This is a genomic window from Lysinibacillus sp. NPDC096382 (assembly GCF_044762845.1).
Classification (GTDB): Bacteria; Bacillota; Bacilli; order Bacillales_A; family Planococcaceae; genus Lysinibacillus.
Window position 1 is genome coordinate 1 of sequence record NZ_JBIWFC010000027.1, and the last position, 57,671, is coordinate 57,671.

The window sequence follows — 57,671 nt, forward strand, 5'->3', positions numbered from 1 at the left end:
TGCGAACCTGAAATACAAATATGGAAACAGGAAGTTTTGGTGTCGCGGATATTATGTAGATACAGTAGGAAGAAACAGAAAAATCATTCAGGAATTTATATAAAATCAATTACAAGAGGATATTCTTGAGGATCAAATGACCATGAAAGAATTCATTGATCCATTTACAGGAGAAGAAATAAAAGCAAAAAAGCGAAGATAATAAAACCACTTTAGTGGTAACGTGAAAACGGAGTGCGGTTGGCGGACCTTTCAGTGTGTCTTTAGACATGGGTCAGTACCCCAGCGTTTCACGCGTAGAGCAACCCACCAGTTAGACTGGTGGGTTCTGATTGCAAGGCAAACATCAATCTGCGCTTTTAATTTCTCTTGTAATGTCGGCAGTTTATTCCCGCCAAGCTATTCCCCGTAATGCTTGAATTTTCCCTTGCTGTGGAGCTTCGGATTGGTAATAATAGATAGCCCGTTTTCAAGGCAAATGCGGTCAGAGAGCCGCCGCACTGCACAGGCTGAACCGATAAAATTCCGGAATTTCCGTGTAAAGTCCAGCGAGGTTGAGTTGTAGTAAATATGGCAATGGGGGTGGGGGCGGTCTGCATGGGAAACCACAAAAAAGGCGTGTCGGCCTTTCGTCCAGCGCATGGCAAGGTCATAGCTTATTTTGAGGGCGGTTTCCGGGTCTGTTTCGCCGGGCGGGAACGCCTACCGGATTTGGTAATACAGCACATCATTATCCCGTTTTTGTTCTCGGCCCATGATGGCCTTGTACTTTGCTTTTGAGAGTGAAAATTCCGCGTCAGCCGTGGCCGGGTCACATTCATAGGCAAGAATCAAATCGCCATTGCGGGTCTTATTGGGATTTTTCCCGTAGTCAAAACCGTCCTTCAAGGTTTCCGTAATGGTCATGCCGCTTCCTGTATGACAGGTCATAAGGCGAGTGGTTGCGGGAATGTCCATGGGTTTAGGTGCTTCCGGCCCGTCCTTATCGGATTCATGCGGGGCGGCTCCGTCCTCATGGGAAAGTGTCGCTGTTTCCTCGGCGGTCTTTTCTGGGGCCGGAGCTTCGCCGCCAATCTCCGACATGGGCACGGGAGTGGTTTTTGCTTCTGCTGTGGCTTCCTGTGCCGGGGCAGTTTTTTCTTCGTCCGGCTTGTTTGGCTGATTTTTTGCCATGCGCTTTACCTCCTGTTCGTTTTATGGCATGAAAAAAGGGCCTGATTTTTCAATCAGACCCTACGGGATATTTGCAATCCCTCCTTTCGACTTCGGGCCAACTTGTCCCGAAGTTCCGCTATCCACGCAAAAACGCCGCCCATAGTCCCACTAAGGCGGCGCTTAGTTGTAGGTTAGCTCTCTATTTTCGGTTTTTATTTTATGTTGTACATTGTAAAAGGAAGGAATTATCCATGAAATAAATGATAAGGGAGAGATTTAACATGGTTGCATTAAAGAAAAAGCAAAATATATGGCTAGCATTTTTGTTACTCGTACTTGCCAGTAATTACACGCTTTATAACACTGGACTTGGTGTATCGATTTTACCAACTGAAACAAATGGAGTTGTTATTGGCTCATTAATTGATTTTGTTCTTGTTATACCTGTTTTATTTCTACTATATAAAGGAAAGTTTTCTATAAAACAAGCGGTTATTTTAGCAGCAGCTGGTTGTATTGCAGCTCGTTTTATTATCCCAATAGAACATCTGCAGCCATTTGTAGCAGTGACTTGGACTGGGTTTGCGATTGAAGGTACACTTATATTATTAGAAATTTTACTAGTTGCAACGCTTGTTCGTTATATGCCAAGAATTCTAGTGGATGTACGATCAACTACTATACCCGATTTGTTTTCATTTCCAAAAGCAGTTGAACAACATGCACCGAAGCATCCTATTATCCAGATGTTTTGCGCAGATTTTGTAGTATTTTACTACGCTTTTGCAAGTTGGAAAAGAAAAGAGCGACCTGGTTTAACCTTGCATAAAAACTCGAGCTATATTGCATTTATCATTATGCTAATCCATGGGACAGTCATTGAAACAATAGGGATTCATTGGTGGCTACATGAAAAATCAATAGTTCTTTCGATTTTATTACTTATTTTAAATGTATACACTGTTCTATTTTTTATAGCGGATATGCAGGCCATTCGTTTAAACCCTGTCCATGTAACATCTGAAAAATTGTATTTGTCTTTAGGATTGATGAAACGAGCAGAAATTCGCTTTGAGCAGATTGAAGAACTTATTGAGGATAAGGAACAATTGGAAAGAAAATTATCCAAAGATACAATTGATTTTATAGCACGTGATTTTGAAGCGGCATATCCACAGTTTATTTTAAAAATGAAGGAGCCTGTGGAAGTGACTTTCATGTTTGGCCTGAAAAAACGTTATAACAATGTAGCCATTAAAGCTGACCAAGCACAGGAATTTAGAAAAATACTTATCCAAGGAATTGAAGATAATAAATAATAAACAACGGGTGCTAGCAAACAAAGCTGGCACCTGTTTAATTTAGACATTAAGTCGGTTGGATTATACAGTTATATAAGTTGATTGCCCAAGGAAAGCGCCCATTTGAAGTGGGAAATGTTTTGAGTTTTGTGATTTTCAGAAGAATATCGTTTAGCGTTTACTGATAGGGGACATTACGGTGGCTAAAGAGATATGGAAATAGAAGCAATAACCCACCTATTTAATCTAGGTGGGCTATTGCATTTAATATGTCTTCACACACCGCATCCCAAAATTGTTGCTGTACAGAATCGCAATACACATATAGCTCTTTATTTAGGACATGCTCATATAGCTCAGAAATCGCTTCTTTATGAAAATGGAGTCGATGATTTAATGCTTCTCGTTCTTCCTCAATACAAAACGATTTATACATATCTCCGAGACGTTTAAGCTTTGCTAATTTTTGCTTCGTTCCTTCGTATTGTGTTTGATGAAATCGTCCTGCTGCGGTAGTCATAGAGATCTTTGCCCGATGCTCGGTATTTAACGTTCGCAATTCTTCCTGACGAATAGCCACACGATACCAAAACTCATAGCGAATAGGTAAGTCTTTTAGCTCGTATGTGAGCAAGGATTTTAAAATAAAACTAACATGCTCATAAGAGTCTATAGTCTTTTCTGATTCTTTAAACATACCAAACATACAGCCACCCCCGTTTAGTTTAATACTACGAATGAAGAGTAAAACCCTTTAAATTTCCTGTAATATTCAGGGAAGTAATGAAACAATAAAAATCTCTGGATATTAATAGAAAACCAGCTAAAATACAAGCTTAAAAGAGGTGTTTATAAAAAAATAAATCTTGCTACATTTACTTATGTAACAAGACTTTAAAAGTTGAATTATAAAATTAAATTAAGTTTATATTTTGAGGTTTACTTTTTTTATTATTCCCACTACTAACAAAATCCATAGAAAACTATTTCCAACAGAATGGGTTACAAAAGAGGCCCATGTTGAATTAGTAAACTGGGCGATCCATGGAGCAATAAGCATGCTAGGAAGCATATTGATAAAATGCCACTTCAGACAAGCATGAATAACCCATGCCCAAAGTAATCCATTTACTACCCAAGCCCAGCTTCCGAAAATCTCTTGTTGAATAGGAAGGAAAAAACCTCTCCACATTATTTCTTCACTAAGAATAGCAAAAAGGTGTAACGGAATAAATATGGTTATCATTTTTTTGTTAAAACGTCTACTTTATGTAAATAGTTGATTGGAGTGGAGACTGGGCGACTCCTTGGGGATCAGCGATAGAGGAACGAAGGCTAAAACCATCACATCTTGTGATAACGCCTTCGTGACCAACCTCGTGTTGGCCCGAGACCCTGCAGCGAAGCGAAGCGGCTCATCGGACGTCCCCAGGAAAGAGCCCAGTCGGAACGGAAATCAACCACACGTTTTGGTGATGATTCAAAATATTTTGCCATATCCAAGTATTTCCCTCTAAATGATACAGTAGTAATGATACTGTGCAACAGATAGGACATGTGAAGTCTCCTTCTTAAAGAGGATATATTTACAAATAACATATAAACATAAATTGTTATATTTTTCTATATGTATTTTTTTGTCATAGTTACATCTAATATACATTTACCAGCACTAGATTTTGCCACACGGTAAGAATCTAGTGTTTTTTATGATGATAAAAACGGATAAGTTATCACAAAATTCTCTACCTTTTGCATAGAAAAGGGCTGTTTTTGAAGAAATATGGAAATAGCATTTACAAAATAAAAATAAATGTGTTAACTTAAAAAATGTAAACGGTTAACTTAAAGGAGGGGAAGGGTTAACGATGCAACATTTTTGGGTTGTTGGAACGGACACAGATGTCGGTAAAACGGTTATCACTACATTACTGATGCGTCAATTTCAAAAGCATGATTTACAAGTCACACCTTATAAGCCCGTGCAAACTGGCGAAATTAATGAGAATGGGCATTGCTATTATTACGATACAGCAATGTATGAAAAGTATTCATTACAAAAACTAAAGCAAGAAAACTTAAATGGCTATTCGTTTAAGGAAGCCGCATCACCACATTTTGCTGCACAACTGGAGGGACAGCAAATAAATGTGGAGCATTTATTACAGCAAATGCAGTTGTTACAGCAAACATACGATGTCGTGATTTGTGAAGGAGCAGGTGGACTGTTTGTCCCATTAGATTCATATGGAGAAAATACGCTTCTTGATGTCATCGTTCAAAGTAAGCTTCCAGTGGTTCTTGTCACGCGAACAACATTAGGAACGATTAACCATACATTGCTTACACTTGAGGCATTACATGCTCGTAATGTTGAAGTTCTTGGCATTGTATTTAATGGAGACACAGGTAGTCAGATGGAACAAGATAATGTGAAGACGATTCTACAACATCATGATTTGCCATATGCGACGATCCCAAAGCTCGGGGAAATTTCACTGATTGTTGACTACTCTATTTCACACACTTCTTTGTTTGAAAGGTTGGTCAAATATGAAGCAAGCATTAACTGAATTGCAGACGAGAGATTTACAGCATGTTTGGCATCCTTGCTCTCAAATGAAGGACTATGAGCAATTCCCGCCTATTGTTATTAAAAAAGGACAAGGGGTATGGCTTTACGATGAAAATAATAATCGCTATTTAGACGCCGTATCTTCCTGGTGGGTCAATTTATTTGGACATGCGAATCCGCGTATAAGTCAAGCATTAAGCGATCAAGCGTTTACATTAGAGCATACAATCTTTGCGAATTTTTCACATGAACCTGCCATTAAGGTGGCAGAAAAATTAGTCGCTTTAACGCCAGATGGTTTAAATAAAGTATTTTTTGCAGATAACGGCTCTTCTGCAATAGAAGTCGCATTAAAAATGAGTTTTCAATATCATATGCAGACGGGAAAAACGACGAAAAAGCGTTTTTTGGCGTTAACAGATGCTTATCACGGTGAAACACTTGGTGCCTTATCTGTTGGTGGAGTAGGGCTGTATAACGAAGTGTATCAGCCGCTTTTATTGGATACAGTACGTGCACAAGGACCGGATTGCTTCCGATGTCCTTTTCAAGAGAATCCAGGAAGCTGTCAAGCCCAATGTATACAGTTTGTGGAAGAAGAGCTTAGTCAGCACCATGAAGAAATTACAGCTATTATTATTGAGCCACTCATTCAAGCAGCTGCAGGCATGAAAATGTATCCTCCACTATATTTGAAGCGATTACGAGAGCTTTGTACAAAATACGATGTGCATTTTATTGCAGATGAAATTGCAGTTGGGTTTGGACGAACAGGTACATTATTTGCCTGTGAGCAAGCGGGTATTGCTCCAGATTTTATGTGCTTATCAAAAGGTTTAACGGGTGGTTATTTGCCACTATCTGCAGTTTTAACGACTGATAATGTATTCAACGCTTTTTATGATGATTACGGTACAATGAAAGCGTTTTTACACTCTCATAGCTATTCCGGTAATACACTTGCTTGTCGTGTAGCCTTAGAAGTTTTGACAATGTTTGAAGAGGAACATGTGATCGATATGATACAAAACAAGGGTGAACGTATGCGAGAGTTAGCTATGAATGCATTTGGGGAGTTGCCGTTTGTTGGGGAATATCGACAAGTAGGACTAGTTGGTGCAATAGAATTAGTCGCCAATCGTGAAACAAAGGAGCCGCTACCTAGTGAGGAACGAATCGGTTATCAAATCTATAAACGTGCCTTAGCAAAGGGCTTACTCATTCGTCCTCTCGGAAATATATTATATTTCATGCCTCCATACATTATATCTGATGATGAAATGAGTTTTATGATTGATACAACAAAAGAGACGATCATGCAATTTTTTAAGGAGCGGGAGGGAGTAAGTTGTTCAAACGACAATCAACACTGTCACTTGTGATGATTGCGATGTTTGCCGCTTTAACCGCAATCGGTGCATTTATTAAAATACCGCTACCAGTAGTGCCTTTTACATTACAAATAGTTTTTGTATTTTTAGCAGGCAGTTTGCTCGGCAGTCGCAATGGATTGCAAAGTCAGCTTGTCTACATAGGGGTTGGTTTAGTTGGTCTGCCAGTTTTTACGCAAGGTGGAGGCATCACTTATGTATTGCAACCAACATTTGGCTTCCTTATCGGTTTTGCACTAGCCGCTTTAGTAATTGGTTTCATGATTGAAAGAGTGGATACGCCAACAAAAAAACATTTTATCGGTGCAAATATTGTCGGGCTTTTTATTATTTATGCGGTAGCAGTTCCATATTTATATGTGTCATTGAATTTTTGGTTACATATGAAAACGAGCTGGTCACATATTTTCGTAGTTGGCTTTTTAAACAGTATTGTTGCAGATTTTTGCTTAGCGATCGCTTCTGCATTTTTGGCCGAGCGACTTTACAAAGTATTTAATTCAGCAAGATCAATTACTTCTTTCAGCAGTAATCTCCCACCTCTATAGATGTGAGAGGAATGCAGATTTAAGTTATTTTCAGCAGATATCAAACATCAGCTGATATAGCCTCAGGAGGATTTCACGCAATTATACCGAGGCATAATTGATAAATTATACAAGTAGAGAGGGAGAATGTTAAATGAATTGGTTACAGTTAGCAGAGGAAGTTATTGCAGGAAAAATCATTAGCAATGAGGAGGCTCTTGCCATTTTAAATAGTAATGATGATGAACTTTTAAAGGTAATGGACGGTGCCTTTACTATTCGTAAGCATTATTATGGGAAAAAAGTAAAATTAAATATGATTATGAATGCTAAGAGCGGTTATTGTCCAGAGGATTGTGGCTATTGTTCACAGTCATCTAAATCAACTGCACCGATTGAAAAATATCCATTCATTACGAAAGAGGAAATTTTAGCAGGGGCAAAACGAGCATTTGACAATAAAATTGGCACTTATTGCATCGTGGCAAGTGGTCGTGGGCCAACTCGAAAGGATGTCAATGTTGTAAGTGAAGCTGTTACAGAAATTAAAGAGAAGTATGGCTTAAAAGTATGTGCCTGTCTTGGCTTATTAAAAGAAGAACAGGCACAGCAATTAAAAGAGGCAGGGGTGGATCGTTACAATCATAACTTAAATACATCTGAACGACATCATTCCTATATTACTACGTCTCATACGTATGAAGATCGTGTTAATACGGTTGAAATTGCGAAAAAGCATGGAATATCACCTTGCTCAGGTGCCATTATCGGTATGAAGGAAACAAAGGAGGATGTCGTGAATATTGCGCGTGCACTTCATCAGTTAGACGCGGATTCCATCCCGGTTAACTTCTTAAATGCGATTGATGGCACGAAACTAGAAGGGACGAAGGAATTAAATCCACGCTATTGTTTAAAGGTATTAGCGTTATTCCGTTATATGAATCCAACAAAGGAAATTCGTATTTCTGGTGGTCGTGAAGTCAATCTTGGGTCACTTCAGCCACTAGGCTTATATGCAGCAAACAGTATCTTTGTTGGAGATTATTTAACAACTGAAGGACAAGAAGCAAACAGTGATTATCGTATGCTTGAGGATTTAGGCTTTGAAATTGAATTAACGGAAAAGCAAGCAGCAATTTGCTAAATAAAAACTTATGGAATAAAATCTACTACTACTACTTAATTATCATCGAATTGGAAAGTCGTATGTGCGTCGTGGAAAAGGCGTACATACGGCTTTTTCTGTTGGACGGATAACAACGAGAAATGCTCAGGTAGGGTAATGTGCTCAGGTTCGTCGTGGGAACGCTCATGTAGGCGAGAAAAATGCCCGGGTTCATCATGGAAATGCTTAGGTAGTAAGAAAAGTGCTCAGATCCGTCGAAAACCCACGATTGGCATATAAGAGATAAAGTTAGGCTAAAACGAAAAGAACTGTTTTTATGCCTTAAAAAATCTGGTTTTCACAAATTGTTCAATGAAAGCGTTTTGAAATTGAACAGTTTGTGAAGGGCTTCACATAATACTTTATTTTTGAAAAAAACGGCGTAAAATAAGAATCAAGTAAGAGAATGTTATAAAACAGTTTGAAAAAGTATCACGGTTTTTAGTGGTTGTTATATTACAAAAACGAATTAGAAGGGAGAATTTAGCATGTGGGTTATTACAGTTTTTGATAAAAAGGACGTTCGAATTTTTGAGTATACAAACAAAGATGAGGCGACAAAAGCTTTAGCGAAATTTAAGAAAAATGCAGTTTTAACGTATACAAAATAATTTTAGATGAAAATAAAGCAACCCTTTTCGACGCTATAGCGCACGAAGCGGGTTGCTTTTTACGTTATATAGATTAACCTTTTAATGAACGAGAATCGAAATCGCACTATTCACTAATAAAAGAGCCATCAAAACCAATTAGAGCCAGCCGATTATGATGATGTTCATAATAATGTAGTTTCAACAATATAATCATCGTCATGTTTTACGTTCTGTGATAATAATTTTCTGTCAAAGTCTAAAGAGGGCTTTGAACTTACATGTGCATTATATTATGTAAATTTCCTCGCCTGCGTGAAAAAATGGTTAATGCTTTGATGAAATATTTCGAGTCAAGTTGTCATTTATCTGTTGGGAAAGAAGTTAATATGATGAGAAATAAGAAGAGATGGTGTGAAAATTTCACACCATCTCTTATCAATAACTTTTAAACGACTTTATAAAATGCTACCTAAGCGTTTAATACCTTCTCGGATGACTTCAGGTGTTGCATTCGTATAATTTAGGCGCATTGTATTAACATCAGTTTTTGATGTATAGAATGGATCGCCAGGTACGAAGGCTACTTTTTGCTCCATCGCTTTATGGAAGACATCTACTGACGAAGTTCCATTGTTCATTGTAGCCCAAATGAACATTCCACCGTCTGGTCGTGTGTAGTCCACATGTGCTGGGAAAAACTCTTCCATTGCATTTAGCATAGCATCTGCTTGATTTTTATATAACGCTATAATTTTTTGAACGTGTTCCATATAGTCATTGTTTGCTAGATAATCATAAATGACATATTGAGCGAAAATATTTGTGTGCAGGTCAGTTGCTTGCTTCGCTGTTTCGATATGCTGCAGTAATTCTTTATTTTTTGTAATGATAAAGCCAAGACGCATTCCTGGTGTGACCGTTTTAGAGAAAGAACCTAGCAAAATACTATTTTCTAATTTACCAGCACCAATGTACGGTAGTGGCTCACCTTGGAAGCGTAATTCTCCATACGGATCATCCTCAATTAACGCTACATCCTTATATTTTGCCATGATTTCGCAAATTTGCTGACGTTTTTCTTTAGAATACGTAAGGCCTGTTGGGTTTTGGAAATTTGGAACTGTATACACGAATTTTACATTTGGTTGTTGTAGTGCATTCTCTAACTCTTCTAAGTTTATTCCATCATTTTCGAGTGTTACACCATAGAAAGTTGGCTCACTTAATGTGAAGGCTTGAATGGCACCTAAATAACCGGGCTCCTCGATGACGATACCATCACCTTTGTTAATAAGTACTTTCCCAATTAATTCAAGAGCTTGCTGTGATCCAGTTGTAATAAATACATCGTCAGCATGGATATCTAGTCCGTGCACACGTTGATATTTTGCAGCAATGTACTCACGTAAAGGCGCATACCCTTGTGTAGAAGAATATTGGAATAGACGACTACCATTTTCCGTAATGGCATGGTTCGCAGATGCCTTTAATGCTTCAATTGGGAAAGAGATTGGGTTTGGAAGCCCCCCTGCAAAAGAAATGACATCCTCAGATTCAGTTACTTTCAAAATATTTCGGATGAATGAGGACGGGGTATTTAAAATCTTTTCTGAAAATTGCATAATTCTTCATTCCTTTTTTCTGATTTTTTAAAAATTATATCATTGCCATCATATGCATACAATATTATCATTGTATGCAAGACAATTAAATATTGTATGCAAAAATTGAGAGAGAAGGAGCTTAGCTTAGAATATGCCAGTTAATTCGTTTGAAGAATATCCAATGAGTTGGAAACCGGACATTAGTAAAAGTTCGGCTCCATTATATATAGCAATAGCTGAACGGCTGGAACAAGATATAAAGGATGGAAAATTACCGCCAGGCACCAAACTACCTCCTCAACGTGAGTTAGCTGATTTTTTAGATGTTAATTTAAGCACGATCACGAGGGCTTTGAAACTTTGTGGCCAGAAGGGGCTTATTTATGCTTCTATCGGAAATGGTACATTCGTTTCATCTGATGCAGCGACAAACAAAATGTTATTACCAACAAATAAATCTTCTCAGATGATTGAAATGGGCCCTGTATTGCCAGAAAATCATGCGAATGAGGATATTACACGTTATATGAAAAAGATGATGAATGATCCTCATTTTAGTAAATTATTTCAGTACGGACGACCGGAAGGAAATGTGTGGCAAACGGAAGCGGCAATGAAGCTTTTGGAAAAGGTCAATTTTCAAACAGATCAACCTGTATTGCTTGGAGCGGGGGGACAAAACGCCATTGTTGGCACGTTAGCTGCGTTGTTTCAGCCAGGAGATCGAATTGGTACAGATCCCATTACATATGCAGGTATAAAAACAGCTGCAAATATGCTTGGTATTCAATTAGTGGCAATCCAACAAAGAAACGGTGAAATGACAAGAGAGGGGTTATTATACGCTTGTAAAAATGAGCATATAAAAGGTCTTTATGTTATTCCTGATTTTCATAATCCAACTACCCATACAATGTCAATGGAGACAAGAAAAATGATTGCGGAGGTTGCGAGGCGGAAAGGCTTAATCGTCATTGAGGATGCGATTTATAGTTTTCTTAAGGAGAAGCCGCTTGCACCAATAGCGTCCTATGCTCCTGAAAAGGTTATTTATATTGCTAGTGTATCAAAAACCATCTCACCTGGCTTACGACTATCCTATATCGTTACACCGCCAGCGCTACGAAAAAAAATAATGGAAACACTGTATAATATAAATATTTCAGTGTCTCTCATGATGGTGGAGCTTACAGCAAGGATGATTCACGATGGCGTTGCACAGACAATTTTAGAGAAGCACCGGTTGTATGCCAAGCAACAAAATGCCCTTGTCGATCAATATTTAGGGGAATATAACATTTTAGGAGAAGAAGAATGTATTTTCAGATGGCTTATACTCCCCGAAAAATTCACCAGCGTTCAGTTTGAATTACTAGCAGCAAAAGCTGGTGTGCAAGTGTATGCTGCCGAACGTTTTGCCGTAGGAAATGCGAAGCTAGTTAATGCAGTTCGTTTGGCCATCACTGCACCTGAAAATCAGCTTGAACAAGCACTCATCATTTTGAGGGAATTACTTGAAAGTGATGGTGACTATACATTTGTTGATTAATGTAAGGAAAGCTTATAATAAAAGTATGTAAAGAAAATTGTCATACAATAGCGCATAAAGGACGTAAATGAATAGTTTTTATGTGTCAATGAGTAGGCGCATGACCCTAGTCTAAAAGGTAAGCCAAAGTAAATGAGGAGATAGAACATGAATAAAGGAAGAATCATTTTACATATCGACCTTAATTGCTTTTATGCCTCTGTTGAACAAATATATGATCCCTCATTAAAAGGGAAACCCGTAGCCATCGCAGGTAATCCTAAAGAGCGTAGAGGTATTATTATTACGTGTAGTTACGAAGCAAGAGCAAGTGGTGTTTATACAACTATGAATGTCGGAGAGGCGCGGCGAAAGTGCCCAGAGTTAATAATACTTCCTCCTAATTTCGAACGGTATAGAGCTGCGTCTAAATCATTTTTTAATTTGTTGAAAGAGTATAGCGATATTCTCCAACCAGTTTCGATCGATGAAGGATATTTGCAACTTCCGATAGTAGAAGGCCAAATTGTACTGCAACACGTACAAAATATGCAAAATAGAATCTGGAACGAATTGCAACTCCCTTGTTCAATCGGTATTGCACCGAATAAATTTTTGGCGAAAATGGCAAGTGATATGAAAAAGCCAATGGGTATTACAGTACTCCGAAAGCGTGATGTTCCAACAATATTGTGGCCGATGAATGTCATTGAGATGCATGGGGTTGGCAAAAGTACAGCGGAGAAATTGGAGAATTTAGGTATTCGAACAATTGGAGAACTAGCTACAGCTGATGAATATGTATTAAAGCAAAACTTCGGCATTAATGGTTTACGGATGAAGCAAAAGGCAAATGGTGAAGATGATAGGCCTGTTGATCCAGAAGCTATATATGATACGAAAAGTGTAGGGAATTCAACAACACTTTCTCATGATACGACAGATAGAGATGAACTATATAAAGTAATTGCAACACTTTCTGAAAAGGTAGCGGACAGATTAAAGGCCAAGAAACTTGCTGGCGTTACAGTAAGTATCATGATCCGTTCAGCTGATTGGGAAACTTGTACACGAAGTAAGACCATCAATAACGCGATTCATTCAAAAGAGGATATCGCTGAGCATGCCTGGTATTTATTTAATAAGCATTGGGATGAGGAACCTGTACGATTACTAGGTGTTACCATATCGAATGTCAGTGATATTAAAGAAACGACACAACAGCTAACGTTATTTAACTTTGAAGAGCATGTAAAAGATGAACCAATTATTAAACTGGTTGATCAAATCGAGCAAAAGTTTGGAAAAGGAACAATTTTGCGAGGTTCAGATATTGCCAAACCAGTAGGGAAATATCAAGCAAATACGAGTTTTAGTAAAGACTTTTGGGATGAACATAAGTAGAATAAATAATCAAACTTTAAAAATAAAATAGAAAACCGTCATTTCGATCAACCTTTTTTCGCAATGACGGTTTTCTATTTGTATTCAGATTGAAAGCAGCTTATTTAAGTGGAAATATTATATGTTCGTAGAAAATTCATTTTCCTTTTGTTCATAGTTTTCACGGCGATCTTTGATGTTTTGTAATACACTATCTAGCACATTCCGTTCAGACAGCGTTTGATAAAGGACATTTTGTACCTGTGCAGCTTCCTTGTTTTCTTCTTGGTTACTTAGAAATTCACTGTATGTTCCCATATATTCATGATAATCAATATTAGAAAGTGTCTTAGCAGCAATTTGGTTGTGTTTAGTTAACGCAGAAGTAAACTGTTTACGTGCCTCATCTGGTTGGGCAGGTATTAGTTTAATTTTACCTCTTGTATCTGTGTTACCTGTGAAGTCAAGGAATTGATAATCGAAAGCCAATGGTTTAGCAAGAGCGATATGAGCGTGAAGAGCAACAGCATGGTCAGGAAGTTTTTCAGTTATCTCACGAAGGATATCGTTTCCTTTGTCAAGATAACGACTGCCATCGAAGGCAAGAACACGTCCTACTTCTTCAGAGAAATAGTCTTGAGCAAGGAATTCCTGATCGTATCCTGTAGGTGGTAAAACTCGAAGTCTTAAGTTATTTGATACGATGTTATGGCCGTTTATTTGCATAGCTACTTGAATGTTATAAAATCCTGGGTCATCAATTAACCAGCCATTTTTCCCTACAGACGCGAAAATAGTTTCGTACAGTGATTCACCAGGCATTATTACCTTGTTCTCTTTGTTCCACAAATATTGAACATGAGGTAGTAATCGCCGTCCTTGTTTTCCATCTTTTTTAACCATTACAGACATTCCGTATAAGTCAGACAATAAATGTTTATTGATTGACTGAGGTTGGTTCGAAGTATTCGTTAGTTTGATTTCAATAACTGTAGGTTCTAACCATTGGAATATAGGTGATTTACGGTTAACCCTCAATTCAAGATTAAAAGAAGGGTGAATAGAAATGTTGGATTGCTCAAAACCATGATCTACAGCCCAGTCAGCATTACCCATTTGTACGAAGCGCTCAGGTGCGTGTCGCATAAACAACAGTTCTTGATCACTAAAACGATACTCAAAGTTTTTAAAGAACGCTTTGCCACCAGTTTTACTATCAAAATTGTAAGGATAATTCATAAAGCTTAGAGCCTTTGGTTCTGGGGTAAGAGGGCGCTCCAAAGGTTCCCAAGGATAACCTAGGTGTTTTTGCCAAGAGTGCAGCAGATTAAAAGCATGTCCCATCTCATGGCAAGCACACCAAAAACGATAGCGCTGTACAAAAGCCTCAGGAGCGGGGTCACCTTTAGGTGGATCGGCAATAAATGAATTATTAAAAATGGCAGTCCCTTGACGATGATTCGGACCTATGCTATCAAACATAATACCGCCTAGACCATGGCCTTCTTCAGCTTCCGAATTTGCAAAGAATGTCCACATGGACCATTGGGGCTTATTATCAAAGTGTGACCAATATACTTGCATGGCATCATGCATCTCTTGAGTGTTCCACTTTTTATCAGTCCCTGCATAGTCTTTGGAAACAATATTATTACCGTCTGATATTTTTACATCAAACCCAGTGCGTTTAAAAACCTCTGAAATTGATAAAGTTTCATCCGGCAAAGATGTAGGCTTGTCTGGATGAGCGTGAGTTTGATAGGTAGTAACTGGTGTTGTATCTACTTCAGCATCAAATTCAAATTCCACAGGGTGGAAGTAAGGAGATTGAAACTGGAACGTGCTAGTTCTGTCTGTCTCCCCTCCAATCAGAAACGCGACTTCTGCAGTATGCTGTTCAGGTAATGAACCGCGTGTTACTTGTATTTTTACATTTGTATAAGGAAATGATTGTATGTCGTCTAAGTATTTATTTCGAATATTGCCTGTCCAAGTATCTGGACCATTCGCTGTTAACTTAGCAATCCAATGAATAGTAGAAGACATGTTTGAAATAATAGTGCCGCTTGCTACCATTTGTGGGTAGTATCCGTCTACATCGATGCGAAGTTCCTCACGGATTTGCTGTTCACTCCATACATATAAGCCACTAATTGGTGCGAGGGGAAATTCTCCTAAACTGGAAGGGGTAATGGCTTTTACTTTTGGTTCGTTCGTTTTGTTTTGATCCATCTGTATTACCTCCATGTTTATTATTTTTTTGTCTTTCTTCCTCAATCCCAAGAGCCACAATGCTACGTAAAAAAATGGAAAATGTGTTTCGAGTATTATATATGCAGCAGAAACTATAAATATGACACTATAAATAGTAAAATAAATACAGTGAATAAAAATGTGGGAATAATCTGATTATTTCCCGAGAAATACAAGAAGGAAGGTGTGAGAATATATAATAAGGAGTACGGTGATCTACATAATCCACTCATATTGTTAGTTTGGCTAATGCACTAGACCTAGGCGAATCTGTTGTAATTAAGGTAGAAAATAATCCATTTATGACGGAACTTCACAAGAGAGGACTTATTGTCAGCAGTGCATAATCATTGGTTTTTCGAGAACCTAGATTAATGTAAATGCATTGGGAGAATGTTGGTGATCCAACTCCAACGCTGAAGTTGCTTGTTCAAAAAAAGCAATTAGAGATATATAAATTACAAAAACCACTCGTAAAATGAACTGCACCTCCAATTGTTAGATTGTGTGTCTAACAATTGGGGAGCAGTTCATAATCGATGGTTTTTTTGTGCCTGTTAATAAATTTGTGGAGGACTAGATGCCTGAGAAAACTTCCTTAGATGTAAATAAAACTGTTGATAAGAAGAACAACATAATATGGAGATAAGAAGCATATTAACTATTCAATTGGAGAAAATATTCCTAAATAAAATTTTTAGGAGGATAAAATGAATAAATATTTCCTTATATTATTGTCATTAGGTTGCGTATTAATTAATATAACCATTTATGAAACAGTGGATGCAAAATCAAGTGATTCACCACAACCTTTTGAAGAATTTTTTCCTGAAGTAGGATATAAAACTGTAGAATCTGCATTAAAAGATTTTGAAAAACATTTTAATAAAGAACTTAAGCTACCACTTAGAGTACCACCAATAAGTTTTACCCATCATTTTGGAAGATTTAGTAATATGGATGACGATATGAATGACGAATTTGAAGTGACAATGATCAGTGATCAATTCCCTCATAATCATTTTAAAATTAATGTTCGACCAATTCAGCATAAAATTCCATTTGAAAAGTATATATCAAATGTATTTAAATTGAAAAATGGAAGTGCTGCAGTATATATAAAAAATCCAAAATTCGGTTTTGATATGTTAGTCTTTGAAAGAGATGATTGGCAGTATGTGTTTAGTATTGATCAAGATGTTTCTGATAAAGTAACATCTGACGTGCTTATTGAGATAGCAAATTCTATTGATTATCCTAGTAAAAAATATTAATTAAAAGACTATTCCGTGACGGGGGGTCTATTTGTTATATATTGATTTGCAAGTGAATTATGGTATAAGCTGGGATGATGGCCTGGAACCGATGCTGTCCGTTTTTCATATTCCAGTCACTCTAGAAACATTGAGAACTAAAAGCATTTTCCACCAAATTTAACCTATTTGAAAAACAGGTTTTCGACGTTACCCGTAAGTGACAGTAACAAAGCGCCCAGCCGGAACGGAAATCAACCCCACATTTTGCTGAAGAGCCAGGGTATATAAAAACAGTAAGATGTTAGGTATAATTATTATTTAAGAAAAGAAAAATTATATGATTAGATTATATAGTTTAGAAGGGAGAGAAAACGTAAATTGACAAATAATAATAAAACGGTTATCCGTTCAATGGATATTTTAAATTTATTTATCGAACATAATGAACTGTCATTTCAAGAAGTAATTGAGTTATCAGGAATCCCTAAAACTTCTGCTTTCCGCATGTTGAAATCTTTCGAGGAAATGGATTTTTTAGAAAAGGGAACTGATGCAAAATATCGGTTAGGCATTCTCTTCCTTAAATTTGGACATCTAGTATCAATGCGTCTAGATGTGCGGAAAATTGCAGAACCAATTATGAATGAGCTACATAATGATGTGAAAGAAGCGATTAATTTAATCGTTCGTGATGGTGACGATGCTGTATATATCGAGAAAATAGATACGAAGCAAAAAGTTCGACTCTACACAGCAATTGGTAGAAAAAGTCCTCTTTATGCAGGGGCATGCCCTCGTGCTGTATTATCCTTTTTACCGGATGCAGACATAAAGGAATATTTCGAATCGGTAGAACTTAAATCATTTGCAAAGGGGACGATTACAGAAAAGGAAAAGCTTTTTGAAACGATTGTGCAGGCTAGAGAACTTGGTTATACAATCAGCCATTCAGAATTAGAAAATCATACATCTGCTGTTGCAGCACCGATTTACGATCATAAAGGAGAAGTCGTTGCAGCAATGAGTATTGCGGGACTAGAAACGAATTATCGAGGGGAAAACGTTGAAATCTTCGTCGATAAACTTAAGAAGGCTACCGCAGAGATTTCTAAACAATTGGGGTATGAACAGCTATAAAAAATGGGTAGTCTCAAAAGTCATTTGAGATTACCCATTTTGCGTTGGAGTTGATAATTTATGGATGACATTTTTTAAAATATATGCACTGTAATTTAGTTGATTGTAGTGGAGACTGGGCGACTCCTTGGGGATCAGCGTCACAGATGAGACCCTGGAGCGAGCAACGCGAGTGAAGCGGCTCATCGGACGCCCCCAGGAAGCTCTGCTCTGCGCGAAAGCGAAGCGTCAGCGGCAAAGCGCCCAGTCGGAACGGAAATCAACCACACGGTTTGGTGAAAAGCCTAATTTTTAGGAAATATTTTTATCTAAATATGCTATAACCTTTTTAAACGGAGCCCAAATGCTAATTCATTTCGTTTTTTTTCTTGATGTATTAATGCCAATTGAGCTTCTTCAAGAGAGACCTCTTTAAAATAGACTCGACCATTCGCTTGCATTTGTGCTAATGATGGTAAATCGGCAGAAATCACTTGAGCTATTTTAGGATATCCACCAGTAGTTTGACGATCTGCCATTAAAATAATAGGTTGCCCACTAGAGGGCACTTGAATCGTTCCAAATGTAACCCCTTCGGATAATAATTCAAATGGCTCTTTTAATTGAATAGCCTCTCCATCTAATCGGTAGCCCATTCGATCTGCGTGGGTTGTGATGGTGTAAGGCGTTGAAAGGAATTTTTTTAAACTTTCCTCATCGAAATGTTCATATTCAGAGCCCCTTATGAAGCGGATTGTTTGCGTTTTTTTAAATGTAACAAAGGATGTGTAATCAGCTGACCAAGGAAGGTACGTTGGTTCTTTTTTTAATTGTTCAAAAATATCCTCTCCTAACTCTGATCGTCTATCTAATTCAAAGACATCATTCTTCAGCAATTTTCTTCCGTTATATCCTCCAATTCCAGCACGTATATAGGTACTTTTACTGCTCATCACTTCGGGCACTTGAATTCCGCCACTAAACGATACATAGGCTCGGCAACCACTAATCGCAGTATTAAATTTTAAAACAGATCCTTTTTGAATTAACAGTGGTCGCCACATTGGTGCTTCTTTGCCGTCTATTGTAGGTTGTAAATTGCCCCCTGTAATTGCAATCAGTTCATCTGTTTCAAATAAAAGAGTTGTTCCATATAGTGTCACCTCAAGAGCGCCTTCTCCTTCTGAATTTCCGACAAGTAAATTTGCAATTCGTAAGGAAATAGAATCCATTGCTCCTCCGACGATAACACCAAACTTTTGTAACCCATATCTTCCTAGGTCTTGAATGGTTGCCAGCATACCTGGCTGTAATACTTTTATGCCCATGTTTTCATCTCCCAGTCGTTCTTATATTCTTCCAACGAAATTGGTACAAACTGAATTCGATCACCCGGTTGTAATAAGGTTGGAGGAGATTGTTCAGGTAGAAACAAACGAGAAGGTGTTCGTCCGATGATTTGCCATCCCCCTGGAGTTTCTAATGGGTAAATACCTGTTTGATTTCCCGCAATTCCAACAGATCCCGGAGAAATCGATAACCGTGGAGTTTCTTTACGAGGTGTTGCTATTTGTTTGTCCATTCCTCCCATAAACGGAAAACCTGGAGCAAAACCTATCATGTAAACTAGATATTCTACAGAAGAGTGAATTTTAATAACTTCATTAGGTGTTAAACCATGATAAGAGGCTACAAATTCTAAATCGGGTCCCATTTCACCACCATATACTACAGGGATTTTTACGACACGTTCCTTTGTTGTTTCAACTATGTGAGATTGATTCATTAAAGAAAGAATTGTTGCTTTCACCTTTTCGTAAGGCATTTCGCCTTCTTTTCCTATAGTTGAAAAGTATACTTCAATCGGATTGTAATAAACCGTCACACTATTATAGGCAGGCACAACCTCGATGAATCCTTCAAATGGATTTCTCTCTAATAAGTTCAATATAATTTTAACTTTGTTGTGAATTGCCTCACTGATTCCTTCACCTACATGAATGACTAGTGCAGAATCACTCAAAGGTCTTATCTGTACATTCTCTTTTAAATTCATCATAAAAACCATCTCCTGGAGTTTCATAATTCGGTATGTAAGTTTTAAATAACGGATAAATATTATATTTAAACAATAAACGAAAACAAGTTTAATTTAAATGAAAATTTCAAAAAAAAAATTCTTTCTCAAAATTTTAAATTTATACTTTTCAGTAATAATAAAATATGTTAAGATTTTTTTAAATTTCAAAACTCAAGTTCCGAATATCGGTACAAAATAGTTGTAAACGTATTCAGTGTAACTATTTTAGTGGGAAGAAAATGGGGGAAGAAGATGTTTCGAGTTGATTTAAACTGTGATTTAGGGGAAAGTTTTGGTCGTTATCGACTTGGAGAGCAAGAAGAAATCTTAAAATATGTAACCTCTGCTAATATTGCTTGTGGATTCCATGCTGGAGATCCAACTGTTATGCGAGAGACAGTTAAGCTAGCCATTGCTAATGGTGTGAAGATTGGGGCACATCCAGGCTTACCGGATTTAAATGGCTTTGGACGACGTGAGATGAACATCACACCACAGGAAGCCTATGATATGGTTGTTTATCAAGTGGGAGCATTGCAAGGTTTTCTATCGACTTACAATGAAACTATGCAGCATGTTAAGCCACATGGTGCACTTTATAATATGGCTGCTAAAGAACCGGCAATTGCTGAGGCAATTGCACAAGCCATTTATGATATTTCACCTTCACTTGTGTTATTCGGTCTTTCAGGTAGTGAATTAACAAAAGCCGGAGAAAAAGTAGGGCTTCAAACAGCCCATGAAGTGTTTGCAGATCGTACCTATCAAAAGGATGGTTCTTTAACATCCCGTAAACAACCTGATGCATTGATTACCGATAAGGAACAAGCTGTGACACAGGTTGTGAGAATGGTGAAAGAGGGAATTGTGCTGTCACAACAACAAATCGAAATACCATTACAGGCAAATACTATTTGTATTCATGGGGACGGGGAACATGCTGTAGAATTTGCAAAATATATTCATTCAAGATTAGCAGAACATCAAATATCAGTACGTGCAATCAAGGAGGGGTAGTCCAATGGGAGCAAAAATAACGGAAGTTAGTGAAGTAGTAATCGAGCAAGAGAAAAAAGGTAAATTTGTTAAGAAAACAGCAAGTAAAAGTGTGTTAATAGGAGCTGCCTTTTTAATGGCTACCTCATCTATCGGACCAGGTTTTTTAACACAAACGACAGTATTTACACAGCAATTAGCGGCTAGCTTTGGATTTGTCATTTTAATTTCATTAATTCTAGACATTGTCGCACAGGTAAACGTTTGGCGAATCATTGCTGTTTCTGGCTTGCGAGGGCAAGAAATTGCCAATAAGGTGTTACCTGGATTAGGTGTGCTCCTTGCGATTATGATTGTTACAGGTGGTTTAGCATTCAATATTGGGAACGTTGCTGGAGCTGGATTAGGGTTAAATGCAATGCTTGGCGTAGATCCAATTATGGGGGCCATTGTAAGTGCACTTTTTGCTATTTTTATATTTATCTATAAAGAAGCAGGAAAGGCAATGGACAAGGTTGCGCAAATTGCTGGCGGTGTCATGATTTTACTCATGCTATTCGTTGCTTTTAAAACGTCACCACCTGTAGGAGAAGCGATTGTGAACACCGTTTGGCCTAAAGAAATTAGCTGGTTTGCGATTGTAACTTTAGTTGGTGGATCAGTTGGAGGTTATATTACTTTTGCTGGTGGTCACCGCCTTTTGGACGCTGGCATCAAAGGACAAGAATCATTGCCAGAAGTAACAAAAAGCTCTGTGACAGGGATTTTAATTACAGGCGTAATGCGTATTGCTTTATTTTTAGCGGTTCTTGGTGTTGTTTCAAAAGGTTTAGTTATTGATCCTGCGAATCCACCTGCATCTGTATTTCAACTAGCTGCGGGTAATATTGGTTATCGTATGTTTGGTATGATTATGTGGGCTGCAGCGATTACTTCTGTTGTAGGTGCAGCTTATACATCTGTTTCATTTATTCGTTCATTCCACCCTAGCATTGAGAAATATCATAATTGGGTGATTATAGCATTTATCGTCATTTCAACAACAACTTTTTCCTTGGTTGGAAAGCCTGTTAATGTGTTAATTTTAGTAGGTGCATTAAATGCACTGGTTTTACCATTATCACTTGGCATTATATTAGTTGCTGCACACAAAAAAGAAATTGTTGGTACATATAAGCATCCACGTTGGTTAACTGTAACTGGAGCAATTGTAGTTGTACTTATGGGATATCTCAGCATTAATACATTAATTGAAGAAATTCCAAAAATTTTTAGTTAATCTAACAACCAACCAACCATCCATCCATCCATGAGCATCTTTTCATGGATGGTTATTTTATAAGGAGTGAATTAATGATGACAACATATAGTGCTTTAGAGCCGAATGAAATCCGTAAACGTATTCGCAATCAAGAAATTTCTGGACCAACTTCTGGCATGTCGATTGGGTTTACACAAGCAAATTTAGTGATTTTGAAGAAGGAGCATGCGTTTGACTTTCTACTATTTTGTCAGCGAAATCCAAAGCCATGCCCATTATTAGACGTGACAGAACCTGGATCATTTATACCTTCAAAAATTGCTAAAAATGCAGATATTCGCAAGGACATTCCGAAATATCGTATTTATCGAGATGGTATTTTAACGGAAGAAGTATTAGATATTACAGATTATTGGGAAGAGGATATGGTAGGTTTTTTAATAGGTTGTAGCTTTACATTTGAAACACCTCTTCTTGAAGCAGGTATTCCAATAAGACATAGTCAAGAAAACTGTAATGTGCCAATGTATAAAACAAATATCGCGTGTGAAAAAGCAGGTGTATTTGAAGGACCAACTGTTGTCAGTATGCGCCCTATGACACCAGAGGATGCGATTCGTGCAATCCAAATTACTTCGCGCTTTCCAAATGTACACGGTGCACCAATTCATATTGGTAATCCAGCACAAATAGGGATTACGGATATTTCAAAACCAGATTTCGGTGATGCCGTGTCCATTAAGCCGGGGGAAATACCAGTATTTTGGGCTTGTGGCGTAACCCCTCAGGCAGTAGCAATGGAAAGTAAACCTTCTATTATAATTACCCATGCACCGGGTCATATGCTAATCACTGATATAAAGGAAACAAGCTTGAGCATACTTTAAGGTATGATCGAAGACATCTATTTATAGTAAGCGTCAAGAGGATGGACAAAACCAATTTCTGAAATCTAAAAAGCTGGTGAGATTTTACGAAGAGTAAAATTTCACCAGCTTTGATTTTTTAAGTGGATGGCTAAAATTACAATGAAGTGAATGGTTCATTACAATTGAAATAATATTAATATATAATTTTTTATTATAAGAAGAAAGCGCAAGTTTGAAGGAACTAATGAGGTGTGTATATATGGATTGGAAACCTGATAGAAAAGCGAAAAAAGCTATCTATAAACAACTAGCAGAATATATTGAAAAGGGAATTGCAGATGGTACATTTCCACCTGATAAACCATTGCCATCAGAGAGATATTTAGCGAGTGCTCTACTTTTAAACAGAAGTACTGTCGTTCATGCATATGACGAATTAGAATCGATGGGGTTAATTGAAAGGACTAGAGGAAGCGGTACTACCATTAGTAAAGATATATGGGGTATAACAAAAAAACGGATTCCTAGTTGGAATAGGTATATTGAGGCGGGTTCTTTTTTACCGAGTCAACCTGTCACGCAAAAAATAAGAAAAGAAGCTGTTGAACATAAATTAATAAATTTAGCTTCCGGTGAATTGTCAGAAGAACTTTTCCCAAAAAGATTTTTAAGCGAAATAACGTCAACACGATCTTTTACAGGAAGCTTAGGATACGATCATCCACAGGGGAATGAAATCCTTAGAACTACCATAGCAAAACACGTGAAAAAAAGTCGGGGAATCGAAACCAATCCTTCTTCAATACTTATAACATCAGGAGCGCAACAAGCATTACATTTAATTGTACAATGTTTGTTAAAGCCTGGAGATGCAATAGCAATAGAAGATCCTTCGTACAATTATAATCTTCCAATTTTCAGATCGGTAGGTATACAAATACATTATCTACCTGTCGATAAGGATGGAATAAACCCAGAAGATTTGCAGTCATTATATAAAAAACACCGAATCAAAATGATTTTTTTAAATCCATATTTTCAAAATCCAACGGGCTCCTTATTGAATAAAAAGAAAAAAGAAGCGATTTTAGACATATCCTCAAAGCTTGGAATTCCAGTAGTAGAAGATGATCCCTATAGTTTAACAGCTTTTTCAGGAGAGAAAATCTCTACCCTTAAATCAATGGATAGGAATGGCAACGTATTATACATTAGTTCTTTGTCCAAAATTGTTGCCTCAGGATTAAGAATAGGGTGGATTATTGGTCCAACATCGGTGATTGAAAGGTTATCCGATGCGAAACAACAAATCGACTTCGGTCATTCTAGCTATACACAATGGATAGCGAATGATTTTTTAGAATCAGAAAATTTTCATATTCATATAAAAAGGTTAATTAAGGAATTAGAAAAAAGGAGAGATAAAATTATAAAAAGCCTTGATACTTATTTAAAAGATCAGGTGGAATATTCTATTCCTCAAGGTGGCATTCATATATGGTGTAAAATACTTAAAAATTATAATGAAACCCAATTGCTTGAAGAATCCATTAAAAGAGGCGTCATTTTTGTTCCTGGTTCTACACTGGGATCTAAAGTTGGGTTTGTCCGTTTTACTTTCGCCAAGGAAGATGAAGACTCAATCGACGAAGGAATTAAAAGGTTTGCAGAAGCCCTTAATAGTTTATAGACAATTGGATGGTTAAATGGATGGTCAAAAAAGCATCGAATTGGATGGTTATAATAAATATAAATCCCTTATCATGAAGAGGTGGATGTTAAAACATCGATATAGCCTAATTACTAATTATTTTTATGCAAACAAGGTGAACTGAAGGTAATAATAGAGTAATTGCTATTAAAATGATAAAATTTTTGAAAGAGTTGGTATGGTATGACAACAGGATTGATTATTACGCTAGTGATTGGATCTATTCTTAAATTGTTAATGAGCCCTCCCAGTATAGCTGTGGGGTGGGGAGTAAGTAAATTTGAACTTCATAAAAAACTTGATTCAAAAGATGTTACGGTAACATTTAATGGAAAGAATTTAGATGAGGAAGAAAAAAATAGATTTACAGATTATTTTAATAAAGCTTCCTTTTTGAAAAAACATTATATATTTCCAGGTAATGAAAAATTATTTTTACAACCAGAGACTAATGTTACTCCATTTATCATGAACGTAAAAAGAGGCAAAAAAGATGTTAATTTCTTTGTTTTTAGTTACGACAACCACGTTGATGTAGTCAAGGAATACAACGAGAAGATTGTTTCATATAGTATTAGTTCTGAACATTTACAAAATTTCGCAGCTTTAACTACAAATGCAAACCATTAAAATAAGGTTTTCGAAAATTAGGGATTCGGTCACTGACGTAGAATCCCTTTTTAATACCCTGAAACATTAAGTCGAAATTGTCTTCCAATTTAATTGAATGGGGGATTTTTTTGACAAAAAAGTCGGGATTATATTGCTACTCATCTCAGCACTTAATACTAGATGTAAAAACTTCTTTAAACTAGGGCTTTACTTCTATGTCAAGGGCTGTAGATGAATGCGAATTTAAGCTCCATTTCAGCAGGTGTCTAAACACTCGCTGAAATAGAGGAATCTCAGGCTAACAACTTAACATCGTGCTGTTGTTGTTGCTGCCGCTTCGTTGGCGCTACCGGGGAGGTCTCTTGAGGATTATTGGATTAACAATCGGATTAGTGATAATCGGATGAATCAAGAGAAGTCAGCAGAGGTCATAGTAGCTTTCTAACAAAAGTAAAGGACCGAACAATCTTATATCTTGAAAGAACAAGGAGGTGAAAACATCCCATCAAAGCACAGAAAACATCGAGGTAAAGACCAAAAGATGGCTACTTATAGAGGGATAAGCTGGAAGCGAAAGAGTATATAAGAGCGTGTAGCGATGTAATCATGGAAATGAAGAAACAAGATGGTATCAAATTTAATCGATAGAATCGTTCCTTTATCACATGGTTAGACAAGCAATTTCCTACTCTCAACGCTATTGTTTAACCGAGGTATGTCCATACATCTATAATACATCTAGTAGCTTTTATTAATGGATTTTGTTTTGACTGAACAACTGCATACTTTAATATGTAACCGTCATATCCGTAATAAAAGCTGGTTTTTTATACTCATATACTTTCGTTATTTCTTTATTATCCAAGTCATACTTATAGATACATTGTATTTTAGAAATTATACCGTCAAAACTAACATCTGCTGCATTTTTAGGTATACCCGAAAAATAAATAAATCGCTCATTTTTTGACAATACCGCTAGCCTTCTTTGACCAATCTCTGATAATAGGGGATTTTTACTTTTATTAATCATTTGATCTGTTAATATGGTAGTTAATGTTTTGTCTGTAAGAGATAACTGATAAATGCCGCTTCCTTCATCTTCATTTATATTTGCCCCTCCAAGAATAACAGTATTCCCATTAGGTCCATATGCCATCGAATCAATATTGACGGCTTTTATATTCGTTACCAAATTCATGTCAGAGCCATCTAAATTCATTTCATATATTGAATAGACAATTTGCCCTAAAGGTACACCAGCATCATTTGCAGCCTTCCTTCTTGCTGTATTCTCTTCTTCAGAGACAAATGCACCAATAATTTTGTCTTTAGAAGTATCATACATTTCTACAGCACGGTCAGGTTGTTTTGTATCAAATACAATAGAATTCTTCTTTTTCACATCTATTTTCGAAATCTTGGATACAGGGAATGTTGCCCCTAGTATTTCACTGTAGATGGTGTTGTTATCACCAAATCTAGGAATAAGTTGTCCTAAAGTATCATTTGTAACTTGATAAGTTTTTTTATCGTTTCTGTCTAATAAATAAATCTCCCAAGGTCCTTCACCTTTTGCACTTGTATAGGCAAGATATTGTTTATTGTCTGAAAGTGATGCATGTAACCAAACCTCTTCATTATTAACTAATTCGTTTTCTACATTTTTTTCAGGATTTATCTCCACTACACTACTTTTGCCTTCCTTATCAAATACAGAAACAATGAGTTCTTCATTATCATCAACATGCTGATCACTAACAGGTGGATCACCAACAGGTTGGCTGGTATCTTCTTTCTTTTGACATCCAAACAAAACTAATACTAACGATAAAAAAATGATAACAGAAGTACCTATTGTTTTTTTCCTGTATTTACAAACAGATCTATACATTATGCACTTCATCCTTTGCGAAGTTTTTTTAGAAATTGTATTATCACATACCAATAACTATCAAAATACTACATATTATTTTGATAAGAAACTCAGTTATTTCTTAAATTTATACAGCCTATTTCCCCTAATTAAGAAGAGCTAATTTCAATCAGAATCACTGAAAAAGTCAGTTTACGCCAAAAAAATTGTGTAAACTGACTTTCCATAACAAATAAAATCAGAAAGAATTATTTACTATCCCAACTAATCGTACCGTCAAATACTCCCGTACTTAAAGTATGTAGCTTACTAAATGATTGTTTAGACATATCTAAAATTCTTCCCTTTGCATACGGTCCTCTATCTAAAATTAAAACTGTTGTTTTATTTGAATTCTTGTTACTTTTTACATTAACATATGTCTTCATAGCTATAGTTTTATGAGCCGCACCATCATTCGCTTTTGAACCAGATGCTGTACCACTTTCTGCCCAAATATCAAACCAAGAAATTTCACCCGTTTCTGTTTTTACGGCTAAAGGACGTATTCCTTGTTGCGGATTAATTTCTTTCATTTCAACATTAATAGATTCTTCAGTTTCTGGGACAACTACTATTGGTGCACCTAAAGCATCATAGACCACTGTCATACCTGGTTTTATAACTGGCAAATCTGTTTCGTCTGCTTGAAGTCTATATTGTTGCATAAAACTTGGTTTTTTATCTCCTTCTCTTAGAATAACAGATTCTTCCTGTTCATTAAATTTAATTACTGTCCCAGGAGCCATGTATCCAGGAATAGTAGCTTCATTGTCTGTACTCGTTTCAATCCCTTCATTTGAATTAGCAGCAAAAGCTAAATTGGGAATAACCAAAGTGGATGCTACTACACAGCCTAATAATAATTTTTTCATTTTACATCTTTCCCTTCGCGTTTTTTTAGAAATATGTTGCTAGTTGCATCATATTACGTAAAAAGAATACACGAAAAATTTGTTTTAAAGAGTGTTTCTTCTTATAAAGTAATCTATATGTCCTTAACGCTAACTCATACTATTATAATAACAAATAGGAAAAAAAATCAATATTTCAGGAAAATTAATTCCAATATTGTATAATTTGTGTAAAATAAGAAAGAAAGGTGGACGTTTATGAAATATATAGAGGATCAACTAGTCAATCTATTTACACTTGAATCTCATACACAAACTGAGAAGCTAAAAATTGAATATGGTATTAAGCTAATTGTTTCAGAGGCAGTTATATGTTATTGATAGTGTTTGCTGTTAGATTACTTGTTTTAAGTATCAACAAAATCCAAACGATTCGGCAAAAGGAAGTAACACAGCAGCAGTTTTTTGAATATATGCAGGTATTGGAGCAAGTGAATACAGATATGCAAAAGTTCCGCCATGATTATATAAATATTTTAATGTCGTTGCAAAACTATATAGAAGATGAGGATGTACAGGGGTTAAAGCAATATTTTTATTCGCATATTATGCAGGTGGAGCAACAGACCTTATTTCAAAGTAAAATGATTGGTACATTAGAAAATTTGCAAATCGTCGAGCTAAAAGGCTTATTATCCTCTAAGCTGTTACTCGCGAATCATTTACAACAGAGGGTCGCGATTGAAATTCCATATACGATATCCTCTGTTAATATGAGTCTTATTGATTTAACGAGGGTACTAGGCATTTTGATTGATAATGCACTTGAGGCGAGTATTGCGAAAGTCGATTCAGTTGTGCATATTGCAATTCTCTACTCAGATGACCATGTTGTTATCGTCATCGACAATCCATTACAGGATGCAAGCTTCAATATTTCAACTATCTTTGATTATCACTCCTCTTCTAAAGGAGAAGACCGAGGGATTGGTTTAGCCAATGTGAAGGAAATTTTACAGACCTATCCTAATGTTACATTAAACACGCGTATTGAAAAACAACGCTTTATTCAGGAGTTACAAATTTTCTAAGGGGTGTCTACTATGAAAATTGTTATTTGTGAGGATGATGCACAACATCGGAAATTTTTGCAATCAACTATTGTTCATTCTTCTTTATTTCAATATGAGAATGTTGAGATTGCATTGATCGCCTCTAATCCATCTGAGGTACTTGCATATATACAGGAACACCGCGCAGATTGTTTTTTATTGGATATTGAGCTTCAGCATGAGATAAATGGCTTAGAACTGGCAAACACCATACGCAATAAAGATCCTTTTGCAACGATTGTCTTTATTACCACATATGTGGAAAAGCTAAGGCTAACCTTTACGTACAAAGTAGCAGCACTGGATTTTATTGTTAAAAATGAGCCGGGTTTAGCTGAAAATTTAATCGACACCTTGCATGTTGCTTATCAAAAACATCAAAATATACATGCCCAACAAATTGAAATGACTTTTCAAGTGAAAATAGGGGAACATATTAAATTCATCCCATTTGATGATATTTATTGCTTCTGCACATCACCAATTGCACATAAAATTGAGCTGAAGGAGAAAAGTGGTGTCTATGAATTTTTTAGCAATTTAACAGATATTGAACAGCAATTAGATAATCGCTTTTTCCGCTGTCATCGCGGGTATATTGTTAATTTGCAGCATATACATAAGATTGACTCAACCTATCGAAAAATTACAATGAAAAATGGCTCTATTTGTCATTATTCATATCGCTACAAAAAAGCATTTATGAATGCACTGGCCTCTACAACAGAAATTATTTCTAAATAGTGCTAGTTCAGAAAAGTGATATCTTTTTAGCATGTTATTCTGCTGATACGTTAGGAGTGATACTATGATTCGACAATTAACAGTCGATAATCATGAGATTTGCATGGCTCTCGTTCAATAGCAACCTGCTGAAAATTTATTTATGATCGGGGGTATCTACTGAGTACTGAAAAACTTCAATTGGTTCCACTTAGCGAGGTATTCGACGATTGAATCGTCGAATACCTCGCCTTTTTAATTTATAATTGAGAGACTAAATGCAGGTGGTGTTCTCAATGATTTCAACCAAGAGACTTTCAACTTAAGTCCATATAACCAATTTAAAATATTTTCTATTGAAAGTTAATTGTATATGAACTAAAAACCTTTCTCACAATTCGCTTATAGAATATTGACCTTCTTCAAACAATTGAAGGATATGTAGTTTTAACTCGAGTGGATGTTTGCTTCGCCCCATAAAAAATACTCCCCTTAGATAAACAGATTTTATTTTTTAATCTGTCTACCTAATAGGGAGCATATCAAAATCTACTCTATCTATCTCAATTATATAATCTATAATTAATCATCAATCTTTCTTACTTACAAAAAAAATTAAAACCACTTTAACTTTTCCTTTTTTAGTTTTTAAATCTATATCTAAACCATCTTTTTTCCAATCAGAAGAATACCATAAATAATCAGTTCCACTAATTTTAACTGTATGATCAGGAACAACAAACTCTTCTTTTACTTTATTTAGATACATTTTATGAATCCCTGATACAGTGTCTGGTGTGTTTTCTTCTTTGCTCCAATCAAATTTATGCCACCAAAAATTTAATTCATTGATTTCATCAAAGAAATAATGCGTTGTTCCTGATAATCCATATCTCGCTTTATTTGTAAAAATACTAGAGTTCTTCGTAGAGTAAGTAACATTGTTCTTCACAATCTTATACACAGAATCGTAAGACATGCCATGCTTAATATCAGAATCATTGTAGATACTATTTTGGTTATTGTTTAATTTGTTTCCAACTTTAACCTAAATATTTTACAGTTCTATACATAAACTTGGATTAATCTGCATTCAGAATACTCGTGAATATTAGAAAAAACAGTATTTTTTATTTAGTATTAACCTATACAGGGAAAATTATCTTATATTAGGTTTTTATGGCATATACCGATATACCATTGAATTATTTCTCCGGTAGCATTAAACATAGTTGTTACAGAATGATTTTTTTAAGGGGAAATTGTTGCAACCATATATAGCCGTTATCAACAATACATAGGTTTTTTCTCCATAATTCACGGTTAAAGGTTCAGTAACCTGGAGTGTTTTTAATAATGTAGTAAAACCTTTGATTTCTCTAATGTCAAGGTATGATTGACTATACTTTCTTTCGATAACTCGTAGCCATTCTGAACGGTCACCGAACTTTCTTTTTAGCATACTGAACCTCCAAACTCATTTAAAATAATGAGGATACAAATCTTTATGCCGCCATATCCAGTGTTTCATCTCAACGATCATGTCTTCATAGCTAGGAACAATAAATGAAAAATCTTTTCGTGTGTTGACTAGTGTTTTATCGATGTTTACGAGGGGATATGGCTGGATCGTAACTTTATTTTCTTTGAAGTGCATATTGAATAATTGCAGTAGCTCAAATTTTGAAATACTGCTATTGTTGACTAGGTGGTAGAGGCCTGTTGTCCCTTCAATTGCTGCACGTTCAATTGCTTTTGCTAACGTTAGGGTAGTAACTCCGGTCCATATTGCACCAGTATAGCCGCGAATAGTATCATGCTGCTTCATAAACCAATTGAAGAGACCAATGCCGTCTTCCTTCAAATCAGGACCGATGATAGAGTTACGAAACGTTAGGTGTTGAGTGCTTTCAATTTCGCCTAGTCCCTTCGTACGATCGTAAAAGGTTTCCCCGTCGCGAAGGCTTTTTTCATAATAGGGAGCTGTTTTTCCTGAGAATACACAATCTGTACTTAAATGAATAAGCTTAGTATTACTGTTTTTTAATAAAGATTCAATGGCATGAGGCAAATAACTATTGAGATATACACTTTTCTCGCGGTCCGTTTCACAGGCGTCATTTAAAACACCGATACAATTGACCACAACATCATAGGCGTGATCTAATAAAAGTGACCTTAAAAAATTTGTATCTGTAATATCTCCTGTAATATTATTGCCACAAGAAAAGGATGTTCGTGAATAGGTTGTTACATCATGCCCTTTGGCGTACAAATAGAGTGAAATTGTGTGGCCAGCCATTCCAGTAGAGCCAAGTACTAAAAATTTCAAGGTTTTCCTCCCGTCCAATTTTGTAATTCTTCTTGAATGAGAGGAAGCTTTAATAATTTTTCTTTTATTTCAGTGACGGACAGTATTTTCGTATTAGTAGAGTTGTATTCATCTGTTAACGTAATTTTAGGAGAGCCCTCATCAAGATATTTTCCGTAATTTAAATCTCGATTATCCGCAGGGATTCTATAAAAATTCCCCATATCAATGGCCTTTGCAGCTTCTTCCTTTGTTAATAACACTTCGTAAATTTTTTCGCCATGCCGTGTTCCGATAACTTGTATTTTATTTTGAGCTTGGAAAATTTCTAGTAAAGCCAGTGCTAAATCCTCAATATAAGCAGCCGGGGATTTTTGTACCATTATGTCCCCATTATCAGCGTGTGAGAAGGCGTATAAAACTAATTCAACTGCCTCATCAAGACTCATCATAAAGCGTGTCATTTTTGGATCTGTAATCGTTAAAGGCTTGCCAGCTTTAATTTGTTCAATAAATAAAGGGATTACTGAGCCCCTTGAAGCCATGACATTTCCATATCGTGTCCCGCAAATCAATGTTTTATCTGGATGAACCATTCTTGATTTAGCAATAAACGTTTTTTCCATCATGGCTTTTGAAATTCCCATTGCATTTACTGGATAAGCGGCTTTATCAGTGGAAAGGCAAATAATTTTTTTCACACCTGCTTGAATAGCAGCCGTTAAAACATGATCAGTGCCAAGGATGTTCGTCTTAACTGCTTCCAGTGGGAAAAATTCACAAGAGGGGACTTGCTTAAGAGCGGCAGCATGAAAAACAAAATCGACATCATACATTGCATTGTGAATACTTTGGATGTCACGTACATCGCCTATGAAAAATTTAATTTTCGGATGTTGATAGAGTTTACGCATATCATCTTGCTTTTTCTCATCTCTTGAAAAGATACGTATTTCTTTAATATCGGTATTCAAAAATTTCTTTAATACTGCATTACCAAAAGAGCCAGTGCCGCCAGTAATGAGAAGAACTTTATCTTTAAACATTGTTACACCTCTGCATGTACGGAGTAATGATTCATTTTAATCCTCTACGATGTAAATCATATTCAGAATTTTCCCTTGGGAAGTTATACCAGTATGCCAATTCATTTGTATATTTACTTGTCGGGTTTTTATCCATTAAGGCACAATTAAAATCCCAATCCCCAGCAATATCTTTTCTTATGGTAAAGGTTGCATCACCTATAAAACTTCTTCGAATAATTTTAAATTGCCCAGGTAATGTGTAACGGTTAGATTCATCTTTTATAAATGCATAGCCTGCCTTTGTTAGCATGTTGTAGTAGTAAATATCAAACTGACCATCTACTTGGGCTAAGACGTTTCGAATAGCGGGTAAATAGTGATCATCACTATCAATGATAGCTATATAATCACCCGAAGCTTCTGCGATACATCGATTATAGGCTACACTAGCACCCAAATTAGTTGGATGATTAATAATTTTTAAGGCAGGGCAGTTTTTTTGATAGTCCTTTAAAATGGCTAAAGTATTGTCCGTAGAGCCATCATCGCAAACGATAATTTCATAGGCGTATTCTTTAGGAATACTTTCTAACAATGTCAATATCCACTCTTCACTATTGTAGGCAGGTGATAAAAAGCTAATTTTCATGTAACACCTCGATTCTTTTATTGTTAGTAGAAGTGTTCAATAGGCGTAAGTAGAAGTTTTATAAAGTCTATACTGTTTACTTTCATTGACAAAAAGGATTCTTTATTACAATATGCGTTGCAAGAGTTGTTATATAGGCAATTGCTTACAATCGTTAGTTATTTAAAAGAGAGAACACTTCAAAAATAAGGTGATTTTACTAGTGTATTCATGATATTTATACTATTCTTTTCACGTTATTCAACGAGAAATCATATTTTAATGAAGTACAGACTTTAAAAAGGGGAATGTTATGTCAAAAAAAATAGCCTTCATATGTAGTGTGGAATCGTATAAGCTCTCCGACGCACATATTTTCAAAGATTTGTGCCTTGTTCCGATTTTGTTAGGTGAATATTTAGGCTATGATGTTAGTATTTTGACGACGGAAATGAATGAGGCATTATTGAAACAAAATTTTCCTGCTGTTACTTTTCAACATATTCCGTTTGAGGATGACTATGTTGCTAATATGAATACTTATTTAATAGAGCATGCAAAGGACATCGATATTGCATTTGTAATAGGACCGTATCCATCGTATTTGTCGATATTAAAAACCTATAAAAAATTTAATCCGAACGGAAAAATTTATATGAAACTTGATGTTAATCGTTTTTGGTTAAACCGATTAAAAACCTATCCTTATTTCTCAGAGTTACTCCAGCTTTGTGATGTACTTTCCTCTGAATCTGAATCCATTCAAAACGCTATTCATGAATTTTTAAATTTAGATATTAAACGTATTCCTAATGGTTTTTATGAGCTATTTCAAACAGAGCCGGTTTCATTTAATGAGAAAGAAAATAGAATACTAACGGTTGCCCGTTTAGATGCTCCTGAAAAACAAATTCTTTTAGCAGTCAAAGCATTTTTAGCTGCACAACTTTCAGATTGGGAATTTCGGTTAGTAGGTCCAATGTCAGAGGCGTTTAGACAGGAGCTGTTGAACGTGCTTGATGGAAATCCATTTGCGGCACAGGTCGTTATTTTAGGACCGATTTATGATAAGGTACGATTGGAGGAGGAGTATAGAAAGGCTAAAATTTTTTGCCTTACCTCTTTAGTAGAATGCTATGCTCATGTATTTGCTGAGGCTGCAAAGAATGGTTGTTACATTGTTTCGACTGATGTAGATGGGGCTATGGATATTACTCATAATCAACGCTATGGAACAATTCATCCGACACATGATTGGCAAAGTGTTGGGCGGACATTGCAGCAAGTAACGAAACAGGAAGCTTTATTGGGGGATACGTGTGAACACCTCCAAGCATTCGCAAGGGCGGAATTAAATTGGAAGCATATTGTGCAAAAAGTAGCAGAATATTTAGGGGAAAAGCCAAGTTTAAATTAGATCGAATTAGAGGAAGGGTAGATCATCTCTAACATGCCATTATTATAAGGTGATTGGCATGAAGACAAGGCGACTCCTTGAAGATTAGAGAGCTAGTAGGGGAACGAGTATGGAAATAAAATCCTCGTTATGGTGAATAAAGGTTCATCACCAAAAGTTGTGAATGACTTTTGTTAAAACGTCTACTATGTAAATAGTTGATTGGAGTGGAGATTGGGCGACTCCTCGGGGATCAGCGATAGAGGAACGAAGGCTAAAAGCATCACATCCTGTGATAACGCCTTCGTGACCAACATCGTGTTGGCCCGAGACCCTGCAGCGTAGCGGATGTTTTCTGTAGCGAAAGCGAAGCGGCAGCAACAAAGCGCCCAGTCGGAACGGAAATCAACCACACGTTTTGGTGATGATCCTGAATAAAACATAAATGTATAAAAAAATCCCCTAGATTTTTCATCATCTAGGGGATAAACCTTCATTTTTTTGAAAACTTAAATCTTGCAGCTATTACACTACCTTCAACTGAAAAGTCTATTGTTCTTTAAAGTTCGTTTTTCAGCCCAATGGTATATCTTATTTTATTTCAAGTGTATATGGTTGAGTACTAGCTTTGCCGTAATATTCACTTACTTCAATATAGTAAGTGCCTTTATCCAGTTCGACTGTACCTACTTCAGCATCTCCAGCTCCGTAAAGATCTAAAGTTTCTACTGTTTTTCCTTTTGCATCAATAATACGGATGACGCCATCAAGTGCTTTTTCTGTTTGAAGAGAGAAGGACACATTGCGTTTGCTGTCGTTTTTAAATTCAAAATAGTCCTTATCACCAAATGGAACACCAGCATTTAGATATTGAGTAGCTATCCATTTATCATCTTTTTTCGTAAGTACAGTTGGTTTTGTCGGTATACCATTAACTAACTTAGAATCTGCATCTTCATCTAGTTTTTTATGATCAAATAAAGTTAAAGTATATGGCTGGATTGATACTTGTCCAACATTGCTTCCGTTAAGAACAATAAAATAACCGTGGTCTTTTTTTGCTTTAAAAGAAGTATTTACATCTGTTGTTCCTCCAAGACCGAGTAGTATTTGAAGGAGGTCTTCACCTTGTCCAAATTGAATTTCAGTCGCCATTTCTTGTGGATCGATTTCCATATTACCATTTGTATCTTCTATAATGGAGCCTGAAAATTTCAAGTCATTTTGAAGTTCTTTAGGTAATTGAGCTAGCTGTTCTTTAGTATATGGTACAGAAGAAATAAGAAGACTCATGACTTCATCTTTACCCTGTTGTTTATAGTAGTAGAAATCAGTATCATCTTGATAAATGAGATGGTCTTTATAAGTAATACCAGATTTAAGCGTTTTTGCAGTAGTTGGTGTGTTATTATTTCTATTATCGTCTTCTGGAATAGCTGCCATTTTACTTGTTTTAAGTGTATATGGTTCAGCAGAACGATCACCAAGATTCATCACTTTTACAACATATGTTTTGTCCTTTTTCAATGCAATTGCCTTAGCATCGTTTGGATCACTTGTTGATCCAAAAAGTAGACTGAGTAACCCCATATCATTCGATAATGAAGAAACTGGGATTAATTCATTTGTTTCCTCATCATATTCGAATACATTACCGGCTGGAGATTGGTTTAACCCTTTTTGAATTTGGAAACCATATACGGCATCTTCTTTAGCTGTAAATGCGAAGTAATCTTCATCATCTTCTGTTTGGAAGTATGCTTTTTGATCTTTACCAATATCAAAACGAATTGCTTGGTTCATGATTTGGTCAACGTTTTCCGGTTGTCCCATAGCATCTAGATTCATGAATATATTCATAAAATCATTTAGTTGATTACGTTTCTTTGTTTTATACTCAGTTAAAGATAAAATATCCTTTTGTACGTTGTTTTCTTGCATTCCTCCATTTGATGAAAGTCCGTCTTCATCATTAGGAAGGGTAACGACTTCACCTTTTAATGTGTAAGGAATGATTGATTCACTAACAGTTTGCTCTGTTTCAATACCGCCGCCAAAGAACATATCAAGTGAAAAATTCATACCGTTTTCATTAGATACGCTTATTACATACTCTTCCTCAGGTACAGCATCGACAACTAAGTTGACGCCATCGCCTTTATCCGTGCCATAAGATGCTCGGATTGGGTAGGCCTCATTTAATCCTTCAGCATCGTCCTCCTCTGACGGAACATTAACTAAATCTTCTTTTAGATAAAGCTCCATAGAAGCAGAAACACCTGGAATCCCAGCTAAATCAAATTTCAGTGTCGTTGGTTCATTTACTGAAAATGTAAAATAATCTTTATCACCTAGATGATCTTCAGAAAGTAGGGTATAGTTTTTCCCGGCTGTACTGAATGGGAATTTTTCAATCTTCTCCATATGTGCCATATCTAATGCATCAATTGGTAATTTTTTAGTCGTTTGAGCCGTGAATACGTAGTTTGAATTACCCTTCGAGCTATAGCTGCCATTATGATCTTTTACGCCAATAAGAAGGGTTCCTTTTTGATCTGCTTTATATAGGTATCCTTCTTGCTTGCCTACACGAACATCATTGACGTTAATTGGTTCTACTTCTTTTTTATTACCATCAGGGTAGAAGTATAAATCAAATGCATAATCATATTTGTCTGCACCTTTTAATGTCAGTTGAGCATACTCATTTGCGTCTAGATCCACCTTGTACCATTTCTTCTCGTCTGGTAACTTGAATTCACCTTTTTCAGTATTTACTATATCTTTTTTAAGGACTTTTGCGTTTTTCAAGCGCTCTTCTTTTGTTTCAGAATACTGTTTTGGTAGATTATTAATATTAAACTGTAATGCTTTCACAGGATCTACAAGGCCATGTCCATATGTAAGATCATAGCCCTTGTCACCTAAATCCTTTGCGGTCATTTCGAGAATAGCTTCTATTTCATAAGGCTTTAAATCTGGATATTTTGATTTTAGTAGGGATGCCACACCTGCAACAACAGGAGATGCCATCGATGTTCCACTAAATTTTACAAAGGATGATCCTTTTTTCTCATCATGAACTGAACTGTAAATGTCTTCACCTGGAGCTACAAGATCAACCGATGGACCATAGTTTGAATAGCTCGATAGCTTATTTCGATCATTCGTAGAGCCTACACTAATAACGCCTTCGTAAGAAGCAGGGAAGGAGTAATTGTCTGTCGATTCATTTCCAGCAGCTGCTACAATGGTAACTCCTTTATCAATTGCTTTCTGAACGGCTTCCTGCATTAATGGAGATTCACCATAACCGCCAAGGCTCATATTGATAACATCTGCGCCTTGCTCAATGGCGTAAAGGATTCCTTGTGCAATAACGAAATCATTAGCGCCATCTTTTCCGTTGAATACATCAATTGGAAGAAGCTTGGCATTTGGATTAATTCCATGTCCTCCAATACCATTATCTTTTGCCGCGCCAACAATTCCTGCTACATGTGTTCCATGCTCACTAGGATAAGATGTATTGGCAGGTGCTGCTGCATTATATGGTGGAAGCACTTGAGATTTTAAATCTGGATGTTTAAAATCCACACCACCATCGATAACAGCTACTTTTACATCATTGTTGCCTGCTAATTCTAGTGCTTTATCAATTTGAAGTAGACTCAAATGGTACATATCCTGTTTCTTTGGATCTACTGCTGTGCCAAAGGAATGATACACGTAGCTTGGAGATACTTTTTTAACTCCTTTTTGTTTCACATAATATGAAACTGCTTTTTCTAAATCTGTTCCTTTGTTCAGTTGGATAACATCGTATCCTAATGAAGGAATAGAGCGGATCACTTTTGCGCCAATTTTTTTGTGCACATTCTTATCAAGACCGGAATGTTTGACGATAATCGTATCCTGACTAATCCATTCTTTTTGATTCTTAGATGTTTGATCCTTATTGCTAGCTACTTTCACTAACTCTTGGTTCTTCGCTGTTTTTTGTGGCGCTTCAGCAAAGGCAGAAGTAGCAGGAACCATTAGTGCTGCAGTTGCTACTAAAGCAACTGATTTTTTTTTCCAGTTTTTCAACTGTTTTCCCTCCTTGAGTGTGCCAAATATTTGTGACATCTATACTAATACGTATGACTAATAGAAAAGTTTCGTAATAAGTATATATTTTTCCAAAAGCACCATTCTACATTTTACCATATTTCCCCCATTATAAAAATATGTAGAAGAGAGGTCGAAACATTCTACTCGATTTGTGAGATTGGAGTAGGAGCTTGGATTCAACCATAATTGAATTGTACCAACTATGAACAAATTGTCTTAAAGCTGCTCAAGAAGTCTGTGTAAATCTTTCTTCGAACGGGGCATTTTAATGTTTTTTTTAAATAACTTTTTCTTTTGCAAGGCAATGGCCATTTCAAAGACCCATGGGCGTTCAAGATGGGCTCTTTCAAGCAAATCCTCTTGGAAGAACATTGCAACTGGATCTCCATTATAAATAATTCTCCCAGCTTCCATCACGATTATTTGATCTGCCCATTCATAGGCTAATGAAATATCATGCGTAGCTAGTAAAATTGTTCGTATATCGTTCTCTAACGTAGCTAAATACTTTAAAACTTGTGCACTATAATAATTATCTAGTCCAGCTGTCGGTTCATCTAATAATAAAACGGAAGGTTCCATTGCAAGTACTCCTGCCATTGCGACACGTTTTTTCTGTCCAACACTTAAAAAATGGATCGGTTTATCTAGCAATGCTTCGACTTCGGTTTGAGCGACAGCCCACGCAATTTTCTCTTCAATTTTTTCAGTTGTCCAGCCAAGATTCAAAGGACCAAATGCAATATCTTGCTTAACTGTGCCAGAAAAAAGCTGATTGTCGGCATCCTGAAAAACAATACCAACCTGTTGGCGCAATTTTTTTAATGCTTTTCTACTATAGTTCAGGTCATTGCCACAAAAGGATATACTTCCAGCGGTAGGCTTCAAAATACCATTTAAATGCTGAAATAACGTTGATTTTCCAGCTCCATTATGACCGAGTAAAGCGATTTTTTTCCCCTTTGGAATTTGAAGTGTAATATCTGTTAGGGCATAAGTTCCATCTGCATAAGCGTAGGATAAATGTGTTAAATCAAAGTATAAATCTGTCATCAGAAAAACCCTCCATAAATGATGAGGAGTATAAAAATAGTAGCAATACCTACCCAATTTTTCGCGTTATAGGTAACATCGTCTTGCCAATAAACAGTTTCGCCACCACGCGCTTCCATCGCATTGTTTAGCTCACGACTTCGTTGGAACATCTCGACAAATAAAGCTGCAATTAACATTGATACCGAACGGAGCCACTGCATAGGGGAGCTGTATCCTAGACGAGCCTGCTGGGCAAGATGAATTTTTTGCATACTATCTAAAAAGATAAAAATAAAACGATACGTTAGCTCTACTAGCTCTACAAATAGAGTTGGAAGTCGCCATTGTCTTAGCACGTAACAAATAGATTGGACTGATGTTGTGAGAATTAAAAAATACAAACAGCTAATGCTGCCAAGGACGATGAAAAAAAGCTGTTGCGCTGTCACGAGGCTCGCTCTGCCGATAAAAATCGTCCAACTATTAAATGAAAATGACCAAATATACGTTGGTAACGTGCTAGTTGTTGGCGCTATAGAAATTAAAATTGACACTAAACTTGATAGTAAAAAAAATCCAGGTAGCAATAGTAATTTAGCATAATATTTAGCAGGGATTTTTGCGCCTAAAATGATAAAAGCACTCATCACAATAAATGTAATGAGTGACATTCGTTCATCTCTCATGATAAGCGACAATATAAGTAGTCCAAGGGATAACGTCGTTTTTTCTAACGGATGAACAGACGCTAATTTATTCAAATAAGCATACTTATCAATGAGTAACATCGCTTAACCCTCTTTATGTTTGCCACGCATTAAGCCAATGAAATAGCCGATAAATCCAGCGCCAATAGCAGCTTGTAGTGCGAATAATAAGCTTTCAATTTCACCACTTGGTGGCTCCCATAAGCTTTCAAACCATGGCTCGTAGCTAGCATCAATTTCACTAATTGCTGCTTCCGCTTCACCATCAGCCCCCTCGAATTCTGCACCTTTTTGAATAAATAGGGGGATAATTGCTAGGAACACAACAATGGCTAAGAGCAGTAAGTTCTTTTTCATGTTAGTGAGCCTCCTTTGTTGAGAAAACACGTAGAGCTTTTAATTCACTCACATTGTATTTTTTCAGAAAATTCATAACGATCACTGTTAAAATTCCTTCACTAACAGCAAGAGGAATTTGTGTTAACGCAAAAATACCAGCAAATTTTGTGAATGAAGCCATAAAGCCACCGACTTCAGAAGGGAAGGCAAGAGCTAGTTGCACTGAAGTGACAACATATGTACCTAAATCACCAAGCATTGCTGCTAAAAAGACGGCTACTGAAAATGATAATCCCAGTTTTTGTGAGCCCTTAAATACATAGTAAGCGATAATAGGGCCCATAATTGCCATGGAAAAGGTATTTGCCCCTAATGTTGTAAGCCCACCATGTGCTAACAGTAAAGATTGGAATAATAATACGATTGTTCCGATAACACTCATCGCTAATGGTCCAAAAAGAACTGTCCCAAGTCCAACTCCAGTTGGATGCGAACAACTCCCTGTTACAGAAGGGATTTTTAAGGCAGATAGTACAAAGGCAAAGGCACCCGATAGCCCTAATATCATTTTTGTTTCAGGATTTTCTTCAATGGTTTTTCGAATAGAACGTAATCCTAAAATAATAAATGGAATCGATACGACCCACCAAAAAATCGCCCATTCAATTGGCAAAAAGCCCTCCATAATATGCATCGCAAATGCGCGATTTGGCACGAATAAAAATGCCAATAAGAAATAACTAAGCTTCCAACCTGAAAATTTCAAGAATCTCTCCTCCTAGCTTTAAAATTTTTCGAATTAGTATGCGATCGATAAAATTTCGCCTTGGCGTAATTGTAGCTGCCGCTTCGCTTTCGCTACAGAAAACATTTGTAGCTGCCGCTTCGCTTTCGCTACAGAAAACATTTGTAGCTGCCGCTTCGCTTTCGCTACAGAAAACATTTGTAGCTGTCGCTATGCTTTCGCTACAGAAAACATTTGCCGCTGCCGCTTCGCTTTCGCGCAGATAAACAATGCGTCCGGATTTTGAATTGTGCAAGCACAATTCATTCCTTTCAAAGTCCGTGACATCCGCCGGAAGCTTTTTTTCATTCAGTAGGTGTTTTGGCCCGGTTGGAACCATATCTGTACTCATCTACTACCTTGAGATGGAGTCTCTTCTGAATGAAAAAAAGCACTTCTCCGATAGTGGAAAAGTGCATGCTAAAAAAGCAAATAAAATTCTAATCTGCTAAGCCGCACACCCATCCTCGTAGGTTGAAACGATCACATATTTTTCGGCAGGTCTCCTGGCTTTAGTTCAACGTTTTATAGGCCTTCCCATCCTTTGGACAGTGACATTCTCTATAAAACTCCCTAGTACAGTGGCGGGACCGCGCCGGACTTGAACCGGCTTCCCTTTTAAGCGAAATGCTGAACAATTCGCACCGAAAAAAGATGAAGTTGTGAGATTTCACGACAAAGTGTAACATGAATTTCCATATATATGCTATGATTTTTATAGAAAAATTTTAAATTAATAGTCTACGTCGAAAATTTAGATAAATCAAAAAGAAATGTCGCGTTTTTCTATAGAATTTTAAAAAAATTGTCACAAATTAAGAAAGTAATATTGAAATTTTTAAAAAATAAGCTATGATAGAAACAGTTTTCAATTACATTAAAATTCTTTCAGCAAATGTCTTTTGTAGCGAAAGTGAAGCGTTAGCTACAGAAGTCTCCTACCTCTATAGATGGTAAGATGAATGCTGATTTAAGTTCTTTTCAGCGGGTGTCAAAACACCTGTACTTGCTGAAAGAAGTTAAAGCCTCCGGCGGCTGTCATGCAATTATGCCGAGGCATACTTGATATATTAAAAATTCATATAAAACGTCCATAAGTGCTTGAATATTCAAGATAATAGGGAAATCGGTGAAAGTCCGATACAGCCCCCGCTACTGTAATAGCTGATGAAATCGCGGATGCCACTAGTGAAAACTTGGGAAGGCGCGAAAGTAAAAGGAAGCTTAAGTCAGGAAACCTGCTTATGGGATGATGCATGCAAACTTTTCGGAGGGAGAAGTTGAAGCAAGAGCGAGTACCTGTATATATTCGTTTTTATTTGGCTTCTACTAAACCTTTACTCTTCGTCTAGAGTAAAGGTTTTTCTTTTTCCTAAAAGCAAATGAGGGGAGAACGACTATGACAACTTGGAATTTAGAGGGGATGAAAACACATCTTTTTATTTGTAATGGTAGTAGCTGTATGAAAAAAGATGCTGAGGACATTACACAGGCGATCCGTGATGAAATACAGTTGCTGGCGCTTGATAAGGAAATACATACGACGAGAACTCGCTGTAATGGCAGATGTAAAGATGCTTGTGTTGTCATTGCATATCCTCAGGGAAATTGGTACCGTGTGCCAACAACGGAGCATGCGAGAGCACTCGTACAAGATTTAAATCATGAGTCGTTACATAATGAGCATGTCTTTACATTGCGGGAAGGTTCGTTACAGCGTACAGCACAAACAACAGCCATTAAAGGCATTGAAAAGGTGAAAGAGGGGTAACGAAATGGCACAAAAAGGTAAGATTTTCGTAGTTGGCTTTGGTCCTGGAGATTTTAAACATATTACGACTCGTGCTGTGGAGGCACTACAACAAAGTGATATGATTATAGGCTATAAAACGTATGTTGAGCTTATTCAGGATTTAGTTAGTGCAAAGTCGATTATTAGTACTGGTATGACGGAGGAAGTTTCACGTGCACAGGAAGCGGTACGTCAAGCAGAGGCTGGAAGTATCGTATCGGTCATTTCTAGTGGAGATGCCGGGGTTTATGGGATGGCAGGATTAGTGTATGAGGTATTAATCGAGCTAGGCTGGACAGAGGCAACTGGTATCGAGGTAGAAATTGTTCCAGGTATTTCAGCTATTAATTCGTGTGCAAGTTTACTAGGTGCTCCAATTATGCATGACGCCTGTACCATTAGTTTAAGTGACCACTTAACACCTTGGAATTTAATTGCAAAAAGAGTAGAAGCGGCAGCAATGGCGGATTTTGTTATTGCTCTTTATAACCCGAAAAGTGGCCGTCGTACGAGACAAATTGTAGAGGCACAAAGAATTTTATTGGAATATCGTTCGCCAGATACACCAGTTGGACTTGTGAAAAGCGCATATCGTGACCGTCAGGAAATAACGATGACTACTTTAGCAGAAATGCTTGAACATGATATCGGCATGTTAACGACAGTTATTATTGGGAATTCAACAACATTCTTCTACGACAATAAGATGATTACGCCACGTGGTTATCAGCGTAAATATACACTTGGTGATGAAAAACAATCGTTACGACCACATCAACGACTCAAGGAAGAAAATGAACCATGGGCGATGAATCAAGAAACAGGAGTAGCGCGTAATGATTTTGCGACAGATCCTAATGCAAATCGTATTAAGCCCAGTTTAGCCATTAGACCACAACCAAAGCCTAACAAATCGTCACTTGAAATGGCAACAGCAGCTCTTGCAATGGTAAAGGGAACAAACGCTGTGAAAGTATCACCTAAGCGTGTTCAACAAAAAATCGAATCTATTTTTGAATTAGCGGTTAGTCCTGGGGTAGCCAATAAGTTCTTTACGCCTCAACAAATGAAGACTTTAGCTGAAGTAGTTGGTGAGGAAGGAACGATGGAGTATACACCAGACCATCAAATTCATTTGAAAATTCCAACGTCTGAGCCTGAAGAAATTACAGCAAAGCTCCGTGAAGTTGGCTTTTTACTTGCACCACTTGGTGACGTGCTTTCGTTAAAGGCTTGTGACTTCTGTTACGGAGAAAAGGTCGATTCGATTCCATATGCAGAAGAGATTCAAGAAAAGCTTGGGGGTATGGCGTTACCGAAAACATTAAATATTGGCTTTAATGGCTGCGGTATGGCGTGTTATCGAGCAGTATTTGATGATATTGGCATCGTTTATCGTAAAAGTAAATTTGATGTTTTTATTGGTGCCAAGCCGGTTGGTCGTACAGCTCATGCTGCACAGCCTGTTGTTGAGGGGTTAGAGCCTGAACACCTCATACCACTTATCACCGACATTATCGATGAATATAAAGCAAATGCGCATCCAAATGAACGTCTGTTTAAATACTTCAAGCGTGTGAAAAAGATCCTACATTTTACGTATCAGGATATGTCTTCAAAAATAAAAGTAGAGCCCGCTCCATGCGGCGACTAGTGAGGAGTAATGAGATGAAAGCAATTTTATTTGTCGGCCACGGGAGCCGTTTAGAAGCAGGAAATGAAGAGGTACGCACGTTTATCGAGCAAATGACACCTCGCATTGATGAACGTTTTTTAGTAGAAACATGTTTTTTAGAGTTTGCCTCGCCAAACATTGAAGAAGGTATTACGAACTGTGTGAAGAAGGGTGCTACAGAGGTGCATGTTATTCCGATTATCCTGCTTCATGCTGGACATTCAAAACTACATATTCCAGCAGAAATCGAACATGCGCGTGAGCATTATCCAAATATAACGTTCACATATGGGCAAACAATCGGTATCCATGAAGAAATATTTGCTATTTTAGAAGATCGTTTAGTAGAAATCGGTTTTAATGCTGAAGAAGAACATGAAGATACTGCCATTTTATTAATTGCACGTGGTGGCAGTGATCCTGCTGCAAATGGTGATTTTTATAAAATTACACGCTTGTTATGGGAAAAACTCCCGGTTCAGTATGTGGAAAGTGCATTTATGGGTGTCACTGATCCGCGTGTTGAAGAAGGAATTGAGCGCTGTGTGAAGCTCGGTGCTAAAAAAATTATTATGCTACCGTACTTTTTATTCACAGGTATCCTAATGGAACGTATGAACGGTATGTGTCAGCAATTTAACGAAAAATATCCGGACTGTGATATTCAAATTGCTAACTATTTTGGCTATCATGAGCGTTTACAAAATGTACTATTAGAGCGTATTGAGCAAGCTGTAAATGGCACGTCAACAGGTATGCAAGATTTAGAAAATTATCGTGCTTATGCAGCAGTACATGGACACGCGCATCATCATCACCATCATGACCACGACCATGATCATCATCACCACCATGAAGAGGAGCCAGTGAAATGATTTTCATGTTAGCAGGGACGAGCGATGCTAGAAATCTAGCACTTGAAATCCAGTCAGCGGGTTATGCTGTGACAGCAACAGTCGTTACTGAATCAGCTGCTTCTAGCCTTGCAGAAGTAGGCCTTCCTTATTTAGTCGGTCGTTTAACGGCGGATGAAATGGCGACGATTATTACAGAGCGAGGGTACCGTTTAGTTGTAGATGCCTCTCATCCATTTGCTGAAGAAGCTTCAAAAAATGCTATGGTGGCAGCTGAGCAAGCAAATGTTCCGTATATTCGCTATGAACGTGCTCATGAGCATTATGCAGATCCACTAATTACGATTGTGAAAGATTACGACGAGGCTGCCCATTTAGCAGCAGAAAAACGTGGTGTCATTATGCTAACGACGGGCAGTAAAACACTAGCAACCTTTACAAAGGTATTACATGGTTTAGAAAATACAAGAGTAATTGCGCGTATGCTTCCTCGACTCGATAATATGGAAAAATGCGAAGCACTTGGTGTGGCACAAAGAGATATTGTTGCCATACAGGGCCCTTTTTCAAAGGAATTAAATGAAGCACTTTTTCGTCAATATGATGTGACGTTGATGATTACGAAAGAAAGCGGCAAGGTTGGCTCGGTGGATGAAAAGCTAGAGGCTGCCCTTGCATGTGGCATCGAAACGATTTTAATTGCCAGACCAAATATAAAATACGGACAGCAATATTCTACATTTGAAGATGTACGTCAAGCTGTACAAAACACACTTTAGGAGGCAATCCAAATGGACTTTAAAACAGATTTCAAACCATTAACAGTAGACCCAGATAAAATTTATGATTACAGTTTCTCTATTATTGCAGAGGAAATGGGCGAGCATAATTTCTCAGAGGATGAGTGGAAAGTTGTACGTCGCATCATTCATGCTTCTGCAGACTTTGAATTAGGGCGTAGCGTAATTATTACACCGGGAGCACTTGAGGCCGGTATTAAATCAATCCTTGCTGGTCGCCATGTCATTGCAGATGTGCAAATGATTGAAAGTGGTTCAGGGAAAAAACGCTTCCAAAAACATGGTGGCGATTTACACTGCTATATTGCAGATGAAGATGTTTCAGTTGAAGCAAAAAAACAAAACACAACACGTGCGATTATCTCTATGCAAAAGGCTACTAGATTACACGAAGGCGGCATTTATGCAATTGGGAATGCACCGACAGCATTGCTTGAATTAATTCGTTTAATTAAAGAAGGCATAGCGAAACCAGATTTAATTATCGGTATGCCAGTTGGCTTCGTATCAGCCGCTGAATCGAAGGAAGAGTTATTAAAACTAGAAGGTATTCCGTATATTACAAATGTTGGTCGTAAAGGCGGTAGTACAGTGACGGTTGCCGCATTGAATGCTGTCTCACTTTTAGCGGATGAACAGGCGAAAAAATAATGGAGCGGAAGCCTAAAAAAGATCCCAAAGACATGCGTCACGGTTATACAACGGGGTCCTGTGCGACTGCAGTAACGAAGGCCGCATTACTCGCCTTAATTACAAATGAAGAGCAAGAAACAAGTACGATTCATTTGCCGATTGGACGAGATGCAACCTTTACGATAGAAAAATGTACATTTCAGCATGATGCTGTTAGCTGTGAAACGATTAAAGATGCTGGTGATGACCCGGATGCAACACATAAAGCACTCATTGTTGGCACAGTAAGCTGGTCAGATATACCAGGCATTCATCTGGACGGTGGAATTGGGGTCGGGCGTGTAACAAAGCCTGGCTTACCAGTACCTGTTGGAGAAGCAGCTATCAATCCTGTACCACGGAAGATGATTCATAGTACTGTACAAGGTGTACTTGATGAATTTCAAATTAAACGAGGCGTTAACGTAGTTATTTCCGTCCCTAAGGGTGAGGAAATTGCTAAAAAAACGTTAAATGGGCGACTTGGTATTATTGGAGGCATCTCAATTTTAGGCACAAGGGGAACCGTCGTGCCTTTTTCGAGTTCTGCCTATATGGCCAGCATCGTCCAAGCGATTAGTGTTGCAAAAGAGGCTGGTTGTAAGCATTTAGTCGTCACGACTGGTGGACGTAGTGAAAAGTATGCGATGGCACAGTACCCTCATTTACCAGAGGAAGCGTTTATAGAAATGGGCGATTTTGTAGGCTTTACATTAAAGCATTGTAAACGACTTGGTATGAAGCAAGTCTCGCTTGTTGGGATGATGGGGAAATTCTCGAAAGTGGCACAAGGTGTCATGATGGTGCACTCTAAAAGTGCTCCAATTGATTTTAACTTTTTAGCACAATTAGCAGTGGATATAGGTGCAGATGAAGAAACCATTACGAACGTACGAGAGGCAAACACTGCTTCACAGGTTGGAGAAATTATGGCAGAAAAGGGCTATGATGCATTCTTCCACCACTTATGTGAAGCTTGCTGTTATTCTTCATTACATCATATTAAGGGCGGATTAACGCTATCCACATCGATCTATTCGATGCAGGGACAATTATTAGGAAGGGCTGATGACATTGCATCGATCGATGAAATTGATTGGGATCGGGGATAACGGACAAGAAAGCTTACTACCGCAATATGTACAGTGGATTGAAGACTGTGAGGTACTTGTTGGTGGGGAGCGTGTCCTAGAATTTTTCCCGAATTTCACGGGTGAAAAAATGTTAATTAAAGGTGGTCTTTCAGCGCTTGTCGAAAGATTATCTGCAGAAACAAGAACTACAGTTATTTTAGCGTCAGGTGATCCATTATTTTACGGAATCGGTGGTTATTTAGCGAAAAAGCTAGACATTGACGTTTATCCATATATGAGCTCTGTACAGCTTGCTTTTTCAAAGATGGGGGAAAGCTGGCAGGATGCTTATGTTACAAGTATTCATGGGCGCTCCATGAAAGGCTTAGCACAACGCATCGATGGTAAAAAGAAAGTGGCATTGCTAACAGATGCAGAGAATAATCCGAATGAGTTGGCAAGTTATTTAAAGCATTTTGGCATGACAGAATACCGTGCATTTGTGGCAGAAAATTTACAGGGCACAAATGAAAAATTCGGCTGGTATTCACTTGATGAATTAGAAATGGCTGATTTTTCTCCGTTAAATGTTGTTATTTTACAGCAAACTTCAGTACCAAAACGCTATGCACTCGGTATCGCTGATGAAGAATTCTCACAGCGTAAGCCAGACAAAGGGCTGATTACGAAAAAAGAAATTCGTGTTTTAAGTTTACAAGCAATGCAGCTACAATTTGATAGCATCATTTGGGACGTTGGCACATGTACGGGTTCGATGGCCATTGAGGCCGGCAAGCTTGCGCCAGAAGGTCAAATATTTGCCGTGGAGAAAAATGCCCCCGATTTAGAAAATTGCCTGCAAAATCAGCAAAAGTTCCGTGTAGATATTACAGCTATTCATAGTAAAGCGCCAGCAGGACTTGAAAACTTCCCTGATCCGGATGCGATTTTTATCGGCGGCACTGGAGGAGAAATGGTGGAGTTATTACAATTGTGTTGTACACGCTTAAAGCCAAATGGTCGTATTGTCTTGAATGCTGCAACAATTGAAAATTTATATAAAGCAGTCGAAGCGTTTAAGTCTTGTGGCTTTGCTGTAGACATATTGCAGGCACAGCTTGCGCGCAGTAAACCAATATTAGATATGACACGTTTTGTCCCATTAAATCCTATTTACATTATTTCTGCATATCGAAAGGAAGAAAATTATGAGTAATCTTGGTATTTTATATGGCTTGGGCGTAGGTCCTGGCGATCCAGAGTTAATTACAGTTAAGGCATTCCGTGTTATTCAAGAATCTCCTGTTATTGCCTATCCGAAAAAATTAAAAGGCAGTAAAAGCTATGCACATCGCATCGTAGATGTCTACATTAACCCAGAAGAAAAAGATATGCTTGGCCTAGTATTTCCAATGACAAAGGATGAGGCTGTATTAGAACGCGAATGGACGAAATCAGTGGAACTTGTCTATGAGAAATTAAAAGAAGGTAAGGACGTCGCATTCGTAACAGAAGGTGACCCATTATTATATAGTACGTTCATCCATATGATGAAGCTTATGCAGGACATGCACCCTGACGTTGAAATCCGAACAGTTCCTGGAATTTCTTCGTTCAATGGTTCAGCATCACGACTTGGGATTGCACTAGCAGATGGCGATGACCGCGTTGCCATTGTCCCTGCCCATGATGACTATGATGCTATGCGTGAAGCGATTGAAAGTCACGATGCAGTGGTGTTTATAAAAGTAGCGAAAGTTATTGATTTAATGCTTGAGGTGCTACGTGATTTAGATTTACTTGATAAGGCATCGGTCGTAACAAAGGTAACATCTGACGAGGAAATCATTTGGGATGTACGGGAGCTAGACGGTGTCGATTTAGAATATTTAACGTTAATGGTGGTGCGTAAATAATGAAGAAAATATATATTGTCGGCGCTGGTCCTGGTGATCCAGATTTAATTACAGTAAAAGGTTTACATATGCTACAAACAGCAGACGTTGTGATGTATACAGATTCATTAGTGAATGAGGATCTTATTGCAAAGGCAAGACCAGATGCAGAGGTTATTCGTACAGCAGGTATGCATTTAGAGGAAATGGTAGCGGTCATGGTAGATCGCGTCAATGCAGGTAAAGTAGTAGCTCGTATGCATACAGGAGACCCTGCGATGTACGGAGCAATCATGGAACAAGTAGCTCTATTAAAAAAAGAAGGCATTGGCTACGAGGTTATTCCTGGTGTTAGTTCTGTCTTCGCTTCAGCAGCGGCAATAGGGGCAGAATTAACAATTCCTGATTTAACACAAACACTTATTTTAACGCGTGCCGAAGGACGTACACCTGTTCCAGAATTTGAGAAGCTACGTGATTTAGCGAGTCACCACTGTACAATTGCCTTATTCCTGAGCGCAACGCTAACAAAGAAAATAGTAAAAGAATTACAAAATGCTGGATGGGCCGATGATACACCAGTAGCTGTTATTCAACGAGCTTCTTGGCCAGATCAAAAAATCGTACGTACAACATTAATTGAACTGGATGAAGCAATGCGTGTCAATGGGATTCGTAAACATGCGATGATTTTAGCTGGCTGGGCATTAGACCCGAATATTCATGATAAAGATCAATATCGTTCCAAATTATATGATGCTTCCTTTACACATGGCTTTAGAAAAGGTGTGAAAACAAGTGATTGAGTTACAAGAGGGCGTATTGCCAGAAGTTGACCAACGAAACCCTTATGCAGTTGTAGCCATTACAAAGCACGGTGTTCAAATCGGACGTCGCTTGCAGCAAACCTTTGCTGCAAGTGACTTATATTACATGAGTAAATTTGAGCAGGGGGATGAAGCAGAAAAGCATATTCAGATGTTTACAGGTACTGTGCGTTTACTGCTGCCAACTCTTTTTAAGCAATATAAAGGCTTAATTTTAATCATTTCACTCGGTGCAGTTGTCCGCATGATAGCACCGATTTTAAAGGATAAAAAGACTGATCCAGGTGTTGTAGTCATTGACGACCGTGGTGAAAACGTGATTAGCGTGTTATCGGGGCATTTAGGTGGCGCCAATGAGCTGACACATGAAGTAGCTGCAGCGCTTGGAGCAAATCCTATTATTACAACAGCCTCAGATGTGCAAAAGACCATTCCGGTTGATTTATTTGGTGCCCGTTTTGGCTGGGTATGGGATAGTGCCGATAAACTGACGCCTGTCAGTGCCTCTGTTGTCAATGAGGAGCACGTTGCAATCGTTCAGGAAACGGGGGAACGTGACTGGTGGATGCGTGACACAACGATGCCAGAGCAAATTAAAATTTATCCGTCAACATATGATGCTATTGAAGCGAAACCACATGCGACATTACTCATTACTGACCGCATCATTGACCCAAAAGAAGAAGTGCTTCTAGAAAATGGTGTTATTTATCGACCAAAATCGGTTGTGCTTGGCATGGGCTGTAATCGTGGGACAGCTGTGGAAGAAATTGAGCAAGTCATTGATGAAACCCTTGCAGAGCTGAAGCTTTCGAAAAAAAGTGTGAAAGCGCTATGCACGATTGATTTAAAGAAGGACGAGCAATGTTTCTTAGAAATAACAAAGAAATACGATTGGGAATTTGTAACATATTCACCGGCGGAATTAAATGAAATTGATTTCCCTACACCTTCGGAAACTGTTTTTAACTATACAGGAGCATACGGGGTGAGTGAGCCTGCAGCAATGCGTTATGCGCAGGTGGAGTCACTTGTTCTAGAAAAGAAAAAATCGGGCAATGCTACAATCTCTGTTGCTAGATTAACATTTTAAGGAGGAAGCCTATGCAAACGAATCGCTTTGTACTTGCTGGTACTGGTAGTGGAGTTGGTAAAACAACCTTTACCATTGGACTAATGAAAGCGTTACAAGAAAAGGGCAAAATTGTGCAAGGCTTTAAATGTGGTCCCGATTATATTGACCCTACTTATCATACCGCTGTTACAGGACGTGTATCACGTAATATCGATAGTTGGATGTTTTCACATGAAGCAGTGCGAGATATTGTCGCACGCGCAAGTAAAGATGCTGATGTTTCCATTATTGAAGGAGTTATGGGCTTTTATGATGGCAAAAGTCCGCTATCGAATGCTGGCTCTGCAGCAGACATTAGTGTTGTCACAGAGAGCCCCGTTATTTTAATTGTCAATTGTGTAAGTATGGCACGAAGTGTAGCGGCAGTTGTGAAAGGATTTCAATTGTTGTCGGATCAACAGAATATCGTTGGTGTCATTGCTAACCAAGTTGGAAGTGTCGGTCATTATGAAATAGCGAAGGCTGCTATTGAGCAGGAATGTGGTATTCCTGTCATCGGATATTTAAAGCGTGAGGAAGGGATTGCTATTCCTAGTCGTCATTTAGGACTAGTCCCTGCCATCGAACGAGGGGAACTAGATACATTTTTTGATAAGCTAGGCGATCTAATGGCTGAGACCATTGATTTAGATCAATTGCTTGCATTAACAAAGGCTTCTGTTCTACAAGAATCAGGGCAACTTTTTGATGAACAACCATCGCAAAATATTTGCATTGCCGTAGCAAAGGATGCAGCTTTTAACTTCTATTATAAAGAGAATTTGGATCTGCTACGTGCAAAAGGAGCTGAGCTGCAATTTTTCTCACCACTTGCAAATGAGCCTGTTCCAGCTGAAGCAGACGGATTGTATATCGGCGGGGGCTTCCCAGAGGAATTTGCAAATATTTTGGCGGACAATTCGGTTACCAAAAAGTCTATTCGTGAAGCAGTTGCCAAAGGTCTTCCAACATTAGCTGAGTGTGGTGGCTTTATGTATTTGACGGAGGCTATTACGAATAGCAATGGTGACCGTTATGACATGGTTGGTGTTATTCCAGGAGAAGTAGCGATGCAAGCGAAGCTAGCGGCTCTCGGCTACCGTGAAATTTTTGGCACACCAAATAATTTTTTAATTGGTACGGATGAAGAAGCAAAGGGGCATGAATTCCACTATTCAAAATATAGCGGCTCGCATAATACGCCGGCCTATGAAACGAAGGGGCGTTTTGGTAACAAACAAGAGGGCTACCAAGCTGGAAATTTAGTAGCTGGCTATACGCATTTTCATTTCGTATCGAACCCAAAGCTTGTTGACAATTGGTTAACAGCTTGTAAGAAGGTGAAAAATCGTGACTAATTATTTTCCTATTCACATCAATATTGAATATAAAACTGTAGTAATTGTTGGAGGGGGACACGTAGCAACACAGAAGATAGCTTCACTGCTTCCAGCTAAAGCTAATATTGTCGTTGTTAGTCCAACTCTAGATGAATCATTACTGCCTCTTGCCGAGTTAGGGCAAATTACGTGGCGTGAAAAAGAATTTGAAGCGCGTGATTTAGATGATGCATCACTCATCATTGCGGCTACAAATGATATGTTAGTAAATGAGGCTGTACAAGAAGCAGCACAACATTGGCAGCTCATCAACCGCGCAGATGCACAGGCTGAAAGCGACTTTATAACGCCAGCAACAGTGCGCCGTGGTCCTTTAGTGTTAACAGTTTCAACGTCAGGTGCCAGTCCTGCATTAGCGCGTAAAATAAAAGCTGACCTCGAAGAGCAATTTGATGAGGTTTATGACGACTATGTATGCTTCTTACAGCAGGCACGTTTAATGATTGCGGCTCAGTTTGACAAGGGCCCACAAAGGCGCAACGCTTTACAAGCATTACTTGAACCGAGCCTACTAGAATGGACACGTAATGGAGAGATTGAGAGACGTGAAGCATTTTTACAACAAATACTGATGGGAGAAGCGCAATGAAAGACGGAATAGTGTATTTAGTTGGAGCTGGACCAGGAGATCCAAAGCTCATTACAGTGTACGGGCTCGAATGTATTCAAAAGGCTGATGTCATTGCATATGACCGTCTTGTGAACCCGAAATTACTAGAGTTTGCCAAAAAAGATGCAGAGCTTGTGTACTGTGGTAAATTACCTGGGAAGCATCACTTCATTCAAGATGAGATTCATACATTACTTGTCGAAAAAGCGCATGAAGGCAAGATTGTTACACGTTTAAAAGGTGGCGATCCATTTGTTTTTGGTCGTGGTGCAGAAGAAGCGGAAATTTTAAAAAGTCATGGTATTGCTTATGAAATTGTACCAGGTATTACAGCTGGAATTGCTGCCCCAGCATATGCGGGCATCCCTGTAACACACCGAGATTTTGCGACAAGTTTTGCGCTCGTAACAGGTCATGGTCGTGAGGAAAAAGGACAGGACTTTTTAAATTGGCCCGCACTTGCAACAGGCATCGATACAGTTGCCTTTTATATGAGTGTTGGTAATATTGCTTATATTTCTAGAAAGCTCATCGAAAATGGTCGCAAGGCAACTACTCCAGTCGCCGTTATTGAATGGGGAACAACAGAGCAACAGCGTACCATCACAGGTCAGCTTGATGAAATAGCTAGCATTATTGAACGAGAAGGCTATCATAATCCTTCCATGATTGTCGTTGGCGAAGTCGTCAATGTACGCGAGAAAATTCAATGGTTTGAGGAGCAAGGGCTTGCTTTCTCATAAAAAACTTACTTGAGCATAAGGAGGAAACACATCATGACAGTAATCGAGGCTTTAAAAAATCGTCGAGCGATTCGTAATTACACGACACAGCCTGTTGAAAAAGAGAAGATTGAGCAAATTTTACAAGCCGCAACTTATGCTCCAAATGACCGTATGCGTGAGCCTTGGCATTTTTATGTTATTCAGGACGATGCGATGAAACGCTACGAGGAAATGGCGAATGCCTATTTGCAAGAGCGATTCCCAACAAAACCAAATTTAGTGGAAAGCTCGTTAAAAGTTGTTCAAACAACGCCTGTGGCCATTGTTGTGACAGCAGATATTGTAGAAGACGATGCCGATGCGACAGCAGATAATGTTTTTGCCGTATGTAGTGCTATTATGTCTATGTGGCTTGCTGCAGAAGAGCTTGGGCTTGGTTTTGTATGGCGTACACGTGGTGTAGGGCTTGTTCATGATTCACGTATGCATGCATTCATTGGCGCAAGTGAATCACAAAAGGTAGTAGGAACGATCTTTATTGGCTACCCAGAAGAACAGGAGCTTAAAGACAAGAAACGTACCTCATTTGAAGAAAAAACAACATGGCTTTAAGGGAGGCATGAAGAATGGCTAGAAAAGGCTTGTTTTTAGTGTACACGGGTGAAGGGAAAGGCAAAACAACTGCTTCTCTTGGTGTCACATTGCGAGCAGTTGGTCGAGGCCTGAATGTACGCTATATGCAATTTATTAAATCACCAGAGCGTACATACGGAGAGCAAATTGCTCTTCGTAAGCTTGGCGTAGAAATGGAGCAAATGGGAATCGGCTTCACTTGGACAAAAACACCAGACGAGCATCGTGCTGCATTAGCAAAAGCATGGGAAAAAACAAAGGCTGCCTTGCAAGACGACAGTATTGATGTACTCGTATTAGACGAGCTCAACAATGCGCTGGCTATTACAAAATTTCCAATCGATGATGTGCTCCCATTAGCCGAAGTCATTGAAGCCATTCAGCAGCGTCCATCTACAATGCATTTAGTCGTAACAGGACGTAGCGCGAATCCAGCGCTAATTGCAATGGCCGATTTAGTATCAACAATCGATGCGACAAAGCATTATTATGATGAAGGCATTCCAGCTGTAAAAGGTCTAGAATTCTAATTCGAGATTCTCACTTTTGTGAGAATACCTGTGGAACGTGGCAATACTCGCGCTTCGGAGGAAATACCCACGGAACGGGGGAGAATACCGGAAGCAAGCTGAACCCCGTGTATCAAGGTGAACTTCGCATGTTTGTGAAAATACTCGCGGGACGTATCAGAATATTCTCGCTTTGGAGGGAATATACGCGAAAGCAAGAAGAACACCCGCGCAAGGACCCAGACTTGCTCCCCCGCTTCAACTATAAAAAAGGAGGGAAAAGACTATGCCAGCAAAATCTATCATGGTTCAAGGAACGGCATCTGATGTGGGGAAAAGTATGATTTGTACTGCGCTGTGCCGTATTTTCTCTGATGATGGGCTAAAGGTAGTACCGTTTAAATCACAAAATATGGCCCTTAATTCGTTCGTAACTCAAGACGGCGGAGAAATTGGCCGGGCACAGGGTGTACAAGCAGAGGCAGCACGAGTTGTCGCAACTACGGATATGAATCCTATATTGCTAAAACCAAAGCAGGATATGGTATCAGAAGTAATTGTTCATGGCAAGCATTTTTTAAATATGGACGCCAAAAGCTATCGCAATCAATTCGTACAAGAAGCGATGCCGATCGTTGAAAAATCAGTACGAACTTTACAAAATACATATGATGTCATTGTCCTTGAAGGTGCGGGTAGCCCTGCAGAAATTAATTTAAAAGACCGTGATATAGCAAATATGCGCATGGCTCATCTAGCAGATGCAGC

At 37.9% G+C, this 57,671-nt stretch carries 54 protein-coding genes, 2 pseudogenes and 2 riboswitches (1 of these 58 running past the window's edge); of the genes and pseudogenes, 36 read left to right on the forward strand and 20 right to left on the reverse strand.

The window, feature by feature from the left end; genetic code table 11:
* A pseudogene (locus ACIQZA_RS23655) lies at nucleotides 1-202 on the forward strand (IS200/IS605 family transposase); the annotation flags it as partial.
* Between the two features lie 197 nt (nucleotides 203-399).
* Here ACIQZA_RS23655 and ACIQZA_RS23660 read toward each other — a convergent pair.
* Together ACIQZA_RS23660 and ACIQZA_RS23665 are read right to left on the reverse strand one after the other, a co-directional pair.
* Nucleotides 400-687, reverse strand: a pseudogene (locus ACIQZA_RS23660) (relaxase/mobilization nuclease domain-containing protein); the annotation flags it as partial.
* Between the two features lie 15 nt (nucleotides 688-702).
* Entirely contained in the window at nucleotides 703-1,173 is a 471-nt protein-coding gene (locus ACIQZA_RS23665; RefSeq protein ID WP_402884302.1) for a hypothetical protein, read from the reverse strand.
* 263 nt (nucleotides 1,174-1,436) lie between these two features.
* On the opposite strand from ACIQZA_RS23665, the gene ACIQZA_RS23670 reads away from it, so the two are divergent.
* Nucleotides 1,437-2,474: a beta-carotene 15,15'-monooxygenase gene (locus tag ACIQZA_RS23670; RefSeq protein WP_402884301.1), complete on the forward strand. Its 1,038-nt coding sequence runs from the start codon at nucleotides 1,437-1,439 to the stop codon at nucleotides 2,472-2,474.
* A gap of 223 nt (nucleotides 2,475-2,697) precedes the next feature.
* On the opposite strand, the gene ACIQZA_RS23675 is transcribed toward ACIQZA_RS23670, so the two are convergent.
* Complete coding sequence (locus ACIQZA_RS23675) at nucleotides 2,698-3,162, reverse strand: hypothetical protein (RefSeq protein WP_402884299.1); 465 nt, start codon at nucleotides 3,160-3,162, stop codon at nucleotides 2,698-2,700.
* Between the two features lie 219 nt (nucleotides 3,163-3,381).
* Nucleotides 3,382-3,702 carry a CPBP family glutamic-type intramembrane protease gene (locus ACIQZA_RS23680; RefSeq protein WP_402884297.1) on the reverse strand — a complete coding sequence of 107 codons (321 nt, stop codon included), beginning with the start codon at nucleotides 3,700-3,702 and terminating at the stop codon, nucleotides 3,382-3,384.
* A gap of 622 nt (nucleotides 3,703-4,324) precedes the next feature.
* Between ACIQZA_RS23680 and bioD the strand changes: the two genes are divergently transcribed.
* From bioD to ACIQZA_RS23705, 5 genes are all read left to right on the forward strand, one after another.
* Nucleotides 4,325-5,029 (forward strand): dethiobiotin synthase, encoded by a 705-nt coding sequence (bioD, locus tag ACIQZA_RS23685; RefSeq protein ID WP_402884296.1) that lies wholly within the window; start codon nucleotides 4,325-4,327, stop codon nucleotides 5,027-5,029.
* The gene (gene bioA / locus ACIQZA_RS23690; RefSeq protein ID WP_402884294.1) at nucleotides 5,010-6,413 is read left to right on the forward strand and encodes an adenosylmethionine--8-amino-7-oxononanoate transaminase; all 1,404 of its coding nucleotides are present in this window, start codon (nucleotides 5,010-5,012) and stop codon (nucleotides 6,411-6,413) included. The genes bioD and bioA overlap by 20 nt, the downstream gene beginning before the upstream one ends.
* Nucleotides 6,380-6,970 (forward strand): biotin transporter BioY, encoded by a 591-nt coding sequence (locus ACIQZA_RS23695; protein WP_402884293.1) that lies wholly within the window; start codon nucleotides 6,380-6,382, stop codon nucleotides 6,968-6,970. Before bioA ends, ACIQZA_RS23695 begins: the two co-directional genes overlap by 34 nt.
* 133 nt (nucleotides 6,971-7,103) lie before the next feature.
* On the forward strand, nucleotides 7,104-8,096 hold the full coding sequence (bioB, locus tag ACIQZA_RS23700; protein WP_402884291.1) for a biotin synthase BioB: 993 nt from the start codon (nucleotides 7,104-7,106) through the stop codon (nucleotides 8,094-8,096).
* Between the two features lie 509 nt (nucleotides 8,097-8,605).
* A complete protein-coding gene (locus tag ACIQZA_RS23705; protein ID WP_323656811.1) occupies nucleotides 8,606-8,728 on the forward strand; it encodes a hypothetical protein in 123 nt (40 codons plus the stop codon).
* Nucleotides 8,729-9,165: 437 nt separating this feature from the next.
* Here the strand turns inward: ACIQZA_RS23705 and ACIQZA_RS23710 are convergent, their stop codons facing one another.
* Entirely contained in the window at nucleotides 9,166-10,332 is a 1,167-nt protein-coding gene (locus tag ACIQZA_RS23710) for an aminotransferase-like domain-containing protein (protein ID WP_402884289.1), read from the reverse strand.
* A 133-nt stretch (nucleotides 10,333-10,465) separates the two neighbouring features.
* Here ACIQZA_RS23710 and ACIQZA_RS23715 point away from each other — a divergent pair, with 133 nt between their 5' ends.
* Both ACIQZA_RS23715 and ACIQZA_RS23720 read left to right on the forward strand, forming a co-directional pair.
* Nucleotides 10,466-11,863: an aminotransferase-like domain-containing protein gene (locus ACIQZA_RS23715; protein WP_402884288.1), complete on the forward strand. Its 1,398-nt coding sequence runs from the start codon at nucleotides 10,466-10,468 to the stop codon at nucleotides 11,861-11,863.
* Between the two features lie 147 nt (nucleotides 11,864-12,010).
* Nucleotides 12,011-13,246 (forward strand): DNA polymerase IV, encoded by a 1,236-nt coding sequence (locus tag ACIQZA_RS23720; RefSeq protein ID WP_402884286.1) that lies wholly within the window; start codon nucleotides 12,011-12,013, stop codon nucleotides 13,244-13,246.
* A gap of 117 nt (nucleotides 13,247-13,363) precedes the next feature.
* Here ACIQZA_RS23720 and ACIQZA_RS23725 read toward each other — a convergent pair whose 3' ends face one another.
* Nucleotides 13,364-15,457 (reverse strand): hypothetical protein, encoded by a 2,094-nt coding sequence (locus ACIQZA_RS23725; RefSeq protein ID WP_402884284.1) that lies wholly within the window; start codon nucleotides 15,455-15,457, stop codon nucleotides 13,364-13,366.
* A gap of 731 nt (nucleotides 15,458-16,188) precedes the next feature.
* Here ACIQZA_RS23725 and ACIQZA_RS23730 point away from each other — a divergent pair.
* Complete coding sequence (locus ACIQZA_RS23730; RefSeq protein WP_402884283.1) at nucleotides 16,189-16,752, forward strand: hypothetical protein; 564 nt, start codon at nucleotides 16,189-16,191, stop codon at nucleotides 16,750-16,752.
* A 360-nt stretch (nucleotides 16,753-17,112) separates the two neighbouring features.
* Nucleotides 17,113-17,871: an IclR family transcriptional regulator gene (locus tag ACIQZA_RS23735; protein WP_402884281.1), complete on the forward strand. Its 759-nt coding sequence runs from the start codon at nucleotides 17,113-17,115 to the stop codon at nucleotides 17,869-17,871.
* A gap of 317 nt (nucleotides 17,872-18,188) precedes the next feature.
* Here the strand turns inward: ACIQZA_RS23735 and ACIQZA_RS23740 are convergent, their stop codons facing one another.
* The gene (locus ACIQZA_RS23740; protein ID WP_402884280.1) at nucleotides 18,189-19,178 is read right to left on the reverse strand and encodes a 5-oxoprolinase subunit C family protein; all 990 of its coding nucleotides are present in this window, start codon (nucleotides 19,176-19,178) and stop codon (nucleotides 18,189-18,191) included.
* Entirely contained in the window at nucleotides 19,169-19,909 is a 741-nt protein-coding gene (pxpB, locus tag ACIQZA_RS23745; protein ID WP_400936689.1) for a 5-oxoprolinase subunit PxpB, read from the reverse strand. The genes ACIQZA_RS23740 and pxpB overlap by 10 nt, the downstream gene beginning before the upstream one ends.
* Nucleotides 19,910-20,182: 273 nt before the next feature.
* On the opposite strand from pxpB, the gene ACIQZA_RS23750 reads away from it, so the two are divergent.
* From ACIQZA_RS23750 to ACIQZA_RS23770, 5 genes are all read left to right on the forward strand, one after another.
* Entirely contained in the window at nucleotides 20,183-20,947 is a 765-nt protein-coding gene (locus ACIQZA_RS23750) for a LamB/YcsF family protein (RefSeq protein ID WP_402884279.1), read from the forward strand.
* A 40-nt stretch (nucleotides 20,948-20,987) separates the two neighbouring features.
* Entirely contained in the window at nucleotides 20,988-22,205 is a 1,218-nt protein-coding gene (locus tag ACIQZA_RS23755) for an NRAMP family divalent metal transporter (protein WP_400936855.1), read from the forward strand.
* Nucleotides 22,206-22,282: 77 nt separating this feature from the next.
* Entirely contained in the window at nucleotides 22,283-23,074 is a 792-nt protein-coding gene (locus tag ACIQZA_RS23760) for a putative hydro-lyase (protein WP_402884304.1), read from the forward strand.
* Between the two features lie 241 nt (nucleotides 23,075-23,315).
* Entirely contained in the window at nucleotides 23,316-24,746 is a 1,431-nt protein-coding gene (pdxR, locus tag ACIQZA_RS23765) for a MocR-like pyridoxine biosynthesis transcription factor PdxR (protein WP_402884277.1), read from the forward strand.
* 204 nt (nucleotides 24,747-24,950) lie between these two features.
* A complete protein-coding gene (locus tag ACIQZA_RS23770) occupies nucleotides 24,951-25,397 on the forward strand; it encodes a YfmQ family protein (protein ID WP_402884275.1) in 447 nt (148 codons plus the stop codon).
* 769 nt (nucleotides 25,398-26,166) lie between these two features.
* Here the strand turns inward: ACIQZA_RS23770 and ACIQZA_RS23775 are convergent.
* Together ACIQZA_RS23775 and ACIQZA_RS23780 are read right to left on the reverse strand one after the other, a co-directional pair.
* Nucleotides 26,167-27,273, reverse strand: a complete 1,107-nt coding sequence (locus ACIQZA_RS23775) for a TolB-like translocation protein (protein WP_402884273.1) — start codon at nucleotides 27,271-27,273, stop codon at nucleotides 26,167-26,169.
* 230 nt (nucleotides 27,274-27,503) lie between these two features.
* Nucleotides 27,504-28,169: a septal ring lytic transglycosylase RlpA family protein gene (locus tag ACIQZA_RS23780; protein WP_142507107.1), complete on the reverse strand. Its 666-nt coding sequence runs from the start codon at nucleotides 28,167-28,169 to the stop codon at nucleotides 27,504-27,506.
* A 237-nt stretch (nucleotides 28,170-28,406) separates the two neighbouring features.
* On the opposite strand from ACIQZA_RS23780, the gene ACIQZA_RS23785 reads away from it, so the two are divergent.
* Genes ACIQZA_RS23785 through ACIQZA_RS23795 form a run of 3 tightly spaced genes read left to right on the forward strand, consistent with a single transcriptional unit; the run spans nucleotide 28,407 to nucleotide 30,004 of the window.
* A complete protein-coding gene (locus ACIQZA_RS23785) occupies nucleotides 28,407-28,529 on the forward strand; it encodes a hypothetical protein (protein ID WP_255504959.1) in 123 nt (40 codons plus the stop codon).
* Nucleotides 28,520-29,239: a GHKL domain-containing protein gene (locus ACIQZA_RS23790; protein WP_402884272.1), complete on the forward strand. Its 720-nt coding sequence runs from the start codon at nucleotides 28,520-28,522 to the stop codon at nucleotides 29,237-29,239. Before ACIQZA_RS23785 ends, ACIQZA_RS23790 begins: the two co-directional genes overlap by 10 nt.
* A 12-nt stretch (nucleotides 29,240-29,251) precedes the next feature.
* A complete protein-coding gene (locus tag ACIQZA_RS23795) occupies nucleotides 29,252-30,004 on the forward strand; it encodes a LytR/AlgR family response regulator transcription factor (RefSeq protein WP_402884270.1) in 753 nt (250 codons plus the stop codon).
* A gap of 568 nt (nucleotides 30,005-30,572) precedes the next feature.
* Here the strand turns inward: ACIQZA_RS23795 and ACIQZA_RS23800 are convergent.
* The 4 genes from ACIQZA_RS23800 to ACIQZA_RS23815 form a co-directional block, all read right to left on the reverse strand.
* Nucleotides 30,573-30,935 carry a hypothetical protein gene (locus ACIQZA_RS23800; protein ID WP_402884269.1) on the reverse strand — a complete coding sequence of 121 codons (363 nt, stop codon included), beginning with the start codon at nucleotides 30,933-30,935 and terminating at the stop codon, nucleotides 30,573-30,575.
* Nucleotides 30,936-31,460: 525 nt separating this feature from the next.
* The gene (locus ACIQZA_RS23805; RefSeq protein ID WP_400936715.1) at nucleotides 31,461-32,315 is read right to left on the reverse strand and encodes an SDR family oxidoreductase; all 855 of its coding nucleotides are present in this window, start codon (nucleotides 32,313-32,315) and stop codon (nucleotides 31,461-31,463) included.
* Complete coding sequence (locus ACIQZA_RS23810) at nucleotides 32,312-33,340, reverse strand: polysaccharide biosynthesis protein (RefSeq protein ID WP_142507102.1); 1,029 nt, start codon at nucleotides 33,338-33,340, stop codon at nucleotides 32,312-32,314. The genes ACIQZA_RS23805 and ACIQZA_RS23810 overlap by 4 nt, the downstream gene beginning before the upstream one ends.
* A gap of 31 nt (nucleotides 33,341-33,371) precedes the next feature.
* Nucleotides 33,372-33,971, reverse strand: coding sequence for a glycosyltransferase family 2 protein (locus ACIQZA_RS23815; RefSeq protein WP_400936719.1), 600 nt, complete (start codon nucleotides 33,969-33,971; stop codon nucleotides 33,372-33,374).
* A 292-nt stretch (nucleotides 33,972-34,263) separates the two neighbouring features.
* Between ACIQZA_RS23815 and ACIQZA_RS23820 the strand changes: the two genes are divergently transcribed.
* Entirely contained in the window at nucleotides 34,264-35,367 is a 1,104-nt protein-coding gene (locus tag ACIQZA_RS23820; protein ID WP_400936722.1) for a glycosyltransferase, read from the forward strand.
* Nucleotides 35,368-35,937: 570 nt separating this feature from the next.
* On the opposite strand, the gene ACIQZA_RS23825 is transcribed toward ACIQZA_RS23820, so the two are convergent.
* The 6 genes from ACIQZA_RS23825 to ACIQZA_RS23850 all read right to left on the reverse strand — a co-directional run bounded on the left by ACIQZA_RS23825 (nucleotide 35,938) and on the right by ACIQZA_RS23850 (nucleotide 42,676).
* Complete coding sequence (locus ACIQZA_RS23825; RefSeq protein ID WP_402884266.1) at nucleotides 35,938-39,435, reverse strand: S8 family peptidase; 3,498 nt, start codon at nucleotides 39,433-39,435, stop codon at nucleotides 35,938-35,940.
* Between the two features lie 240 nt (nucleotides 39,436-39,675).
* The gene (locus ACIQZA_RS23830) at nucleotides 39,676-40,512 is read right to left on the reverse strand and encodes an energy-coupling factor ABC transporter ATP-binding protein (protein WP_400936727.1); all 837 of its coding nucleotides are present in this window, start codon (nucleotides 40,510-40,512) and stop codon (nucleotides 39,676-39,678) included.
* Nucleotides 40,512-41,282, reverse strand: coding sequence for a cobalt ECF transporter T component CbiQ (gene cbiQ / locus ACIQZA_RS23835; protein WP_400936729.1), 771 nt, complete (start codon nucleotides 41,280-41,282; stop codon nucleotides 40,512-40,514). The genes ACIQZA_RS23830 and cbiQ overlap by 1 nt, the downstream gene beginning before the upstream one ends.
* Before the next feature lie 3 nt (nucleotides 41,283-41,285).
* Complete coding sequence (locus ACIQZA_RS23840; protein ID WP_402884263.1) at nucleotides 41,286-41,558, reverse strand: energy-coupling factor ABC transporter substrate-binding protein; 273 nt, start codon at nucleotides 41,556-41,558, stop codon at nucleotides 41,286-41,288.
* Nucleotide 41,559: 1 nt separating this feature from the next.
* A complete protein-coding gene (locus tag ACIQZA_RS23845) occupies nucleotides 41,560-42,306 on the reverse strand; it encodes an energy-coupling factor ABC transporter permease (protein WP_400936731.1) in 747 nt (248 codons plus the stop codon).
* Nucleotides 42,281-42,676: a hypothetical protein gene (locus ACIQZA_RS23850; protein WP_402884262.1), complete on the reverse strand. Its 396-nt coding sequence runs from the start codon at nucleotides 42,674-42,676 to the stop codon at nucleotides 42,281-42,283. Before ACIQZA_RS23850 ends, ACIQZA_RS23845 begins: the two co-directional genes overlap by 26 nt.
* Before the next feature lie 127 nt (nucleotides 42,677-42,803).
* Nucleotides 42,804-42,988: riboswitch (cobalamin riboswitch) on the reverse strand.
* Nucleotides 42,989-43,402: 414 nt separating this feature from the next.
* A riboswitch (cobalamin riboswitch) is annotated at nucleotides 43,403-43,584 on the forward strand.
* A 139-nt stretch (nucleotides 43,585-43,723) separates the two neighbouring features.
* Between ACIQZA_RS23850 and ACIQZA_RS23855 the strand changes: the two genes are divergently transcribed.
* The 16 genes from ACIQZA_RS23855 to ACIQZA_RS23930 form a co-directional block, all read left to right on the forward strand.
* A complete protein-coding gene (locus ACIQZA_RS23855; RefSeq protein WP_142507094.1) occupies nucleotides 43,724-44,095 on the forward strand; it encodes a (2Fe-2S) ferredoxin domain-containing protein in 372 nt (123 codons plus the stop codon).
* Between the two features lie 4 nt (nucleotides 44,096-44,099).
* Nucleotides 44,100-45,770: a precorrin-3B C(17)-methyltransferase gene (cobJ, locus tag ACIQZA_RS23860; protein WP_402884260.1), complete on the forward strand. Its 1,671-nt coding sequence runs from the start codon at nucleotides 44,100-44,102 to the stop codon at nucleotides 45,768-45,770.
* Nucleotides 45,771-45,784: 14 nt separating this feature from the next.
* A complete protein-coding gene (locus ACIQZA_RS23865; protein ID WP_402884258.1) occupies nucleotides 45,785-46,666 on the forward strand; it encodes a sirohydrochlorin chelatase in 882 nt (293 codons plus the stop codon).
* Entirely contained in the window at nucleotides 46,663-47,424 is a 762-nt protein-coding gene (cobK, locus tag ACIQZA_RS23870; protein ID WP_400936742.1) for a precorrin-6A reductase, read from the forward strand. Before ACIQZA_RS23865 ends, cobK begins: the two co-directional genes overlap by 4 nt.
* A 12-nt stretch (nucleotides 47,425-47,436) precedes the next feature.
* The gene (locus tag ACIQZA_RS23875) at nucleotides 47,437-48,096 is read left to right on the forward strand and encodes a precorrin-8X methylmutase (RefSeq protein WP_400936744.1); all 660 of its coding nucleotides are present in this window, start codon (nucleotides 47,437-47,439) and stop codon (nucleotides 48,094-48,096) included.
* The gene (locus ACIQZA_RS23880; RefSeq protein WP_402884256.1) at nucleotides 48,096-49,229 is read left to right on the forward strand and encodes a cobalt-precorrin-5B (C(1))-methyltransferase; all 1,134 of its coding nucleotides are present in this window, start codon (nucleotides 48,096-48,098) and stop codon (nucleotides 49,227-49,229) included. Before ACIQZA_RS23875 ends, ACIQZA_RS23880 begins: the two co-directional genes overlap by 1 nt.
* Nucleotides 49,186-50,406 (forward strand): precorrin-6y C5,15-methyltransferase (decarboxylating) subunit CbiE, encoded by a 1,221-nt coding sequence (cbiE, locus tag ACIQZA_RS23885; protein ID WP_402884255.1) that lies wholly within the window; start codon nucleotides 49,186-49,188, stop codon nucleotides 50,404-50,406. The genes ACIQZA_RS23880 and cbiE overlap by 44 nt, the downstream gene beginning before the upstream one ends.
* Nucleotides 50,399-51,106: a precorrin-2 C(20)-methyltransferase gene (cobI, locus tag ACIQZA_RS23890; protein WP_132359974.1), complete on the forward strand. Its 708-nt coding sequence runs from the start codon at nucleotides 50,399-50,401 to the stop codon at nucleotides 51,104-51,106. The genes cbiE and cobI overlap by 8 nt, the downstream gene beginning before the upstream one ends.
* Nucleotides 51,106-51,891, forward strand: a complete 786-nt coding sequence (gene cobM / locus ACIQZA_RS23895) for a precorrin-4 C(11)-methyltransferase (protein WP_402884253.1) — start codon at nucleotides 51,106-51,108, stop codon at nucleotides 51,889-51,891. Before cobI ends, cobM begins: the two co-directional genes overlap by 1 nt.
* The gene (locus tag ACIQZA_RS23900) at nucleotides 51,884-53,005 is read left to right on the forward strand and encodes a cobalt-precorrin 5A hydrolase (protein ID WP_402884252.1); all 1,122 of its coding nucleotides are present in this window, start codon (nucleotides 51,884-51,886) and stop codon (nucleotides 53,003-53,005) included. The genes cobM and ACIQZA_RS23900 overlap by 8 nt, the downstream gene beginning before the upstream one ends.
* Nucleotides 53,006-53,016: 11 nt before the next feature.
* Nucleotides 53,017-54,384, forward strand: a complete 1,368-nt coding sequence (locus ACIQZA_RS23905) for a cobyrinic acid a,c-diamide synthase CobB (RefSeq protein WP_402884250.1) — start codon at nucleotides 53,017-53,019, stop codon at nucleotides 54,382-54,384.
* On the forward strand, nucleotides 54,377-55,015 hold the full coding sequence (locus tag ACIQZA_RS23910) for a precorrin-2 dehydrogenase/sirohydrochlorin ferrochelatase family protein (protein WP_400936758.1): 639 nt from the start codon (nucleotides 54,377-54,379) through the stop codon (nucleotides 55,013-55,015). The genes ACIQZA_RS23905 and ACIQZA_RS23910 overlap by 8 nt, the downstream gene beginning before the upstream one ends.
* Nucleotides 55,012-55,779, forward strand: coding sequence for a uroporphyrinogen-III C-methyltransferase (cobA, locus tag ACIQZA_RS23915; RefSeq protein WP_400936760.1), 768 nt, complete (start codon nucleotides 55,012-55,014; stop codon nucleotides 55,777-55,779). Before ACIQZA_RS23910 ends, cobA begins: the two co-directional genes overlap by 4 nt.
* Nucleotides 55,780-55,812: 33 nt before the next feature.
* Entirely contained in the window at nucleotides 55,813-56,373 is a 561-nt protein-coding gene (locus ACIQZA_RS23920) for a nitroreductase family protein (protein WP_400936762.1), read from the forward strand.
* A gap of 14 nt (nucleotides 56,374-56,387) precedes the next feature.
* Nucleotides 56,388-56,924 (forward strand): cob(I)yrinic acid a,c-diamide adenosyltransferase, encoded by a 537-nt coding sequence (locus ACIQZA_RS23925; RefSeq protein ID WP_142507080.1) that lies wholly within the window; start codon nucleotides 56,388-56,390, stop codon nucleotides 56,922-56,924.
* A gap of 265 nt (nucleotides 56,925-57,189) precedes the next feature.
* On the forward strand, nucleotides 57,190-57,671 hold the 5' portion of the coding sequence (locus tag ACIQZA_RS23930) for a cobyric acid synthase (RefSeq protein ID WP_400936765.1). 1,018 nt of this gene lie beyond the right edge of the window; the window shows 482 of its 1,500 coding nt (coding positions 1-482); it begins with the start codon at nucleotides 57,190-57,192; its stop codon lies beyond the right edge, outside the window.

Coding starts and splice junctions, on each gene's coding strand:
- ACIQZA_RS23665 (WP_402884302.1), bottom strand. CDS start 1,173: ATGGCAAAAAATCAGCCAAACAAGCCGGACGAAGAAAAAACTGCCCCG.
- ACIQZA_RS23670 (WP_402884301.1), top strand. CDS start 1,437: ATGGTTGCATTAAAGAAAAAGCAAAATATATGGCTAGCATTTTTGTTA.
- ACIQZA_RS23675 (WP_402884299.1), bottom strand. CDS start 3,162: ATGTTTGGTATGTTTAAAGAATCAGAAAAGACTATAGACTCTTATGAG.
- ACIQZA_RS23680 (WP_402884297.1), bottom strand. CDS start 3,702: ATGATAACCATATTTATTCCGTTACACCTTTTTGCTATTCTTAGTGAA.
- bioD (WP_402884296.1), top strand. CDS start 4,325: ATGCAACATTTTTGGGTTGTTGGAACGGACACAGATGTCGGTAAAACG.
- bioA (WP_402884294.1), top strand. CDS start 5,010: ATGAAGCAAGCATTAACTGAATTGCAGACGAGAGATTTACAGCATGTT.
- bioB (WP_402884291.1), top strand. CDS start 7,104: ATGAATTGGTTACAGTTAGCAGAGGAAGTTATTGCAGGAAAAATCATT.
- ACIQZA_RS23705 (WP_323656811.1), top strand. CDS start 8,606: ATGTGGGTTATTACAGTTTTTGATAAAAAGGACGTTCGAATTTTTGAG.
- ACIQZA_RS23710 (WP_402884289.1), bottom strand. CDS start 10,332: ATGCAATTTTCAGAAAAGATTTTAAATACCCCGTCCTCATTCATCCGA.
- ACIQZA_RS23715 (WP_402884288.1), top strand. CDS start 10,466: ATGCCAGTTAATTCGTTTGAAGAATATCCAATGAGTTGGAAACCGGAC.
- ACIQZA_RS23720 (WP_402884286.1), top strand. CDS start 12,011: ATGAATAAAGGAAGAATCATTTTACATATCGACCTTAATTGCTTTTAT.
- ACIQZA_RS23725 (WP_402884284.1), bottom strand. CDS start 15,457: ATGGATCAAAACAAAACGAACGAACCAAAAGTAAAAGCCATTACCCCT.
- ACIQZA_RS23730 (WP_402884283.1), top strand. CDS start 16,189: ATGAATAAATATTTCCTTATATTATTGTCATTAGGTTGCGTATTAATT.
- ACIQZA_RS23740 (WP_402884280.1), bottom strand. CDS start 19,178: ATGGGCATAAAAGTATTACAGCCAGGTATGCTGGCAACCATTCAAGAC.
- pxpB (WP_400936689.1), bottom strand. CDS start 19,909: ATGATGAATTTAAAAGAGAATGTACAGATAAGACCTTTGAGTGATTCT.
- ACIQZA_RS23750 (WP_402884279.1), top strand. CDS start 20,183: ATGTTTCGAGTTGATTTAAACTGTGATTTAGGGGAAAGTTTTGGTCGT.
- ACIQZA_RS23760 (WP_402884304.1), top strand. CDS start 22,283: ATGACAACATATAGTGCTTTAGAGCCGAATGAAATCCGTAAACGTATT.
- pdxR (WP_402884277.1), top strand. CDS start 23,316: ATGGATTGGAAACCTGATAGAAAAGCGAAAAAAGCTATCTATAAACAA.
- ACIQZA_RS23770 (WP_402884275.1), top strand. CDS start 24,951: ATGACAACAGGATTGATTATTACGCTAGTGATTGGATCTATTCTTAAA.
- ACIQZA_RS23775 (WP_402884273.1), bottom strand. CDS start 27,273: ATGTATAGATCTGTTTGTAAATACAGGAAAAAAACAATAGGTACTTCT.
- ACIQZA_RS23780 (WP_142507107.1), bottom strand. CDS start 28,169: ATGAAAAAATTATTATTAGGCTGTGTAGTAGCATCCACTTTGGTTATT.
- ACIQZA_RS23785 (WP_255504959.1), top strand. CDS start 28,407: ATGAAATATATAGAGGATCAACTAGTCAATCTATTTACACTTGAATCT.
- ACIQZA_RS23790 (WP_402884272.1), top strand. CDS start 28,520: ATGTTATTGATAGTGTTTGCTGTTAGATTACTTGTTTTAAGTATCAAC.
- ACIQZA_RS23795 (WP_402884270.1), top strand. CDS start 29,252: ATGAAAATTGTTATTTGTGAGGATGATGCACAACATCGGAAATTTTTG.
- ACIQZA_RS23810 (WP_142507102.1), bottom strand. CDS start 33,340: ATGTTTAAAGATAAAGTTCTTCTCATTACTGGCGGCACTGGCTCTTTT.
- ACIQZA_RS23815 (WP_400936719.1), bottom strand. CDS start 33,971: ATGAAAATTAGCTTTTTATCACCTGCCTACAATAGTGAAGAGTGGATA.
- ACIQZA_RS23820 (WP_400936722.1), top strand. CDS start 34,264: ATGTCAAAAAAAATAGCCTTCATATGTAGTGTGGAATCGTATAAGCTC.
- ACIQZA_RS23830 (WP_400936727.1), bottom strand. CDS start 40,512: ATGACAGATTTATACTTTGATTTAACACATTTATCCTACGCTTATGCA.
- cbiQ (WP_400936729.1), bottom strand. CDS start 41,282: ATGTTACTCATTGATAAGTATGCTTATTTGAATAAATTAGCGTCTGTT.
- ACIQZA_RS23840 (WP_402884263.1), bottom strand. CDS start 41,558: ATGAAAAAGAACTTACTGCTCTTAGCCATTGTTGTGTTCCTAGCAATT.
- ACIQZA_RS23850 (WP_402884262.1), bottom strand. CDS start 42,676: ATGAGTACAGATATGGTTCCAACCGGGCCAAAACACCTACTGAATGAA.
- ACIQZA_RS23855 (WP_142507094.1), top strand. CDS start 43,724: ATGACAACTTGGAATTTAGAGGGGATGAAAACACATCTTTTTATTTGT.
- cobJ (WP_402884260.1), top strand. CDS start 44,100: ATGGCACAAAAAGGTAAGATTTTCGTAGTTGGCTTTGGTCCTGGAGAT.
- ACIQZA_RS23865 (WP_402884258.1), top strand. CDS start 45,785: ATGAAAGCAATTTTATTTGTCGGCCACGGGAGCCGTTTAGAAGCAGGA.
- cobK (WP_400936742.1), top strand. CDS start 46,663: ATGATTTTCATGTTAGCAGGGACGAGCGATGCTAGAAATCTAGCACTT.
- ACIQZA_RS23875 (WP_400936744.1), top strand. CDS start 47,437: ATGGACTTTAAAACAGATTTCAAACCATTAACAGTAGACCCAGATAAA.
- ACIQZA_RS23880 (WP_402884256.1), top strand. CDS start 48,096: ATGGAGCGGAAGCCTAAAAAAGATCCCAAAGACATGCGTCACGGTTAT.
- cbiE (WP_402884255.1), top strand. CDS start 49,186: ATGACATTGCATCGATCGATGAAATTGATTGGGATCGGGGATAACGGA.
- cobI (WP_132359974.1), top strand. CDS start 50,399: ATGAGTAATCTTGGTATTTTATATGGCTTGGGCGTAGGTCCTGGCGAT.
- cobM (WP_402884253.1), top strand. CDS start 51,106: ATGAAGAAAATATATATTGTCGGCGCTGGTCCTGGTGATCCAGATTTA.
- ACIQZA_RS23905 (WP_402884250.1), top strand. CDS start 53,017: ATGCAAACGAATCGCTTTGTACTTGCTGGTACTGGTAGTGGAGTTGGT.
- cobA (WP_400936760.1), top strand. CDS start 55,012: ATGAAAGACGGAATAGTGTATTTAGTTGGAGCTGGACCAGGAGATCCA.
- ACIQZA_RS23920 (WP_400936762.1), top strand. CDS start 55,813: ATGACAGTAATCGAGGCTTTAAAAAATCGTCGAGCGATTCGTAATTAC.
- ACIQZA_RS23925 (WP_142507080.1), top strand. CDS start 56,388: ATGGCTAGAAAAGGCTTGTTTTTAGTGTACACGGGTGAAGGGAAAGGC.